Genomic DNA, 57320 nt, shown 5'->3' with positions numbered 1-57320 from the left:
TTTCGCCAAGCGCATGGCCAGCTGCGGCATGTCGGCCTACCTGTCCAAACCCGTCTACAGCCGCCAGCTGCGCGAAACCCTCGCCACCGTCTGGTACTGCTGGGAAAACGGCGAACACGATGGACTTGTGACGGTCGAAAACCTGCGCACCCGTCTCAAGGCGGAAAACCTGACGCGCTTCGAGGGCGCGAAAATCCTGGTCGCCGAGGACAATCGCATCAACCAGGGCTTTGCCACGGAAGTGCTTGAAGGCCTCGGTGTCGAGGTCAGTATCGCGCCTAATGGCGCCGAAGCGCTGAACATGATGCGGCTTCAGGATTTCGACCTCATTCTTATGGATTGCCAGATGCCGGTCATGGACGGTTTTGCGGCGGCGGAAGCCATCGCCCGCCAGGTCCGCGAAGGCAAGACGAAGGACCTGCCGGTCGTGGCCCTGACGGCCTCCGATCTCAAGGGCGATCGCGAACGCTGCCTGGCGTCGGGCATGTGCGATTACGTGACCAAGCCGATGCGCAAGGTTGATCTGGTCCACGTCCTGACCAAGTGGCTGCCGCGCCACCTGGTCCAGCAGCCCGATCTGGCCGCTTCGCAGGAAGCCTCGGCGGAGGCGGAGCGTTTCCCCAGCGCCCGTATCCTGCTGGTCGAGGACAATCGTATCAATCGCGAGTTCGCGCTCGAAATCTTTTCCAGCCTGGAATGCGATGTCCAGATTGCTGAAAACGGGCGCATAGCGGTTGAAAAGGTCCGCACGAACAGCTTCGACATGATTTTTATGGATTGCCAGATGCCGGAAATGGATGGTTACGAAGCGACGGCCATCATTCGTGAACTGATCTCCGAGGGTGCAGTCGATACCCTGCCGATTGTCGCTCTCACGGCCAATGCCATGATCGGCGATCGCGAGAAATGCCTGAGCGTCGGCATGGACGACTTCATCACGAAGCCGGTCAAGAAGTCACAGCTGGTCGAGGCGCTGAACACCTGGCTGCCGCCGCAGCGCAAGCTCTCCGCCCCGCGCCAGTCGACCCGCAGGGCGGCCACGCTGGAAGCGCATTCGCTCGATATGCTGCGCAACAGCCTGGGTGACTCTTTCGCGGCCTATGTCTGCCTGTTCTTCAAGGAATGCGACGAGCGGTTTGCCTCTATTCGCAAGGTGATGGTGGCCAAGGGGCCCGCCGCAGACATGCTGATCGATATCCAGGCCCTGCAGGCTCATGCCCCCTTCTTCGGCGCCACCGCCTTCGTCAATACGGCGCACCAGCTGATGCAGGCCGCCGCCCAGCATGCCGCCGCCGGCCGCAACTGCGAGACCCTGACCCCGCAGATCGACAGCCTGCTTACTGACTGGGATGAACTGTCCGATGCCCTCGATGCGCTGATCACGGACGAGGATCTGGATGTCCCGCAAATGAAGACCGCCGCCAGAGGACTAGGATGATGCGTATTTATATCAGAGGGGCCGCCCTGTCGGCTCTGCTCGCCCTGACGGCCTGCCAGACCGCGCCCGTCGCCTATCAGAAGCCGGCGCTCGAAGCTCCGGCCGTCTGGCATGCGGCGCCAGACGCCCCCTCGAAGGTGGCGGCGCGTTCGGACTGGTGGACGGATTGGCACGATCCGGTCGCCGATCAGCTGATGTCGGCGGCACTGGCGCAGAACCTCGACGTCAAGGTGGCCATGGCGCGGGTCGATGAGGCGCGTTCGCTCAGCAAGATCAACGATGTGCGTTACAAGCCCAGCCTGTACCTGAATGGCAGCGGCGCTGTGACGGCCGGGCAGAAGGCGATGGGCGGCCTCAATGATGGCGATGCGCGTCTCGGTGCGGGCGTCGGCGGCAATTGGGATATCGACCTCTATGGCCTGCAGAAACTCGAATCCCAGCTGGGTCAGGCCGGCCTGAATGCGGCGGATGCGCAGTATCGCGGCGCGATCAACTCTCTGCTGGGCGAGGTGGCGATTGCCTATATCGACCTGCGTGAGCAGCAGAGGATATATGCCCTGCTGCAGAAGAATATCGAGCTGCAAAGTGAAACCCTGCGCGTCGTCAAGATTCAGACCGCCGCCGGTGCCGGTGTCCAGCTCGATGTCCTGCGTGCTTCCGCCCAGGTGGAAACGACCAGATCGCAGCTGCCAAGTGTCCGCGCCGCCATCCAGATCGACTGCAACCGTATCGCGGTCCTGCTGGGGGAGGCGCCGGGTGCCCGCGATGCCCTGCTGATGCCGGACCGCGACATGCCGGTATTCGTCACCGATACCGCCCTGAAGACGCCCGCCGAGGTGATTGCCAATCGTCCGGATGTGCAGAATGCGGAATACCAGCTGGAACAGCAGGGGCTTGCCAAAAGTATCAGCACGGCCGACCTGTTCCCGAAAATCTCTCTGTCCGGCTTCTTCGGCCTGTCCTCGTCCAGCCTGTTCGGCAGTTCGGCGCCATTGAACCTGGCGGCCAATCTCAGCCGGCCCCTGCTGGATTATGACCGCATACATAATCAGATCGATGCCCAGTCGGCGCGTCAGGAGCAGGCCTTCCTCAGCTACAAGCAGACCGTGCTGCTGGCGGTCGAAGATGTCGAACGCAGCCTTGTCGTCTATGGCGAGGAGCAGCAGCGCCTGACCACGCTCGACAATACGTCGACCATCCAGGCCGAGGCCGCACGTCAGGCGCGCCTGAAATTTCAGGCGGGCTATGCCACCTTCCTCGATGTCCTGATCGCGGAACAGCAGTTGCTGGACGCGCAGCTGTCGGCCGTCCAGTCGCGCGCGCGCCTGACCTCAGCCGGGGTCAATCTCTATACCGCGCTGGGCGCCAGCGTTGCCGACATGCCGCGGACCATGGCCAGCAGCGAAAAAGCCCCCAGTGAAAAAGCCCCCAATGAAAAAGCTAAGGCCTCGCGCCTGGCCAGCCAGTAACCTTCAAAAATGAGGATCGAGTAATGAATACAGCAGAAATTCTGGACATGGCGGCCGTCAGCGAGGCACGGGCGATGTTCAAGGCCAAGTTCCCGACCATGTGCGGCTACTATCTCGAAGACGCGGAAGGGTATGTGAACGCCATCGGCAGCGCCATTGCCTCCGGCGATGTCACCGCTATCGTCTCGCCCGCACATACGCTCAAATCATCGAGCCGCCAGATGGGTGCGGCCCTGGTATCGGGCATCGCCAAGGAGATTGAGGCGGCGGCACGCGAAGCCACCAACGGTATGCCGTGGTTTTCGGAACAGCTGGCGCGCCTCGAAGAGGCGTTTTCGCAGACCCGCGTCGCTTTTCCGACGGAATAGGTGTCAGGAAAACAGTGCGGTGCCCACGCTGGATTGCCGCACGATCAGCCGGGCCGGGAAGAGGTTCGCCGGCGTGCTTTGCCCCGCCATGCGCCGGAACAGCATCTCGACCAGCAGGTTGGCAGCCACGCCGGGGTCCTGGCGGATGGTGGTCAGGGGCGGGGAGAGGGTCTGCGCCATAGGCACATCATCAAAACCGACCAGCGCCACGGCATCGGGAATGCGCAGGCGCGCCTCGGTCAGGGCCATGCGGGCCGCGTTGGCCACGATATCCGACGCACAGAACAGGGCATCGAAGGGTTCTCCGGCCTGCAGCAGGGCCCGCACCGCCTCGTAGGCCGAGACATGTGTCAACTGGCAGGTGACCGGCGCGGTATTCATCGACAGACCCGACAGGCTGATGGCCTCGACATATCCGCGATACCGGCTTTCGACTTCCGGAGTCTTGGCCGCGGGGCCGAGGAAGCGGATGGCCTTGCGCCCAATGGAAATCAGGTGCTCGGTTGCGGTCCGCCCGGCCTGCACATTGTCGATCCCGACGGTGCAATAGGCAGATTGAGTGGCGCGTTCCCCCCAGACCACCATGGGCAGGTATTTGCTGGCGGTCTCCTGCAGCGCGGCCTGCTGCCCGCCATGGCCCAGCACGAGCAGGCCATCGAAGCGGTGCGACTGGATGAGGGATTGCAACCAGCCCTTTTGCGGAGCGTTGATCTTGCGCAGCAAAAGGTCATAGCCGCGCTGGCTGATTTCTTCGGTCAGGTGACCGATCATCTGGAGCAGCAGTGGATCGGTCAGGGACTGGCTCATCTCTGCCGGCACCGGCACGACGATGCCGATGGTCTGGGTTTTCTGGAGACGCAGGTTGCGGGCGGCGTGATTGACGGCATAGCCGTGGTTCTCGGCCAGTTCCTCGATGCGTTCGCGCAGGCGCTGCGGGATCAGACTGTTGCCGGCCAGGGCGCGGGAAACGGTGGAGACGGAAACGCCGGCCAAGGCGGCGATGTCACTCATTTTCAGGCGGGGAGATGCCGCTACCTGCTTGTCGGAAAAGGTGTCGGGCATTCATACCTGAGGGTGTAAAGGGACTGCCCGGACTATATCCGAATTCCGGTTTTTCGCAAATGCGAATATCAGAAATCAATCTGCCTTTATAAGGTAAACGCCTTGTTAATTAAGGGGAAGAGTGTCAGGAGTTGTGTCTGGGGGGCTGGCCCTTCATGACGTCGCGCACGACATCGAACAGTCCCTTGCGGTTGTGAGCGGCCGATGAAGCGGTCGATGAAGCACCAGGCCCTTCCGCCGGTGCGCCCATGCGGCGGCGCGCCAGACTCGTCGCGTCATCCATGGCCGTATAGATCCACAGGCGCCCATTGCCGCCCTGGTCGTCTATCACCGGCAGGCTTTGGCGCGCGAATATGCGGCCGTCCTTGAAATGCAGCTCATCTTCTGAGGTTTCCTGCGAGGCGTACAGGCGCTCGACCTCGCTGATAAAACTATAGGGATCGATGAGCTGGCTGGTCACATAATTCAGCAGCGCGAAATCATTCCGGTAGATCTGCAGGTCGCTGGGCACCCGCCACAGCGCCACAAACGCCTTGTTGGCGTAGCCGATGCTTCTGTCGCCGCGAATGAGCAGGAGGCCGCTTGGCAGGCTGTCAAGCAAACGCTCAAGGAAACCGGCATCTTGCTCAGGGGCAATGGGAGAGGTTGGAGGTCCGGCGGCGTCGCTCACAGGGGGGATTCCAAAAAATTGATAACGACATTATTCCAATATCGGGTAAAGGAACGGATAACTTTTTTGCACCTTGAGTTGTTTTGTTGCGCGTATCGTATGAGCGCAACGCTTTGTGTTCAAAGGCGTGGGCAAAATCTTAATCCTGAACATGTAAACCTGGGGGCGATTGCAAGGCCCGACTATGACTGAAGCATTTTTCCTGACCCATGTGGTCGATAAGGCAAATCACTGCGTTTATCTCACTGTCGTGGGGCCCATGGACTCTGCGGCCTTCATCGATCGGCAGATAGAGATACTCAAATCGCTCGAGGCCCCATGGACCTATGATCGGGTTATCGATCTGCTCGATTGCGATGGCCATGTGGCCTATGAAGATATCCTGCGTCTTGGCGAGTATTGGGCGGGCCTGCGCTTCTTCATCAAGCGCGACGTGCGCGTAGCGGTAATCACCAAAAATCCGCTCATCACGGCGCGGCTGCCGCTGGCGGATCTCCTGTTTCCCAGGCACGAAATGCGCGCCTTCCCGACGATCCAGGCTGGCACCGCCTGGCTGGTCGAGCGCGTTCAGGGCTAGAGTTTCAGGGTTTTGCGCGATCACAACCGCAAGTGATCTCGGTCTCAGCGTTCAACTACAATTTCTTAATATTTTCCACCTTAAATTGTGACAAGGGCGTCAGAATGCGTCCCATGGTAATATAATGCATTTCTATGGGGCGCGCACATCTGGCCCACACCGTGTCTTCGCGCCGCCTCAGGTTTCACCCGCCGATCCGTAAAGCCGCGTCATGCTCAAGCACAAATATTTCCCGATTGCTGTCTTCGCCATGCTGATCGTGCCGATCGTGGCCGCCGTCAGTATTTTCCTGCACGAAATCCATCGCAACATGGATTTCACGCGCACGGAGCGCGAGGGGCTGGCCTATCACAACGCGCTCGTGAACGTCTTCGCGGAGCTTGAGGAATATGCCAGCGGATCGTCGGGCACCGGCCATTACTATTCGAAAACGGAGGCCGTCGACCGGGCGACCGGCGCGGCCCTGCGCGCCAGTATCGGCAAGGTCGATGCCCTGGATGCGACGGCGGGCTATCTGGGCGTCAGGTCGCAGTGGAAGAGCATCCGCGCCGATCTCCTGGCTTACAGCCAGGCGCCGGTCATGACCGCCTCCCGGCGCGACAGGAGCCTGGACGCGCTGATGGCTTTCATGCAGGACGTCGGTACCGAGGCGCATCTGATCCAGGATCCGGATAATGAAAGTTCGGCCATCGCGCGGCTGGATATTGTCGATACGGCCGACCTCATCGATCGCCTGTATGAAATTCATCGCATCATCGAGCGCCCGACCAACTCCCTGACCGATGTCCGCAGCAAGCAGGAAGCCATTCAGGATGCCTCGTCCGGCCTGCGCGCCGCCCTGGTCCATTACCAGTATCCCCTGTCGACCCTGAGCCGCCATGCTGCCTATGCACGCACTCGCAATATCGAGCACCGCTTCGGCGTGGTCGACAAGATAAACGCATTGGCCGATGAACTCGATACCATCGCGCCTCAGGACTCAAGCATCGTGGACCTTGCTAAGGCGCGCCTGCTGCTCAACGATGCCCTTAATGCCAATATCCAGAGCGCGACGCTGTTCAATGACCATCTGAGCGATACCATAGAGACGCGTTACGATGGCCTTGTGCTGGCGCGCAACGCCACCCTGGCCTTCCTCGGCATCGCCGCCCTGGCAAGCGTGCTGACCGTCTTCCTGTTTCGCCGCGCGGCGGTCCGGCGCGAGGAATTCCTCGCCGCCCTTCAGGTGCGCGATGTGCTGGATTCGACCCTGGAGGCCATCTTCACCATAGATGAAGCCGGAATCGTGCTCAGCATGAACAGCACGGCGGAGCGCCTGTTCGGCACGACTGAGGCGGAGATGCGCAATCATCCGCTCGGCCAGCTGATCGCCAGTGACCACCTTGTACAGTACCAGCACCTGCTGACCGCCTATTTCGAGGCACCCGATGGCAAGCTGGACCAGTCGATCGAGGTTAATGCCCAGCGTCATGACGGCACGCTCTTCCCGGTGGAATTCGGTTTTGGCCGCTTCGAACGCGACGGCCGCAAGCTCTATGTCGTGTCGGTGCGCGACCAGACGGAGAAGCGCGAGCTCTATGCCGACCTGACCGGCAAGATAAACGCTATCAACATCTCCCAGGCGGTGGTCGAATTCGATCTCGAAGGCCAGGTGCTGACGGCCAATAGCAACTTCCTGAACATCTTCGGTTACGACCTGTCGGAAATCCAGGGTCACCACCACCGCATGTTCGTCGATCCGAAGGACGCACAAAGCCCGGAATACCTGCTTTTCTGGAAGAACCTCGTGGCTGGCCGCTTCCAGGCCGGCGAGTTCCAGCGCTTTGACAAGAATGGCAACGAGGTGTGGATTCAGGGCGCCTATAACCCGGTCTTCGACGCGTTCGGCAAGGTTTTCAAGATCGTCAAGTTCGCCACCAATATCACCGACCGCAAGCGCGCCGAAAACCGGCTGGCCGTTTTCGCCGAAGAACTGACGCGCAACAATGTCGAGCTGGAGGCTGCCCGCTCGACCGCCGTCCATGCCAACCGCATGAAGTCCGAATTCCTCGCGACCATGAGTCACGAGATCCGCACGCCGATGAACGGCATACTGGGCATGACCGAACTGCTGCTCGATTCGCGCCTCAATCCGCGCCAGATCGAATTCGCTCAGACGGCGATGCAGTCCGCCGAAACCCTGCTGTCCATCATCAACGATATCCTGGACTTCTCCAAGATCGAGGCCGGCAAGCTGGAAATCGAGGAGATACCGTTCAATCTCAAGACGGTGGTCGAGCAGGTCTCGGCCCTGATGGCGGTCAAGGCGCGCGAAAAGGCCATAGAGCTGGTCATGCGCTATGCGCCGCAGGCCGGCGAAAGCTTCGTCGGCGATCCGGTGCGCGTGCGCCAGATTGTGACCAACCTCCTCAGCAACGCCATCAAGTTCACTGCCGCCGGTCGCGTTCTGCTCAATGTCGAGGAACTGACGATCAGCGATCCGCGCATGTCGCGTCTGTGTATTTCCGTCGAGGACACCGGCATCGGTATTCCGGCCGACGTCCAGTCGCGCCTGTTCCAGAAATTCACCCAGGCCGATTCCTCGACGACGCGCAAATACGGCGGCACCGGTCTCGGCCTCGCCATCTGCCGCGAACTGGTGGAGATGATGGGCGGGTCGATCAAGGTCGAAAGCGAGGTCGGCAAGGGTTCGGTCTTTACCTTCACCCTGACCCTGGAAAGAAGCGTCGCCGCCCTGGCCCCGGCCGGCGATATCGATCTCGATCACCTGAAGGGCGTGCGAGTGCTCGTGGTCGACGATGTCGTCGACAATCTGCGCATCATTTCCGAACAACTGGAAGTGTTGGGCATGGAGGTTGTCACCTGCGTCGATCCGCTCAAGGCCTGCGACATGCTCCAGGTCCAGAAAAATCACGGCACGCCCTGTCAGATCGCCCTGCTCGATTATGTCATGCCGGGGCTGAATGGCGAGGAACTGGCGCGGCGCATCAAGGCCCACGACTCGACGATCAAGGATATCGCCATCGTCATCATGTCATCGGCGGGCGGCCAGACCTTCGCCCAGCGCATGGCCAGCGTCGGCATATCGGCCTATCTGTCGAAGCCGGTCTACAGCCGCCAGCTGCATGAGACGGTGAACATGGTCTGGTATGCCTGGAAGAACGGCGAGCGCGACGGCCTGGTCCGGGTCGAGAATATTCGTACCCGGATCATGGACGAAACCCTGACCCGTTTCGAAGGCGCCCGCATCCTGCTGGCGGAAGACAACCGCGTCAATCAGGGCTTTGCGGTCGAGACCATCGAAGGCCTGGGAGCCAGTGTCGAGGTGGCCGTCAATGGCGCCGAGGCGGTTGAAAAAGCCATCAGCGAACAGTTCGACCTGATCCTCATGGACTGCCAGATGCCAGTCATGAACGGCTTCGAGGCCACCAAGGCGATTAATGACCATATCCGCGAAGGCACCATTGCCGAGGTGCCGGTACTGGCCCTGACAGCGAATGACGACAAGGGCGACCGCGACCTTTGCCTGGCGGCCGGCATGCGTGATTACGTCACCAAGCCGGCGCGTCGCGCCGATCTGGTCCATGCTTTGTCGAAATGGCTCCCGGCCAGCCTGGTCCAGAAACCGGCGCCGGCCGGCGGAACCGTCATCGAGGCCGAAGAACATACCTTCCCCGGCGTGCGTATCCTGCTGGTCGAGGATAACCGGGTCAACCGCGAGTTCGCGCTGGAAATCTTCAACGGCATGGGCTGCGAGGTCCAGGTGGCCGAAAACGGCCAGGTCGCCATCGAGAAGGCGAAGCGCGAAACCTTCGACATCATCTTCATGGATTGCCAGATGCCGGTGATGGATGGCTACGAGGCGACGACGATCATCCGTGAACTGATGAAAGGTGGAGAGGTGCGCCATATCCCCATCCTGGCCCTGACGGCCAACGCCATGATCGGCGACCGGGAAAAGTGCCTCGAAGCCGGCATGGATGCCTTCATCACTAAGCCGGTCAAGAGCACCGAACTGTCGGCGGCGCTCATCCGCTGGCTGCCGGCCGACCGGATCGTCCTGGCGGCGCACAGCTCCTACGAACACCGCACCGTGGTGGACGAGGCGACCCTGCAATCGTTGCGCCTCTCGCTCGGCAAGGCCTATCCCGCCTATATCCAGTTGTTCATGCAGGATGGCGATGCGCGTCTGGCGCGGCTGCGCAGCCTGATTGAATCGAATGGTCCGGCCTCGGACCTTTTGCTGGAGATTCAGGCCCTGCAGACCCAGGCGCAGCCGTTCGGCCTGATGGCCCTGGATGTGCAGGCCGTGGAACTGAAGACCGGCGCGGGTCAATATGCCGAGGTCGACCAGGGCGTGGGCACGCTTCTGCCGCAGTTGGAAAACCTGGAGGCGGCCTGGCAACGCGCCCTGCCGCACCTGAAGGCCTCCATCGAAACCGAAGACGCCTATATAAAAGCCGCCTGATAAAATCGGCGCCTGGCGGGTTCAGGCGGCTTTTTGCAGGCTCAGAACGGCCGCCATCTTTTCATGCAGGTCGGCGGCATTGAACGGCTTGGGCAGGAATTCGTCCATGCCGGCCTCCAGACAGCGGTCGCGGTCGGCGGCCAGGGAATGGGCCGTCACGCCGATGATCGGCAGATAGGGGCGGCCTTCAACGGCCTCTTCCTCGCGGATCATGCGCGTGGCCTCGATGCCGGTAATGCCGGGCATCTGGACATCCATCAGCGCCAGGGCATAGACACCGGTCCGCGCCTTCTCAACGGCGCTCAGGCCGTTCATCGCCACCTCGACGCGATAGCCCAGCCGTTCCAGGAAGGTGGTTGCCACTAGTATGTTCGGCTCATAGTCCTCGACCAGCAGGATCGGCGGGAAGCCGGACAGATCGGTTTGCGCCAGTGTCTCCGCCTCAGCCGGGACCGGGGTCGTTTCAGCCCCATCGCTTTCAGCGCTGGCCAGCGGCAACCGGACGGTAAAGCGCGAGCCTTCGCCCGGCGTGCTTTCCGCCGTGATCGTGCCACCCATGATCTCGCACAGGGTGCGGGCGATCGAAAGCCCCAGGCCGGTGCCGCCATAGCGGCGCTTCAGCCCGGTATCGGCATCGACCGAGGGGCGAAAAAGCGTGGCGATTTTTCCCGCCGGCATGCCCACCCCGGTATCACTGACTGTGAGTGTCAGCCGACGCTGGCTATCCTCCGCAGATTCGGTCGCCACGGTGAAATGCAGGCCGCCGTCCTCGGTGAACTGGATGGCATTGCTGGCCAGCTGGTTGAGGATCTGGCCGATGCGCGCGGCATCGCCCATCAGTTGTTCGTCTTCGTCGCACAGGATTTCGACGTCGAGCGACAGGCCCTTTTCACGCGCCTGCACGGCGACATTACCCGCCACCTTCGCCACAAGCTCGGCCGGTGAAAAGGCGGCGATATCCAGGTCGATGATATGAGCTTCGATCCGCGCCGTATCGACCATGTCGCTGACCTGATGGAGCACCGATTCCGCACTCAGCAGCAGGGCGTGGAGATATTCGCCCTGCTCGTAGCTCAGGGGTTGGGTAGTGGTCAGGATATTGGCGAGTCCGACCACCGCGTTCATCGGCGCGCGGATGTTGTGGCTGAGGTGCGAGAGGAAATCGGCCTTGGAAATTTCGGCGGCCTCGGCGGCATTGCGCGCCTCGATGAGCGCCTGTTCGGCCTGGGTCCGCTGCGTCACATCCACGCCCTGCGCCAGTATGCCGCTGACCTGGCCGTCATTGCCGATGATCGGCTGGTAGACGAAATCGACATAGAGCTCGGTGGTGGCGCCGTTCAGCACGCGGTCATAGCGCGCGCTGCGGGCCGTAATGGCCTCACCGCTTTTGAACACATCGTCGAGCATGCCGAGAAAGCCCTGATCCACTGCCTCTGGGATCGCCTCGGCCACGGTCAGGCCGATCAGCTTTCGTTCACCCACCAGCGCCATATAGGCGGGATTGGCCAGCTCGAAGCGGTGTTCGGGCCCTTTCAGGAAGACCATGAAGGTCGGCGATTGATCGAACAGGCGGATGACATCCTGGCTAAACTCGGAATTCAAGTCGCTGTCTCCCTGGTGCGCGGCCATCGGACCGGTTTCCCTCGCCGAAAAGAGGAGTCCGGAATCGATTCGACAACTATAGAGACCATTTTGCAAACTAGACAATGTGAAATCCAATCCTGGGTGAAGACGGCATCAGAAGATATTCCTAAGGGTATTGGCATCGAACTTGACGCGGGCAGTGATATAGGGGCCCTGCTCGGTATAGTGGCTGCCGTCCGTATCCGGATCATGGTAGCCGGCGATGTTGTAGCCGACCGAAATCCACACATCCTTTTTCGGTGAGAAGCCGATGGAAGGGCCGTAGCTCATGGCGCTGACGCCGCTGTTATGGGCCAGCTGGCGGCTGAGCGAGAAGGCGATATCGAAGCGCTTGCCAAGCGACTTGCGGATATCGGCGCCGATGGCGTCGATAAAGCCGTCATAGGCGTCGTCGGCCAGCTTGCCGCGGATCAGCTTGGCGCCGTAATAGACCGAAGCCTCGATGCCGTGGTCGGCGGTATAGTTCAGGGCGATATTGTTGATCAGGCGCGTCGTTACCTGGTTCTCGCCGGTTGAGACCGTGATGCCGAGCACGTCTGCGTCCTTCACATCGGCATCGGCGCGGTTGTGGCGCAGTTCCAGACGTTCCAGCACCGACCAGCGGCTGTCGAGCGGACGCCAGGCCAGCGAAATATCGGCCGAGGCCAATTCGGCCTTGCGGCCTTCGCTGTCCGTCAGATGGTAGATGCGCAGCGAAGACGCCACCGTCTTGCCCTCGCCCAGCGCCCGGATCAGATTGCTCGTCAGTCCGGTGCGGTTGGAGACGTCGCTGCGGCGTACCTCGGCTCGGCCGTTCCATGACCAGTTGCTCGCGCGGTAGGTGGCGCCGAGCGTGGCGGACGTGTAATCGTAATTACCGCTGTCATTCAGGGCCTGTCCGGTGGTGATCGGCTGGAAGGGATTGACCGCGTCTTCCTTGATATGGCCGGACATCGTCTGGCTGGAATCGAGCGTCGCATCCACGGTCCAGTTCTGGCCGATGGGCAAGGATTGGTTGAGACCCATCTGGCTGAAGCTGCGGGCGCCGTTCTCCCCCAGGGCCAGTTGGTTGAGCGTGGTCATCAGCTTGGCGCCATGCCACGGAGTCAGATCGAAACCGATGCGGCTGGTATGACCGTGTAGGCCCGCACCATTGGCCACTTCATGCCCGGCGATCAGTCGTACCGAGTCAGTCAGCTTGTAGGCGGCGGCGATCGACTGGCGTACCGGGTATTCACTGTTGTCATCCGCCCCGCCGAGGGCCAGCTGAACCTGGCCGCTCAGTTGCAGTTTGTCGTGCATCAGGCTCTGGGTGCCGCCGATGCCGATGATCTGGCTCGATTGCTTGGTCGAACTGACCGCCGAGGTGGCTGTATCCGTCGTCGTATCCTGGCCCATGCCCTCGTCGGAGGCCGTGGTCGCCTCGATGAACAGGGTGCCGTTCTTGTGTCGGCGTTCCAGCTTGATATCGCCGGCGATGCGGCTTGAGGTATCGACAAGCGATTGCTGGCGCCAGGCCGAAACGCTCAGTGAGTAGATATCGGTCAGGCGTATCTGGCCATCGATGCCGAGCTTGCGCGTGCCGGCCTCGGTGATGTTCTGCTGGCCGACACCGAAGCCCTCGTCCTGCTGGCGCACATAGGCTAGCATCTGGCTGCGGGTGCCGCGATGCTCGGCCTCGATCAGAAAGGCGGTATTGTCGCCGGCGTTCCTGCGTCCGCCGCCGGCCGCTTCGGCGCGCACCTCAAGGCTCTTGCCGACCTGCGCCTTCATATCCAGACCGGCGACCGTAGCCTGGCTCTGGCTGTCGTCACGCAGGACGGTGGCGCCGATTTCAAGGCGGTCCTTTATCTTCGCCGACACCCGGCCGCCGGCCACCAGGCGCTTGTCGCCCGTACCCTCGACCTCGTAATCGACAACGATATAGATCGGGTTGAAATCGGCGTCGCGGGCCAGGACCGGCTCGCGGAAGGTCAGGGTGCCGGCGTCGGGATCGATGTCGTAATCGATATGCCGGGTCAGCAGGCGGGACTCGATGATTTTCTCCGGGCGGAAGCGGTCGCGCGTCTCCAGCGTGACCTGGTCCGAATTGGAAATCAGCCCGCCAGCGGAAAGGCGGTAGGGCCCGGACAGACCATTGCCCTGGATTTCGTCGCGCGCGTAGCGCTGGTCTGACCGGGCGGCGAAACCGGTCGCTTCGATATGCTTGCCATGGTAGCCGGCCTTCAAACCATTGAGCGTGCGGCTGAAGCGCCCCAGCTGCGTGTCCTTCAGCCCGGTTTCGAAATCGCCGAGCATGACATAGGCGTCCTTGCGCTCCAGGCGCAGGTAGAGTTTACGCGAGGTGGCGGCGTCATAGGCCTGGCGTGTGCCGTCGCCATAGACCGTGTAATATTTGTCCGGATCGATGCCCGACAGCAGGCCGCTGTCCGGATCGTAGCTGTGGTCGGAATCGTAGGCCAGGGTCAGCAGCCATTTGCCCTTGACGCGCCCTTTGGCATAAAGGCTGAGCTGGCCGCTGGTGGTGATGTCGCGATCCTTGGGCAGCCAGTAGCGGTGGGTGTTCTTGGTCAGGGTGTCGAAGCCCGCCGTGCCCTGTGCGAAACCGACGACCACCCAGTCCTTCTGGTCGGCCTCCAGCCAGGCGCGGATATCGCTCTTGCGCGTGGTCTTGTCTTGCGTCAGCTCGAAGGTGATGTGTGCCTCTCCCGCCTGAGTGGTCGGCTCCAGGGCGATGAAGGCCATGCCGTTGTCGCCGGTGATGCGCACGAAGGTGTCGGCGCGGTCGAGGCCGGAGAGCTGGCGCGACTGCTCGGCCTGCGCCGCCTGGGCAGTGCTGTAGGGCTGGTCGATGTGGAAGGCGGCCATGGCGCCGTCGCGCACCGGCTTGCCGTCGCGGTCGGTCAGGCGCACGGCAATCAGCGGACGTGTGCGGCCATCGGCCACCAGGCGCGACAGCTCCGGCACATAGGTCGCCTGCAGAGGCGTATTGGCATAGTGCACGGTGCGCGTCAGGGTCTTGACCGCCGCGCCGGAGGCATCGAGCACGCGGGCTTCCAACACATTGTCGCCCTCGACCAGCGGCAGGCCGGTCCACAGACTGACGGCCACGTCATCGCTTTTGTCGGTGCTGTCGAAGGCCAGCGGATCGGTGGGCTTGCCATTGACCGTCAGGGCCACGCGCTGGCCGGGATAGTGCTTGATGGCCACGCGCAGCGCCGGGGCGCGCGGATTGTGATCGACGTCCGGAAACAGCCAGTCTATGCCCGGCGCCTGGCCGAGTAGCCATTGCGTGCGGCCGCCGGCGGCGATGTCGCTGGCCATGACCTTGATCGGCAAGGCTTCTTCTTCGGCGGCCGCCTTGCCGGTCGCCTTCAGGCGGAAATCGACGCGCTTCAGGCTGCCGCCGTCGCCCTCGACAAAGCGCGACGTCGTGCTGCCGGCCCAGCGGGTATCGTCCTGGCAGACCACCGGGGCCCAGGCTTCGGAGAGGGCGGTGGTGTCGAGGGCGACGACATGGCGTCCCTTGCGCAGGCCTTCGAAATGGTACAGGCCGTCGCGGTCGGTCATCACATAGGTGCCATCGTCCAACAGGAGACGGACATTCGCCACGCCCTTGCCACTGTCAGAACCGCCCTCGCAGCCGCCATCGGTGACGCGGCCGACAATCGTCATGGCGTCGGTGAACAGCAGGGGCTGAATACGCACATGGGCAGAGGCCACGGCGCTGGCCGGGCCGCCCGTAATCTGGATTACGGCGCTATTGACGGCATCTCCGACCGGCGCCGCGGGCATGACTTCGACGCCATAGCGCACATCGATCGTCTGATTGGTTGCAAGGGTGGCCAGGGTAAAGGTCAGGGTGCGTCCATCCGCCGAAACCTCTGGTTCATCGACCCCGCTGGTTGTGCCGCGTTTGTAACGCAGGCCGGCCGGCAGGGTATCGGTGATGACGCTTTTCCGCGTGACGCTGATCTCGGGATTGGTGATGCTCAGGTGATAGGCGATGACATCGCCCGGTGAGGCCTCGCGCAGCGAAGCGGTCTTCTGGATCAGCAGGGCGCCGTGCGGTATCGGATCGAGCGGAATATCGACCTGGAGCGGTTCGGGCGAGCTGAGCACAAACGGTTTGCCGTAGGACGCATCGCTGATCACATAGGCGCCGCTCGACCCTGTCGGCAGGTCGGCGGGCGCTACGGTGGATGGCGCGGTATAGCCGTCCGGCGCTTTGACGATCAGGTGGTAGGTGCCCGCCTCCAGCATCGGGAAGCGATAATCGCCATCGCTGTTTTTATAAACCGTGCCGCCGGCGTCGGTCACATCCTGACCGCTGGTCACCTGTGAGGGATAAACGGTGACGCCATCGTCGCCATAGACGGCGGCGAGCTGGCCGGTGGCGTCATTGACGATGGAAACGATCGCGCCATTGATGCGATCCCCCGTGACAGAATCGAACACATGGCCGTAGGGATCGATCAGAATACTGTTTTCGCTGGGCGTCGAATAGCTGTCACCCGGAAAGCTGGCGCTGAAACGCGTATTGGCCGGGAAGACAGGCAGGCAGGCCTGGGCGTGACCGGTAGGCGCCGTCGGGTACAGACCGCCAGCAAAGATGCCAGTATTCGGCCCGGTCTCGGTCAGGATGACCGTGCCGGACTGACCCGTGGAGGCGCTGCCAATAATGGTTACAGTCTCGCGTGCAGCGGGATCGCGATTTGAGTTCGGCGCCTGAAGGACCACCGCCATATCCGGATCGGTCGCATCGCTGTCCTCGGACATGGTGGCCAGGGTGGCGGCATCGACGGGGGCGGCGTGAATACCCACGGGAGGACCGGCCACGCAGGTCAGGTCGCTGTAGTCGAAATCCTTGGGCATCCGATAGAATTTGATGGCGGTCGGCCATACATCGAGATCGACATCCAGGGTGGTGGTATTTGAGATTACGCTATCGGCGGAGCCGTTATGGCTGAAGCTGAAAGTGGCGGTATTCTGGATATGCTGGGTCGCTGCCGATGCGGGGGCGCACATCGGCAGCGAGACCAGCCCGGAAAGAGCCCATAAAAGACAGAGAAGATGTCTGATCTTGACCATGTCCTTGCTCACGCCGGGGCCGCGTGGCCAGGCCTTTCCGGTAACGCTTAGTTCAGGGTGACGCGGAAGCGCGCCGTGGTGGTCACGCCGGCGGCCAGCGTCGGGATATAGGCCGTGACATTGGTGCCATCGGCTGTGCCGCCCATGGTCGCACCGCTACCGGCGGCGCCGGTGTCGTTATAATGGGTGCCGTCGGCGAGGCAGAGCGTCGACACGACCGAACCGCCGACATAGAGCGAGTTCGCCACATAGGTGGTATTGGCCGGAATGGCGTCGGTGATGGTCAGGCCCGTCGCGGCATTCAGGCCGGTATTGGAGACCCTCAGGCAGTATTCAACCGTGGCGCCGGGGATCGCCTTGGGCGTTGTCGTCAGATTGACCGGATCGCTGATGATGGTGGCCGTTTTGGCGAAGGTGACGGTGGTCGAGGCGACCGCATAGGCATCCAGCGCGCTTTGCTTGCCGTCGTACGCAGCGTCGAGCGGGCCGGCGGTGGCGTCGGCGAAGACGATATCGACGGTCGCCGGATTATCGGCGCCGACTGTGGCGACCAGATCCGAACCCAGGGTGCCGGCGGTGCCGCCGGCCGCCGATATGGCGGTCAGACCGACACCGGCCGTGCCATTGGCCGCACCGCTGGCCGGGGCGTCTGCCACGATAAAGACCGTCTTGGACGTATCCGGCGCCAGTTCGTCAATATAGGTCGCCGTATCGGTCGCGGCCTCGTAGGTGCCATTGTTGTTGGCATCGACGAACACCCGGACATTGCTCATATCCATATTGTCGGTCAGGCCCAGCAGGGTGAGCGCCAGGGACAATTGCTGCGAGGCCACCAGACGGAAATCCTGGGTGGCGTTGGTCAGGTTGGTGACCTGGAAGGTGGTCACCTGATTGGTGGAGCCATAAGAGATCGTCGTCGTGGCGCCGCCCACTTCCGTAACCGACAGATTGACCTTGCGGTCGACCACGAAGGTGGCGGTGTTGGAGGTGACCGGGGTCTGGGTCGCGCCGCCGACCGAATAGTTGACGGTGGCGGTGTTGTTGATGTTGGTGCCGGCGACCGTGCCCGCCGCCTGCGCCGTGCCGCTCAGGGCGCCACTCAGGGCGAAGGCCGCGGCAACCGCCAGCGGGAAGGCCGGAATGAGATTACGCAGATGCATGGAGGGAACTGCCTTTCAGGACTTGAACGGGGTTAGTTGAGGGTCGCCTTGAAGGACACCGAGCCACGGGCGCCCGGCATCAGGTCGCCGGCCACCTGCCAGCGCAGGGCGGTGACGGTGCCTTCCGGCGTCTGCGGGGCGAAGTGGACGCCATCGACGGAAAGCTGCGGCGCCAGTGAGCCATCAGCGGATGCGCGATAGGCGATGCCTTGCGGCAGTGGATAGTTCAGCACCAGGTCTGACACCGGCTTCGAACCCGTATTGGTGTAGGTCAGGGTGTAGACCAGGCGGTCGCCCGGCGTCACCGCGCTGACATCCACGAGGTTGATCTTCGTGGTGCCGTCGGAGGCGGCGACCCGCATTTCCTTCATGACGGTCAGGTTGAGCGTCACCGGCGCGGCGGGGGCGGCCACGGCCTTGTTCGCGACCATGATCAGCAGGGCCATCAGAACAATGGCCGACAGAATGATGACGCAGGCAAAGCCAGCCAGCCAGCGCTGGCTCGAAGCGGAGATGGGATCCTTGGAGGCGGGTGTTTTCATGTTCAGGTCTCCTTTCAATTGATCCGCACCTGAAAGCGGACGGTATGGTTTGCGGCATTATCCGGATTGGTCATTGTGGCGGGCAGGGTGACGCTGATCACCTTGCGGGCGGTGTCGAAGGCGCCGTTATCGCTGTCGGCGATATCGGTCAGAGGGCTGCCGTCGAAGGTCAGGCTGCCGCTGACATAGGTCGTGCCGGCGGGGATGGCGTCGGTGATGACGCCGTCGCTCAGGCCGGCGCGGGCGGGAATGTGGGCGGTCAGGTCATAGGTGATCAGGCTGCCGGTGTTCGGCGCGGCGGCGCCCTGCGTATCGACGGACTGTGACTTGGTCAGGGTGACGGCATCGTCGCCCTGACCGTTCTCCAGGGCGATGGCGGCTGTGGCGTGCTGATGACGGATAACGGCGGCGGGATCGTCATTGGTCGAGGTCACGGTCAGGCCCATGGTGCCGCGCGTGGCGGAGAGGACCAGCACATCGGCCGAGGCGCCCGCGGCCAGCGGCAGGGCGGCGTCGCTGATACGGGCGTCACCCTCATCGAGGCGATGATTGTGATTGCTGTCGATCCACAGGGAATCGATGGCCCCCGAACGATCGGTAAAGGCGGCCGCCAGTTCATACTGGTCGACATCGCTGCCGGTATTCGTGATGCGGAAACTGTAGCTGTAGCCGCTCGCTTCGGACGGCAGGGTGTCGGTCTGGGCGGCGAGCGCGGTATTTTCCACGTCGATCAGCGCCACCAGGCTGGTGATCACCGTATTTGAGGGAGCATCATGCGCAACACCGGCCAGCGTATAAGAAACGTGCGCCGTATTTTCCACGTACAGGACGCGTTCTGCGGCATTTGCATTGGATGCATTGAGTAAAAATGCAATAAGGAATGCAAAATTGCACACAATAATTTGCACAAATTTCAAATTATGCCTGATTTTGCAAGCAATTCTGCTCGTATACATTTCACAAGTACTTATAATGTGGCGCTACACTGACCTGTCACGCTAAAATTTAATGCTTACCAATTCCTTTCCTGGTTGATCGCCTGATGGAAGTATTCAGGATAACTTTAAATTGCGGGTTGCGGCCTGTGGTTACAGTCGCGATTACGGCAAGTAATTGTTTCGTATGGTATTTAAAATTACCTGTCGCCGGCTTCGAAAATACGGTTGCGGTCCGTATCGCGTTTGAGCGCGGCCCCGGCGGTAGCGGGCGGTTTGACTTGTGCAACCATCTGGTGCAGAGTTTGGCGATTACGTAAGCCTGCAAAGGGGCTCTGGAAAGAGTGGCGGCATTTCCGAAGCGTCTGCAGAAGATGGGTTACCGTAATCACGATGACGCTAATTGGAATGACCGCTGATGTTCGTTGGAAGAACACGGGAACTGGCCAGCCTGAACGACCTGCTCGACAAGCCTGGGCCGAGCCTGATTGTCGTCACCGGACGCCGGAAAGTGGGCAAGACGCGCCTGATTCTGCAGGTATGCAAAAACCGGACTGTGGTATTTTTGCAAGCCTCGAACGAGACCTCCCGGCTCAATTTTCAGTCCTTCAAGCGCTCGTGCCTGGCGAATCTGGGGCCGGATCCGGCCATGGAGGCACAAAACGACTGGCTGGGCCTGCTGAGCGCCGTGGCGGTGAGCGCGCAGAAGCGGCCAGGCCTTATCATTATACTCGATAACTTCAGCGTCCTGTGCGACTCCGACGAGACCCTCCCCCTGACCATCCGCACCTTCTGGCAGTCGGGCGTGGCGGCGGCCTCCGATCTCAAGCTGGTCCTGGCCGGTTCGAACGTCACCAAGATGATCGACCTGACCCGAGGCACGCCGGCGCTCGCGCAACATGCCCTGGCGGGTTGCTCGCCGGAAGTCATGGATCTCGCCCCCTTGCCCCTGCACGAAGCGGTGCAGTTTTTCCCAGATTACAGCCACGAGGCCTGCATCGCCGCCTACGCCATTTTCGGCGGGCTTCCGGCCTATCTGCGTCTGCTCGATCCCAAGGCCGGGCTAAGCAACAATATTGTCAGGCTGCTTCTGTCCTCTGACGGTCACCTGGTAGATGAGCCGACCGACCTGCTGGGGCGTGACCTGCGGGATATCAAGGTCTATGCCAGCATCCTGCGCGCCATAGCCAATGGTTACCGGGAAAGCGGCGAGATCAAGAGCTTCATCATGGGCGCCCAGACCAGCATATCGATCAGTTCCTATCTGGAAAAGCTGCGCAATATGCGCCTGATCACCGATGTGCGCGCCATGGATGCCGATCCGAAGGCGCGCTATATCCGCTTCGCCATCTCCGATCCCCTGACGCGGTTCTGGAACCTGTTCGTGCAGCCGCATCGTCTGAGCATAGATCGCGGCCATGGCGCGCGGCTGTTCGACGAGACGATCCGGCATCAGCTCAACGATTACATGATGATGGGGTTCGAGGATGTCTGCCGCGACTATGTTCGGCTGCACAGCGCGGACCTGTTCGATTCACCGGCCCAGGTGGTCGGGCAGACCTGGGGCCAGGGCTATAACATCCCCATTGCCGGGCGGCTGATGGACCGCACGCCAGTTTTCGGCGCCTGTGCCTGGAGCACGCGCGCCGTGGGCGAGGCCGGTGCCGACTATCTGATGCAGCAGGTCCGTCATACTGATCATGCGCCGGAGAACCCGAACCCGCCGGGCGGCAAGGCGCCCCTGCCCAACTATGTCATGTTTTCGCGTCTGGGCTTTACGCCGGAAGTGGTGGAACGGGCCCGTCAATCGCCGCTGCTCAAGCTGGTCACGCCGGCGGATATTCTGCGCGCCGCCTGACTTTACGCTGCCAGATTATTTAATGCTGTAAGGCACGGTCACGGTCAGGGACGAACTGGCGGCCATGCTGCCCTGAAAGCGCAGGCGGATATCGGTGACGGCCGCTTTTGACGTATCGCTGGCCGTATCCGGCACATAGGTCCAGGTCGTGCCGTTGTCGGATGAAAAGTCGACATCGTCCGTTGTGCTGGAGGGCGAAACATAGTTGAGCGTCAGGCCGGTGGCCGTGGAGCCTTGCGTTACCTGGATCACCGAGCCCAGATTGGTGCCGTCGCCGTCTGGCGCGATCATCAGGCCCGAAGGAGTCGGCAGCCGGACGACCACTGTATTCGTGTCGAGCGCGACGATATCGGGATTGGAAACGACGGCCGCCAGTCGGCGCTTGCTGCCGGGAATCGATTTTGGATTGCTGGTATTGTTGATCGGGTCCCAGGTCACGGTCGAGGTCGAGACCACGACCGGCGGATTGGGCGTGACTGTCAGGTTGATGCGGATCTGGGTGGTGACCGGTGTCGTGCTCTTGTCGACCGTGCCGATGCAGGCGCCCGCCAGGTTGATAGTGCACAGATACCAGTCCCAGGTTACGCTGATCAGGTCGGTATAGGTATTGCCGGCCACTAGGCTGGTGCTGGTGGGCTTGATGTAGAAGGGCAGGTCGGCGGAGCTGCCGCCCAGAAGGCCCAGCAGGTTGAGCACATTGTTCTGCATATAGTCGATCGTGGCACCCTGCGTGATCGGATAGGTGCCGTTGGAATCGATCGAAGCGGTGTAGCTGATGCTGTCCGTGCCCGAGGCCGGCTTCAGCAGGAAATTGTTCTGGCTGGAAAAGGTTGCGCGAATATAGTTGTTGCTCAACAGGACCAGCACAGTGGTGGGGCAGTTGATGCCGGCGAGATTGGAAATGGCCGGCACCTTGCCCGCCTTGACGGCGGCGGGCGAATAAGGCCCCACCGTATTGGTGCGGGAGGCCGTGGTCGTGCAGGCAAGGGCGGGCATGGCGCTCAAACCCGCAAGCATAACAGACAGGCAGATAAGACGGGTACGAATGCGGGGCACTATATGGGTCTCGGTCCGGAAAGCGGTCTTGCAATTCTAGGTCGCATATCCTGCCGAAGTGTAAATTTTTCAGGTTCCCGCAAACCGGCGTTCGTAATTATCCGCGGCCGGACCGTTACATTCGTGACGGCTTATTCGGTTGACCTGCCTTATCCCCATTCTGTAGATGGGGCATGGCTGAACGTATCTATCTTTATGACTCCACGCTGCGCGACGGTGCGCAGGCGCAAGGCATTGATTTTTCTGTCGCGGACAAGCAGGCGATTGCGGCGGCGCTCGACGCGTTCGGCATTGACTATATCGAAGGCGGCTGGCCCGGCGCCAACCCGACGGACGATGCCTTTTTCGGCGCCCTGCCAAAGACGAAGACGGCCAAGGTTTCCGCTTTCGGCATGACCCGCCGCGCCGGCCGCTCGGCGTCCAACGATCCCGGTTTGCAGGACCTGCTGGCGGTCAATACGCCCACCGTCTGCCTGGTCGGCAAGACCTGGGACTGGCAGGTCGAAACCGCGCTCAAGGTTTCCACGTCTGAGAACCTGCGCATGATCAGCGACAGCCTGGCCCATATCCGCGCCAATGGCCGCGAAGCCGTGTTCGACGCCGAGCATTTCTTCGATGGCTACAAGGCCAATCCGGCCTATGCCATCGAAGCGCTGAAGGCCGCCTTTGATGCCGGCGCCAACTGGCTGGTGCTGTGCGATACCAATGGCGGCTCCATGCCCTCCGAAGTCTATCGCATCGTCAGTGCCGTCAAAGCCGCCTTGCCGGACGCCAATCTCGGCATCCACTGCCATAACGACACCGAACAGGCCGTGGCCAATTCGCTGGCCGCCGTCGAGGCCGGGGTGCGCCAGGTGCAGGGCTGCATCAACGGCATCGGTGAGCGCTGCGGCAATGCCAACCTGATCGCCATCATCCCCACCCTGATGCTCAAGATGGGCTTTGACACCGGCCTTTCGGCGGAGCAGCTGACCCATATCGGCGAACTGTCGCGCCTGGTCGATGACCGGCTGAACCGCGCTCCAAATCGCCATGCCGCCTATGTTGGCGCGTCCGCCTTCGCTCACAAGGGCGGACTGCACGTCAGTGCCATGAACAAGGACAGCCGCTCCTACGAGCATATCGATCCGGCCCTGGTTGGCAATTCGCGCCTGATCCTGGTGTCGGACAAGGCCGGCCGCGCCAATATCGTCAACCGCCTGCACCAGATGGGGATCGAAGTCTCCGACGATGACGACCACATCGGCGCGCTGGTCACGGCCGTAAAGGAACGTGAAGCGCTGGGCTATGCCTATGAGGACGCCAGCGCCAGCTTCGAGCTGATGGCGCGCGAACGCCTGGGCCAGCTGCCGCACTATTACGAACTGCAAAGCTATCGCGCGCTCAACGAATACCGGCAGGACGCAAAAGGCCGGGCTTTTGATGTTGCTGAAGCCACTGTGAAGCTGGTGGTCAAGGGCGAGCAGGTGATGAGCGTGGCCGAGGGCAATGGGCCGGTCAATGCGCTCGATGCCGCCCTGCGCAAGGCCCTGACGCCGCACTATCCGCAACTGAACGCCATGCACCTGAACGATTACAAGGTGCGTATCCTGACCCCATCCGACGCCACAGCGGCGCTGACCCGCGTCATGATCGAAAGCCGTGACGATCAGGGCCGCACCTGGAATACGCTGGGCGTCAGCCACAACGTGATCGACGCATCCTACAATGCGCTGTACGACGCCATCACCTATCACCTGCTGAAGGCGGGCGTTTAGGCTCGCTTCTGATTCAATCGGGCGGCGATATGCCGACGCTTGAGAAGAAAGGCCATGTTGGCCAGTTCCTTGACGGCCTTTTCCGTGACCTTGAACAGGAAGCGCTCCACGGCCTTGGTTTCCCGGTCGGCCATGCGCTGTATGCGGTCGTTGAAGATATTTGACGGCGCCGATTTTTCCACGACGGGAAACGGATAGACGGCATAGATTTCAAGACCGTTCGCCCAGAAGCGGCTCATTTCGTCGTCGATCGGCAAGGTAATGGCCTTCAGCGACTGCAGGAACCGCCGCGCGCCCGTTTTATTGATCAGATAGGCCTGGGTGCCGTAGGGATCCGACGTATAGCGAATAAGCTGCCGCTCGCCCCAGGCATGAACCACGCGCGCTTTTTTGAGCCGTTTGGCATAGAGCCGGATATAGTTGAGGTTCGCCTTTTCCGCGAGCGCAATCGTGTCCTGATAATCGAACAGCGTATCGACCCAGACATCGTCCTCCAGAACCAGAAGCCAGTCGCTTTCGGCGTTGGAAACAAACTCCTGAATGACCGCGACATGGCTTTTGAAGCAACCTATTTCGCCCGGACCAAGTTTGCGGCCGTAGTGGATAAGTTGTTTGGACGGTTCAGACGGATATTCGAAGGGCGCATCGCTTTTCAGCGCCTTGAAAAAGCCCCAGTTGCCATCGTTAAAATCTTTAAGATTGTCCTCTACAGCCTTCCGGCGAGTAGTATCACTTTCCAGATTGATGACTCTGACCGTTAGATTGCTACGGGTTTTCACTAAACTCTCACTAAGGGGTATGCAAAAACGACTTACCGGGCGGAATCACTATCATCCTTCGTATAATCATACATTAAAAACTTCCGAAACCTTATAAAAATATGATTTCAGCTCGGTAAAACACTATTCAGGCGTAATAATGCGCTTTGCCTGTTCCAGATGCAGACGCTCGACCATCTCGCCATTCACCGATACCACACCCGCCGCGCTGTCCTCGAAAGCAGCGATTACGGCCGTGGCCCAGGCGATCTCGGCCACCGAGGGTGAAAAGGCCGCTTCGCACGCCGCGATTTGGGCCGGATGGATCAGGGTCTTGCCGTCGAAGCCCAGATCGCGGCCCTGTTTGCATTCAGCTGCAAACCCGGACTCGTCCCTGAAGGCGTTATAGACGCCATCCAGCACGATCAGGTCGTTGGCGCGGGCATGAAGCACGATCTGCGACAGGGCGAACAGGATATCGGCGCGGTCCGCTATCGGCCGGGTGCGCAGATCCTTGCGCAGGTCGTTCGGTCCGGCGATCAGGCCCTTTACGCCGGCCGTCGCGATTTCGCCCAGATTGACCACGCCCTGTGCCGTCTCGATCATCGCCCACAGCGGCATATTCGGCCAGACATGCGCCACGCCGCTGATATCGGCGACACCGTTCACCTTGGGAATGACCAGCCCGTCTATGGCTGCGCCCGCCAGCGCTTTGTGAATAGCATTGAGATACTGCGGATGAATACGCACCAGCACCGCCTTCGCTGTAAACCGGCCAGCCAGTGTCTCCGCCAGCCGCACCAGGGCCTCATCACGCTCGGTCTCGCCCACGGCATCTTCCAGATCGAAGATCAGCGCATCGCAGGCGAGTGTCGCCGCCTTGGCCATGGCTTTCGGATTGGCGCAGGGAATGAAAAGAGCAGAGCGCATCATATCAGGACCTCACGGACAGGGATTGGGATGGCTGAGGTGCAGTTTGAGCACGGCCTTGTCGATCTCCGGTGTCCATTCGGTATCGAAGGCGTCGATATCGCTGATCAGCTGCGGCATCGTACTGGCCCCGATGATGGTCGAGGTGACGAACGGCCGCTGATCGACGAATTTGAGCGCCAGTTGCTCAGGCGTCAGGCCCAGATCGGCGGCCAGATCGACATATTTATCGATCATTTCGATCCCGCCGGGGCCTTCATAGCGCCACAGGCGCTGATAGAGGGTCTTGCGTGCGCCTTCGGGCAGGGCGCCATTGCGATACTTGCCGGTCAGATAGCCCTGCGCCAGCGACGAATAGGCCAGCAGGCCAACCTCTTCGCGCAAACTCACTTCGGCCAGCCCGTAATCGAAGGCGCGCGACACCAGCGAATAGGCGTTCTGGATCGAGGCGATACGCGGCAGGCCATGCTTTTCGGATTCGGCGAGGAACTTCATTACGCCATAGGGACTCTCGTTCGACACGCCGATATGGCGGATACGGCCGGCCTTTACGTGGCGGTCAAGCGTTTCCAGTATGGCATGGAAGCTCTCGTAATCGCCATCGTAATCGGCATAGTGATGGAAACCGAAGGCGACATAGCGGCGATCGGGCCAATGGAGCTGGTAGAGGTCGATATAGTCGGTCTGCAGGCGCTCAAGCGAGGCTTCAATGGCGGCATCGAGATGTTCGCGGGTATGGCGCGGGCCATTGCGGATCCAGGTCATCTGGTCGTTGCGGCCGGCGGCCTTGGTGGCCAGGATAATATCCTGCCGGTTGCCGCGCGCCTGGAGCCATTCGCCGATGATCCGCTCGGTGGCGCCTTGCGTTTCCGGCTGCGGCGGGATGGCATAGGCTTCGGCGGTATCGAAGAAATTGATGCCGCGGGTCAGGGCATAGTCCATCTGCGCCCAGGCATCGGCCTGCGATACCTGGCTACCATACATCATGGTGCCGAGGCAAACACGGGAGACATCAAGACCCGTGCGTCCGAGGGGAGAATATTTCATGCTGGTTTGGCCTGAATTTGCTTAGAAAATCAAAGTCCCGACAGGGAATAGAAAGCCCCTTGTCAGGAAAGCGCCACAGTCCCATATTATCACAAGAATGCCTTGGCAAGACTTGGCCAGCGGCATCAGACATTTAACAGGGGTTTCAAACCTATGAACGACATGGACACACGCTATATTGCCATGCCCACCGCAGAAGAACAGGCCAAGGATATGGGCCTGCGCAACTTCCTGCTTGGTATTTATCAGAAAATGGCGCTGGGGCTCGTAGTCACCGGCGGCATGGCGTGGGCCGTCGCCAATTCGCCCTTCCTGATCCGGCTTTTGTATAACTTCACCGCTGACGGCCGCGTCACCGGCTATACCCTGCTGGGCTGGGTCTTCGCCTTCGCGCCGCTGGCCCTGAGCTTTATCTCCGGCCGCTTCATGAATGGCCTCAATGCCGCGGTCTCGGGCGCCTTCTACTGGGTGTTCGTCGCGATCATGGGCGTGTCGCTGTCGTCGATCTTCCTGCTCTATACCGGCATCTCGATCGCCACCATCTTCTTCGTCACGGCCGCCACCTTTGGCGTGGTCAGCCTGATCGGCTATACCACCAAGGTCAATATGTCCGGCTGGGGCGGCTTCTTCTCGGCCTCGGTCCTGGGCCTGATCATCGCTGGTGTCGTCAATGCCTTTATCCTGAAGAGCAGCATCATGATGATGGCCATGTCGGGTATTGGCGTCGTCCTGTTCTCGGCCTTGATCGCCTACCAGACCCAGTCACTGAAGTCGCTGTATTATGCGGCGGGCCAGGCCTCGGCCAATCACCGCGCCGCCCTCACCTATATCGGCGCCATCGGCCTGTATGTCAGCTTCATCAACCTGTTCCTCAGCCTGCTGAACCTGTTCGGCGGCCGTCGCTAAGGCCTGATACATCTGAACTGAAAAGCCCTCCGGAAGCGATTCCGGAGGGCTTTTTCATATCTGGACAGTCAGCTATTCTGACACCATGATACCGCCAGCATTTGCAACATCCGGGGGATATGATGAAGGTAGCAACGATACTTACGGCCGGGCTGGCCATGGCGACCCTGCTGGCCGGCGGAATGGCGCGGGCCGAAGCGCCAGCTGTTATTCCGCTGTCACCCTATCTCGGCGTCATCTGGTCCTTCCAGGCCGAGGTCAAGGGCAAGCCGGAGACCTTTCTGCTCGATACCGCCGGCGGCATTACGGTGATCACCCCGGCCACAGCAACGGAGATGGGTTGCGAACCCTGGGGGCAGATGACCGGCTTCCGTATGCGTGGTGACCGCATGGACCTGAAACGTTGTGACGACCTGACCTTTGGTGCAGCTGGCGAAACATTGAAAACACCGACCGCCGGCGTGTGGGATTTCGCCAATGTCCTGCCCAAGGACGCGCCGCCGCTGGCCGGCTCGATCGCGCTCGACAGCTTTGCCGGAAAGGTCGTGACACTGGATCTGGGGCACAGCCAGCTGGTGATCGAAACGCCGGAAAGCCTGAAGGCACGTATCGCGGGTGCCCGTGAGGTGACGGTCCGTCTCAACCGCGAAATGGCCGGCCTGTCCCTGACGCCTTTTGTCGCCGTGAAAACCACGAAGGGCAATGTCTGGTTGGAACTGGATTCCGGCAGCGATGCGCCGGTCGTGGTCGGCAGCCATAACGCCGAACTGCTGGGCCTCAGCGCGGACAGCCCGCAGCCGCAGAGCCTGCAAGCGGACATCGACGGCGGCGTGCCGCTGAAGACGGAGGCCGCACGCACCATGCCCCTGATCATTGACGGCAATATCGGCGCACCGGTTCTGGCGCAGTGGGTCGTGACGCTCGATCTGGCGAATGCACGGGCCTGGATCGTCCCGGCGAAGCCGTAATGGCCTACAAAACGTCGAACTTGCGCTTGTCGAGTACAGCCAGCACCGGTCCCAGTTCGCGGCCGCGCTTGAGGATCATGCCCGCCTGGTTGAAGACTGCAAAGGCGCCCTGCTTGCGGGCCAGGGAGGGGCGCTTTTCGATGCGATAGAGCGGCGCCTCATTGGAGCGGCGAAAAATATTGAAGGCCACGGCATCGGTGAGTTGATCAATGGCATAGTCCCGCCATTCGCCGGAAGCCACATGCTGCCCGTAAAGCCGCAGGATCAGTTCCAGTTCCCGCCGCTCGAAAAAGATCGGGCCCTTAAGGGGTTGCGAAGCGCCAAAAGCGCTGCTGGCGTCCTGAATACTCATAAGCCCAAGAATCCGCAGAAAAGTCTGGAGTAAAATCCAACCCGATTACGCCTGATGCGCCTGAATCGCGCAAGTAAATTTATCGTCCGAAGGGGGCATCGTCTTTATGGTCTGGTTATGAAATGGTCGCGATATGACCTTATTTTGGCCCTTCCATAGCCCGGTTCGGCCGCGATTATGTATTTGTCAGCCAAGGCGATCTGCTCGGGTTCCCCCCTGAACAGCCCCCCCAGCCCCCGGAACTCAAGTGGTCCCTTGGTTGACAGACATTTCTTCTTCCCCGAGATCAATCTGCGCCGTTGCGATCCTCCTTCGCGGCGGCGTTTTTTTTGCTTTATACCGCTCAAACGCCGCGAGACTCCTCGCACACGCTCGGGCGGGCGCTTGCCCTTGCCAAATGCCGCTGGAATTTGGAGACCTGTTAGCGGGGTATTATTCCGCCCAAAGACCGACCTTGGCCTTGGGCATGGCGGAAAAGAAAGGCAGGGCCTCCACCTGGGCCAGCCAGCCGCTGACATTGCCGAACGCTTTCAGATCCACCCCGCCTTCGGGCGCATGGGCGACATAGGCATAGCAGGCCAGATCCGCGAGGGTGACGGTTTCGCCCACCAGCCAGGCGCGGCCTTCCAGATGTTCATTCATCACATGCAGGAAGTCATGGGCGATGGCATGGGCGGAATCGATATCGGCCGGTGCATTAAAAAGATTGATGCGCCGGGCGGCGGCGATGCCATAGGCGATCGGTCCGGAGGTCTTGCCCAGCCAGGCCATGATCTGTCCGAACTGCGCCGGATCGCGCGGCAGCAGTTTTCCGTCATCGTAGCGCAGGGCGAGATAGGTCATGATGCCGATGGAATCCCAGATGACCGTGCCGTTATCGTCGATCACCGGCACCTGGCCGAAGGGGTTCATCTGCAGGAAGGCCTCGGACTTCTGCTCCTTCTCGCGCAAATTGACCTCGATCAGTTCAAACGGCAGGTCGAGCGCACGTAAAATCAGCAGTACGCGGTGGGCGTTGCCGGAGAGGTGCATGGAGTAGAATTTGATCGGCTGGGACATGGCATGCACCTCTTGTGAATGCCGCGGATTATACACCCTGATGCAGAGAAAGCGCGAGGCGCATCCCGCCATCGGCGATAACAAATACGGCAGGGCCGATCATGGCAATGGCCAGGAAGCGCCAGCCGCCACCTCTGCGCAGCGTATAGATGCCGCAGACGATGGCGATGACCGCAAAGATCAGGCTCTGCACCACGAAGGATTGCGCTGCCGCCGGCACGGCCGTGACCAGGTTCAGGATCACGGCATAGATCGCAGCCGCCAGTCCGGCGAGGGCGATGAGGAGGGGAAGGCGGTTTTGCATAGTCAAGTTTTAGGGGCGGGAAGGGAAGAAAGCAAGAAACCCCACCACCGCATCTAGCCGCTTCGCGGCGTCGTGCGGTCCCATGGCTTGCGAAAGCTATACTTTCGCTTGCGCCAAACCCCAAACAAGTTGGGGAGGTACAAGGGGCCGCCTGCACTGTCGAGTTATGGGTGCAGGGTCCGTGAGCCTGCAAAGAAAAAGCCCTCCGACCTGATGGCCGGAGGGCTTTTTCTTTTTAACGGATACCGAACCTACTCAGCCGCGACGCCGCGGGCCAGGTTACGCAGGACGTACGGCATGACGCCGCCGTTCTTGTAGTATTCCAGCTCGGTCGGCGTATCGATGCGGCAGCGGACCGGGAAGCGGGCCACCTTGCCGTCCGAAGCGCGGAACAGTTCGACGATCAGTTCCTGACGCGGCTGAACGCTTTCCAGGCCGCGGATGGTGACGATTTCCTCGCCGGTCAGACCGAGCTTGGCCCAGCCGTCAACCTTGAACTGGAGCGGCAGGACGCCCATGCCGACCAGGTTCGAGCGGTGGATACGCTCGAAGCTTTCGGCGATGACGGCGCGGACGCCGAGCAGCTTGGTGCCCTTGGCGGCCCAGTCACGCGACGAGCCGGTGCCGTATTCCTTGCCGGCGAAGACGACCAGGTTGCGGCCTTCTGACTGGTAACGCATGGCGGCGTCGTAGATCGGCATGACATCGCCCGACGGGAAGTGCTTGGTCACGCCGCCTTCGATTTCCGGGGTCATCTTGTTACGGATGCGGATGTTGGCGAAGGTGCCGCGCATCATGACTTCGTGGTTGCCGCGGCGGGCGCCGTAACCGTTGAATTCCGAGACGGGCACGCCACGGTCGATCAGGTACTTGCCGGCGGGAGACGCGGCCTTGAAGGAACCGGCGGGCGAGATGTGGTCGGTGGTGATCGAGTCACCGAAGACGCCGAGCACGCGGGCTTCCACGATGTCGGTCACCTTGTCCGGCGTCATGGTCATGCCGTCGAAGTAAGGCGGGTTGGCGACGTAGGTCGAGGCCTCGTCCCAGCCATAGGTCTGGCCGCCGGCGACCGGGATGGCCTGCCAGTGCTTGTCGCCCTTGAAGACGTCGGAATAGCGGCTGGCGAACATGGCGTTGGTGACGTGCTTGCGCTGCATGTCGGTGACTTCCTGCGTCGTCGGCCAGATGTCCTTCAGGTAGACGTCCTGACCGTCCGAACCGGTGCCGATCACGTCCTTGGTCAGGTCGATGTTCAGTGAGCCGGCGATGGCATAGGCCACGACCAGCGGCGGCGAGGCCAGATAGTTGGCGCGGACGTCGGGGTTGACGCGGCCTTCGAAGTTACGGTTGCCGGAGAGCACCGAGGCGGCGACCAGATCGCCGGCATTGACGGCGGCCGAGATGGCTTCCGGCAGCGGGCCCGAGTTGCCGATACAGGTAGTGCAGCCGTAACCGACGAGGTTGAAGCCCATGGCGTCGAGATCTTCGGTCAGGCCGGCCGAGTTCAGGTAGTCGGTGACGACCTGCGAACCGGGGGCGAGCGAGGTCTTGACCCACGGCTTGACCTTCAGGCCCAGGGCGCGCGCCTTGCGGGCCACGAGGCCGGCGGCGATCAGGACCGAGGGGTTCGAAGTATTGGTGCAGGAGGTGATGGCGGCGATCACCACGTCGCCATGGCCGACGGTGAAGTCGGAGCCTTCGACCGGCACGCGCTTGGCTTCGTCGCCGGCCTTGCCGAATTCGCCCTGCAGGGCCGAGGTGAAGGCGGTGGCGGCGTCGGAGAGCAGAACGCGGTCCTGCGGGCGCTTCGGACCGGCCAGCGAGGGCAGGACCGAGTCAAGGGCCAGTTCCAGGGTGTCGGTGAAGACAGGCTCAACCGACGGATCGAGCCACAGGCCCTGCGCCTTGGCATAGGCTTCGACGAGAGCGACGCGCTCAGGCGTGCGGCCGGTTTCGGCCAGGTAGTTGATGGTCGGTTGCGAGACCGGGAAGAAGCCGCAGGTGGCGCCGTATTCCGGGGCCATGTTGGCGATGGTCGCCTGATCTTCCAGGGTCAGGTTGACGAGGCCGTCGCCGTAATATTCGACGAACTTGCCGACGACGCCCTTCTTGCGCAGCATCTGCGTGACGGTCAGCACCAGGTCGGTGGCGGTGGCGCCTTCGGGCAGCTTGCCGGTCAGCTTGAAGCCGATGACTTCCGGGATCAGCATGGGGATCGGCTGGCCGAGCATGGCGGCTTCGGCCTCGATGCCGCCGACGCCCCAGCCGAGGACCGACAGGCCGTTGATCATGGTGGTGTGCGAGTCGGTGCCGACCACGGTATCCGGATAAGCCACTTCGCCGCCATCGGCGACATTGGTCCAGACGGTCTGGGCCAGGTATTCCAGGTTGACCTGGTGGCAGATGCCGGTGCCGGGAGGCACGACGCGGAAGTTGTTGAAGGCCGAGGAGCCCCAGCGCAGGAAGTTGTAGCGCTCGATATTGCGCTCATATTCGCGGTCGACGTTCTGCGTGAAGGAGGTGGCTTGCCCGAAATAATCGACCATGACCGAGTGGTCGATCACGAGGTCAACCGGGTTCAGCGGATTAATCTTCGCCGGATCGGCGCCGAGCTTGACCATGGCGTCGCGCATGGCGGCGAGGTCGACAACGGCCGGAACGCCGGTGAAGTCCTGCATCAGCACGCGGGCCGGACGGAAGGAGATTTCGTGTTCGACAGCGCCCTTGTTCTTGACCCAGGCGGCCATGGCGCGGATGTCGTCAGCCTTGACGGTGTCGCCGTCTTCGTTGCGGAGGAGATTTTCCAGCAGGACCTTCAGCGAGGCCGGGAGGAGGGAGGCGCCTTCGAGGCCGTTGGCTTCGGCGGCTTTCAGATCGTAGTAGGTGTAGGTTTTGTCGCCGACCTTGAGTTCGGCTTTTGACTTGAACGAGTCAACAGAAGACATTTACGCAGTGTCCTTTTCAGGTTAGCCCGCCCAGTCGCCACGATGGCAGCTGTGAATTCAAGAACGCGCGTTGGATGAGGGACGCACAGGGTCCGGACATTGCGCTGCAATACCTTGAAGGCGGAGCATCTGCCTTCTAAACTTTCTATTTGTTTTCGTCTATGCCAGAACCAAGTAAGCCTTGGTGCGAAAAGGGTTATTTTTATGGGGTTGAATCTGAAGGTCGAAGGTCTGACCCTGAAGAAGGGATACAACCTTTTGATTCACAACCTGAATTTTGAAATAAAACCCGGCGAGGCGATTAGCCTGACGGGCGAAAATGGTGTCGGAAAAACGACTCTTTTGCGCACCCTCGCGGGCTTTTTTATGCCCCATGCGGGCACGATTTCTGCGCATGAGAATGATGTGCAGTTTGAGCCGGAAATCTGGCATGGCAGCATGATCCATTTCCTCGGCCACCAGGACGCTTTGAGCCCGTCGCGGACGGTGGCGCAGGAGCTGAAATTCCAGGCGAATTTTCTGGGGGGAGATGTTGCCGGGATTGAACAACTGAACCTTTCGCCGCTGCTTGATCTGGAAACGCGCTACCTCTCGGCGGGGCAAAAGCGCCGGCTGTCGTTCGCGCGTCTGCTGATGGTGAAACGGCCGCTGTGGCTGCTCGATGAACCGATGGCGCCGCTGGATGTGGGTCACCGCGCCCTGCTGGCGGGGATCATTCAAAAGCATCTGTCCGAAGGCGGAATGATCATCGCGGCGGTGCATGATCCGCTGCCGTTCGAAACGCGCAGCCTGAAGCTCGAACGCCCGACAGCGAAAGAACGTGAGGCGGCGAGTGTTTGAGGTGGCCGTAGATATGATCTTCGCCCCCTCCGTCACGCCGCTAAAGCGCCGTGCCACCTTCCCCGTAAACAGGGGGGGCGGAAATTGAGGATGATCCGCGCGTCCATCGCCCTTATCCGCCGCGACCTCGGCCTGTCGCTGACCCGCGGCGGCGGGCCGCTGCTGGCCGTCGGCTTCTACCTGACTCTGATGGCGATGATCCCCTTAAGTCTCGGACCCGATCAGGCCGTTCTGTCCCGCATCGCCGCCGGCCTGACCTGGCTGTGCCTGGCGCTCTCCAGCCTGCTGTCTCTGGAACGCCTGTTCGAGCGCGATTACGAGGACGCGGTGTTCGATACCCTGCGTCTTGGACCCCTGCCGCTCGAACTGATTGCCCTGCTGAAATGTCTGGCGCAATGGCTCGGCACCGGCGTGATCCTGTCGCTGATGACCCCCATCGTGATGATCATACTGGGCGCGCCGGTATCGCTGGCCCTGATGGGACTGCTCTCGGCCCTGCTTGGCTCCTTAAGCTTCGCTCTGATCGGCGGGATTGGCGCCTCTCTGGCCTTGGGGTCGCGGAAGGGCGGGGTACTGATGGCGCTGCTGGTCCTGCCGTTCTATGTGCCGCCGGTGATCTTCGGCGCCGGCCTGATGCAGGCCGTGCAGACCGGCGCATCGCCTGCTCAGGCCCTGGCATTCCTGGCGGCCTATGCGCTGTTTGCTTTGGCTCTGGGGCCGATTGCCATGGGGGCGGCGCTAAGAAGCGCCCTGAACTAGAAAAGCGCTAATCACCAAGGCAGGTAGCGCGTGGCCTTGATATGGTGTTCGCGATAGACGATGCGGCGGGCATTGGCGTGGCCGAACCAGTAACGCGCGGGGATGCTCAGGCCCAGCATCAGCAGGATCGACAGCTGGATGATCAGGTGGGCATAGATGGCATTTTCCACCATGCGGTCGATGGCGATGCAGAAGCCGGTCATGACAATGGCGGCCACCCAGGAAAGCCAGCGGCAATCCCTGCGCACATCGAAATAATACACGGCGAAGGTCAGGCCGAAGATCATGGCCAGCAGAAAATACCCGAACAACATGCACGCGCTCCCAGCGTTTCATGACAGTTTAGCAAACAACTCCAAGCAGAAGGTTAACGCGCGACATCGTGTCAGTCGGCCACTCTTGCCGAAAATCGCCAAACCCCTTATGTCCAATCTATGATCAATTTCCTCGCCAATCCGGAGCGGTTCACGCGCGTCACCCGGCCCCTGCGGCCATGGCTGGCTGGCCTGTCGGCGCTGCTGTTCGCGTGGGGACTTTATCTCTGCTTCGCCTCCCCGGAGGACTACCAGCAGGGCGATACGGTGCGGATCATGTATATCCATGTGCCGGCGGCCTGGATGGGCCTGCTCATCTATGCCGCCATGGGGATCGCCAGCTTCTTCGGCCTGATTTTTCGTCATGCGCTGGCCGATGCCGCGGCCAAGGCCCTGGCGCCGATCGGGGCGGTCTTCACTGCCCTGGCCCTGATTACCGGTTCGCTGTGGGGCAAGCCGATGTGGGGCACATGGTGGCAGTGGGATGGCCGCATGACCTCGGTGCTGGTGCTGTTCCTGTTCTATATCGGCTATATCGCGCTCCATGCCTCGATCGAGGACGAGATGCGCGCGGCGAAATCGACCGCCATCCTGGCTCTGGTCGGCCTGGTCAACCTGCCGATCATCAAGTTTTCGGTCGAATGGTGGAACAGCCTGCACCAGGGCGAGAGCATATTCGTCAAGGGCGGGCCGACTATCGCCGCTTCCATGCTGTGGCCGCTGTTCGTCATGGTGGCGGCCTATCATGTACTGGCGATCTGGCTGTTCCTGGTGCGGCTGGATAGCGAGATACTGGCCCGCAAATACCGCGCCTTGCGCGCCCGCCTCAGTTTCAACTAGGAGCCCGCATGGACGTCGATATGGGGAAATACGGTCTCTACGTCTGGGGCGCCTATGGCGCCACGGTGGTAGCCCTGATCGGTTTGATCGTGATGTCCCTGCGGGCGCAGGCCAAACGCCGCAAGGTGCTGGAGGCCCTGCAGGCAGCCGTTGACGGCAAATGAAGCGCCCAAAATGAAAAGATTAGTCTATTTTGCGCCGTTGGTGCTGTTCCTGGGCCTGCTGGCGGTGCTGGGCTATTATAACTTCCACAAGAAGGAACGGCTGGAGCCGCGCGAAATGGTCGGCAAGGCCGTGCCCGAAGTGGTGATCAACGACCTGCAGGACGGCACGCCCGCCTCACTGAAGGCCCTGGTGGCGGGCTCGGGCAAGCCAGTGCTGGTGAATGTCTTTGCTTCGTGGTGCACACCGTGCGTCGCCGAAAATCCGCAACTGATGGCGCTGAAGGCCAAGGGGGTGACGATCATCGGTATCGCCTGGAAGGACGCGCCGCAGAACACGCTGAATTTCCTGGCGCAGCACGATAATCCGTATGCGAAGACCCTGACCGATCCGGAGGGCAAGATGGCGCTGGCGCTCGGCATTACCGGCGTACCGGAAACCTTTATCGTCAGCCCGGACGGCACCATTACCGACAAGATCGGCGGCCCCATCGTGCCGGATACCTTTGATGCGGTCTATGCCGAGGTCAGCGGCAAGAAATAAAGGCCGCCTTTGAAGGTGTCTGTAAAATATCCGGTAACTCTGTTCTTTTATTCTGTGCGCCAGGCTGACACTGTCCGTCAGCGGGAGTGAGGCGTAAATGGCAAGCCTGGAGCGTGTCAGATTTCTGGTCGTTGAGGACAACGGCCATATGATGAACATCGTGAAAACCATCCTGCGTGGTTTTGGCGCGGTGCATGTTTTCGAGGCGCGCGATGCCACGGAAGCCTTTCACAGTCTGAAGCACGATTCCATCGATATCATCATTGCCGACCTCCAGATGGAGGTGCTGAACGGCATCGAGTTCGTCAATCTGGTTCGCAAATCATCCGATAGCAACAACCGCTTCGTGCCGGTCATCATGCTGACGGCGCATTCCGAGCGGTCGCACGTCACCTCGGCCCGTGACGCGGGCGTGACCGAATTCTGCTGCAAGCCGGTCACGGCCAATGAGCTTTACCGCAAGGTCGTGTCCATCGTCGATCGTCCGCGCCCGTTCGTCAAGGTAAGCACTTTTTTCGGACCCGAACGCCGGCGCCGGGCCGATTCCAGATATGACGGGCCTGAGCGCCGCAGCGGCCGGGGCGAACCCCCGCCTCAGTAAGCGTTCAGTAATGCGGCGGCCGGGTTAGCGGCATCTCGCTGGGCGCATCTTGTCGGATAGGTTCGATCAGGTTTACAAGAGGGTCAGCCATCAGAGCACAGGGGGATGAGATGAAGCTTTTGTTCGGAACAATATGTAGTTTTGCGGCACTTCTGTCGCTCACTTCAAATGCACAGGCGCAGAGCTGGGGGCTCACGCCGGCAACGGACGTTCATGGCCTTCAGCTCATTTACGGTTCGGATAACCGCCCGGTCTATGAGTTTGAATGTGGGACTGCGGATATCAGTGTCACGAATTTTGGCGTGACCGGGTTGCTGGACTTGCAAACGGGCCAGAAAATAGAAGACGCTCCGGGCGCAGTCATCACCCCGGGAGCGTCGCTTATGGCGCTTTTCACCGGCAAGGGACAACCTGACTTTCTCCCGGCAGAAGCAAAACCCAACACCGAGAAAGGTTGGGACCTGACGATCCGGTTCGCCAAGACCGATAAGCGGATCAGGATTCTGGGAAAAAGCGACGTGATCTCTTTGTTCACGACAGGCTACACGGCGGCTGTATCGATGAGTGCCGGTGATCAGGCCCTGGCGCGTGATTTTCTGGGGCAGTGCCAGAAGGGTCAGTAATGCGGCGGCCGGGTCACCGGCACCTCACCGGTGCCGGATTCCATGGTTTCCAGCCGCTCGCCCATCTGTTCCAGCACGCGCTTCAGCCGGTCGATGACCTTCCACTGCTCGGTCACCTGTTCAGACAGTTCGTCGATGGTTTTCGACTGGTGTGCCGTCAGTTCCTCCAGCGCGGTCAAACGGTCATCCGACATCAGCGCTGGCCTTCGGAATTACGGAACGGATCGAGCGGATAGGTGCCGAGAATCTCGACATCGACGGCGAAGAAGTTCAGTTCCTCCAGCGCCTGTTTCAGACCGCCTTCGCTCGGGCGCCCCTCGACATCGCAGTAGAAGACGGTTGAGGCGAAGACGCCGTTTTCGATATAGCTCTCCAGCTTGGTCATGTTGACGCCATTGGTGGCGAAACCACCGAGCGCTTTGTAGAGCGAGGCCGGAATATTCTTCACGCGGAAGATAAAGCTGGTCATGCACGCAACGCCCGGTGCGGGCTCGGCCACGCGGTCTTCGGTGGTCAGGATCAGGAAGCGCGTCGTATTGTTGCGCGCGTCTTCCATATGGCGGCGCAGGATCTTCAGGCCGTAAAGCTCGGCGGCCGGTTCCGGCGCGATGACGCCGCGGTCCAGCTCGCGCGTTTCGGAAAGGGCGCGTGCGGCGCCCGCCGTGTCATGGAAGACCTCGGCGGTGATGTTCAGTTCCTTCAGCGCCTTGCGGCATTGCAGCAGCGCCATGGTGTGCGAGGCGGCGACCTTGATGTTTTCCAGCTTTGTTTCCGGCACCCCCATCAGGATCATCTCGATCGGCAGGAAGCGTTCGCCGATGATCTTCAGGCCGGAATTGGGCAGCAGGTGGTGAACGTCGGTGACGCGGCCGGCCACGGAGTTTTCGACCGGAATCATGCCCAGCTCGCACTCGCCATCGCGCACGGCGGCGAAGGCGGCTTCGAAGGTCGGGTAGGGTGTGGGTGTAAACTCGCCAAACCACCGCTTTATGGCCTGATGGCTGAAAGCCCCCGGCTCGCCCTGATAGGCGATTCTGCGAATGGTCGACGCGTTCATTTTGGTCTCTCTCTCAGTTAAATTCCAAAACCGGTTTCGGTTTTGGCAAGCGCGACTGCGCGCCCGAGCCGTTGCGAGGAGCCTCGCGGCGACTGAGCGCGTAAAGTGCGACGAAATGCCACGCAAGACCCGGTTTTGCCCATGGTGTGGTAAAACGCGGCTTGCGTCTTTCGCGGTAGCGTGTCAGACAACCAAACGCAAGTAGATCAATAAGCCTTGCTTTCGCCACATATTGACAGATGTCAGCCGTGGCCTAAGCTTTCGAGCACTAATGAATCAACAGGGTACTGGGCGACATGAGTGGCGACCTGCAGGTAAACAAAATATTCGGTGCGGTTCTGGCGACCGGCCTGGTGATCATGGGCGTCAAGCTGGGCGCCGAAGCCATCTATCATCGCGAAGCGCCTGAAAAGGCCGGCTATGCCATCGAAGTCGCCGATACCGGCGGTGAAGGCGGCGCGGCCGCGGCCGTCGATACCCCGCCCGACTGGGGCACCGTTATCCCGACCGCCGATATCGCCGCCGGGGAAAAGACCTTCCAGACCAAGTGCACCTCCTGCCACAACAATGCCAATGGCGGTCCGAACGCCATCGGTCCGAACCTGTGGGGTGTGGTTGGTCGTCCGGTGGCCTCGCATCCGGGCATGGACTATTCCGACGCCATGAAGGCGCATGCCAAGGAAGTGCCGAACTGGACCTGGGACGCGATCTATACCTTCCTCGGCGCGCCGGGCAAGGTGGTCAAGGGCACCAAGATGACCTTCGTCGGCGTCAAGAAGCCGGAAGACCGCATCAACCTGATCGCCTATCTGCACAGCCAGGGCTCGACCGGTTATGCCGTGCCCGCGCCCAATCCGGCGGCTGCCGCCGGTGCCGCCCCGGCCTCTGGTGCCGCGCCTGCGGCGGGCGCTTCGGCCTCTGCCGCGCCAGCCGCCTCCGCAGCGGCCAGCTCAGCCGCTTCGAAATAGCCCTCATTCAGCGCAAACAAAAACCCCGCCGGAGCGATCCGGCGGGGTTTTTGTTTTAGCTTCGTGAATTACAGCCTTCTGAAGGCCAGCGGCTTGCCGGAGCCGCAGCCATGGATGCGGCTGACTGCCTCGGCCAGGGGCTCGATGGCCACCTTCATATGATGGGCATTGGCGTGGATGATGTTGACGTCATCGATCATGATGGCGACATGGCCCTTCCAGAAGACGAGATCGCCGCGCACCAGGCCCTTGAGGGTGGCGCCGATGTCCAGGGGCAGGCCCAGCTTCATCTGCATGTCGGAATCGCGCGGGCAGCCATAGCCTGAGGCATAGAGCGCCTGTTGCAGCAGGCCGGAGCAATCCAGACCCAGGCTTTCGCGACCACCCCACTGATAAGGCGCATTGATATAGCTCTCGGCCACGCTGACGAAATCCTCGGCAAAGGATTCAAAGGTCGACAAGTGATTGGTGAAGACCCAGCCCATGTCATTGATATAGGCAAAGCCGTTTTCATAACGCGTCACCGACACCAGCGCATTGTGGCTGAGCGCGGTCAGGGTCGAAGATTTCAGGTTTGGACCGGCGAACACATAGGTGCGCAGAGTCGAGACATAGTGCGTCGGCAGGTACCAGTCGCGCTTGAAGGCCGCTACCGGCACATAGCCGACATAGCCGTCGCGCAGGGCCTGGCCCCAGAAATAGTCATGCTTGCGCTCGATGACCTTGAAACGCTCGCCCATCAGCAGCTGATCCCACTGTTCCGCGCCGTGTTCCGGCTGCGACAGGATCGGCGCCGAGGCGTCGTAACAGGAGAGTACCTCGCCGGCGACATAGGATTTGGCGCGGATCAGGCCTTCATGCGCCTGATCGGTCACGCCATCCTTGAAGGGCGTGGTGCGCTTGTCGAAAGGATCATCACTCATCTGCGTCATAAAGCCGTCTTACCTTCTACAGGTCACATCACCTTGACGCATGTTCTGCGTCTTATGTGGGTACTCTACGACACGGATGCAAAGATCGCCTTAACGGCCAAGGTCAACAGGAGATTTATGACTCCTGAAGGAGGTCTTAACGCCTTGATGGCGCAATGGATTTCAGTAAGATTTCAGTAACTGATAAACCGCCCGGAGCGCCTGCGCCTCGGCCCCCACCGGCGAACCGGCCTTGCCGCGTGGATTCCAGGCATAGATGTCGAAATGCACCCAGGCGCCGGATTTCGGCGCGAACCGCTGCAGGAAAAGCGCCGCCGTCACCGAGCCGCCTTGTGCCCAGCCCGCGGGATCGTTGCGGATATCGGCGATGTCGGACTCGAGCGCGTCAGTATAGCCTTTCCACAGCGGCATTCGCCACAGCGGGTCGCTCTGCGCGATCGAGGCCACTTCCAGCTGGCGGGCCACGTCCTCGTCATCCGTATAGAAGGGAATGACCTCCGGCCCCAGGGCGACGCGCGCCGCTCCGGTGAGCGTGGCGAAATCGACCGTCAGGGCCGGTTCCAGTTCGCCCGCCCGCGCCAGGGCATCGGCCAGGATCAGCCGGCCTTCCGCGTCGGTATTGCCGATCTCGATGGAAAGTCCGGCGCGCGAGGCCAGGATATCGCCCGGCCGGAAGGCATCGCCGGAAATCGAATTTTCGACGGCCGGGATCAGCACATGCAGGGCCACCGGCAATTGGCTGGCCATCACCCACTCGGCCAGGGCCAGGGCGTGGGCCGAGCCGCCCATGTCTTTCTTCATCAGCCCCATGCCGGCGCCGCCCTTGATATTGAGCCCGCCGGTATCGAAGGCCACGCCTTTGCCAACCAGGGCAATGACCGGCAGCGGACCGGGCATGCCTTTCGGCGACCAGCTGATCTCGATAAAGCACGGCTGGTTATGCGGTCCGGCGGCGCGGCCGACCGCATGGACGGCCGGATAGTTTTCGGTCAGCAGGTCATCGCCGACAATCACCGTGATCTCCGCGCCATGGGCTTCGGCCACTTTTCGCGCCTCGGCTTCGATCTCGGCGGGCCCCATATCGTTGGTTGGCGTATTGACGAGATCACGCACCAGATTGTGGGCCCTGACCTCGCGGGCCACAGCTGCCTTTACAGTCTCATCAAGCGCGCTGTCATCGAGCCGCACCTCACTCGCCGCGCTATTCGATTTATAGCGCGTGAAGCTGTAGGCGCCGAGCCCCCAGGCCACATGGATGGCGTGGGCATCGAGCCCCGCATCGTATTCCGGGCGCCACAGGCCCTTCGGCAATTGCGCCGGCAGGGCGCGGAAGGTCATCGGCGTATAGGCCTTGCGCGGACCGAGCCCGAACCAGGCGCGGCAGCCGCCTTCCTCCGGCAGCACGATCAGGCTGCCCGCCTTGCCACTGAACCCCTTCAGCGTCAGGAACTGCGCCTGCGCCGGTTTCAGCGCGGCGATCGCGGCTTCGGCCTCCTCCTCGAACAGGGCGATGAGGGTGTTTTCAGCGGTATTTTTCGGGGTTTTGATCGGCTTGGGCATGGGCAGTTCTGCGTTAACCATTGTTAAGAGCTTTAACTATATCTTCACAGCGGTCACCGAAAGCTTAATTCCGTCTCCGATCAGGGGTCTTCCATGCGTCATCTTCTCGCCTCCGCCGCCCTTGTGGCGCTTGTGATCGCCAGCCCCGCCTCGGCCGGCCTGCTCGGCAAGGACAAGACGAAAAACAGCACACCGGCGCCGGCCACGGCCGCTACCTCGAAAGCCGAGGTTTTCAAGCCGGCCACCAGGGCGGAGATCGACGCCATGCTGCGCGCCAGTCCGCTACAGCAGGCCGCCTTCTTCGGCACTCAGTTCGAGCATAGCCCGACCGACCAGAAGATCGGCCTCTATCTCTCCAATGCCCTGCGTGCCCTGGGCCGCAATGCCGAAGCCGCCGATACCGCCCATAAGGTCTTGCTGTTCGCGCCCGATAATACCGATGTCCTGCTGGCCGCCGCCCGCGCCCATATCGCCGACAACAACGCTTTTTATGCCATCGATCCGCTGCAGCATGTCATCGAGCTGAAGCCGAAGGACTGGCAGGCTTATTCGCTGCTCGGCGTCGCCTATGACCAGACCAAGCGCCCGGACGAGGCCCAAAGCACCTGGGCGAAGGCGCTGGACCTTTCGCCCAATAATCCCGCCGTCCTGACCAATATGGCCATGTCGAAAGTGACGCGTGGCGATATCGCCGGCGCCGAGCCCCTGCTGCGCACCGCGGTGGCGCAGCCCGGCGTGACCGTGCAGATCCGCCAGAACCTCGCCCTGGTGCTCGGTCTCGAAGGCAAGATGCCGGAAGCCGAAAGCCTGCTGCGTCTGGACCTGCCGCCGCAACAGGCCGATGCGGCGCTGGCCTGGCTGCAACAGGCGGTCGTGGCCAGGGCCGCCCCGGCTTCGACCACCGCCCCGACCCACTCATGGGATTCGGTCAAGGCGAGCGGTAGCTGATCTAAGCGCCCTGCGCATCACCACTTGTGAATCGTTAACTTTTGCCGCTGCGGACGCCCCGTCCCTGTGCTACCCTGACGGCGGGATATCGCAACCTGCGACTTCGTGTCGCGATTGAAAAAATTATCCCCAAAAACCACATACAAGATGTAGATGTTAATCTGGCTTTAACCACGAAATGTGGTGATATGGCGGTGTCATCTGGGTTTTTAGTATCGATTCGGGATTTCTTATGAGCAGTTCACTTCTTCTGGCTAATTCGTCCGCTGGTCTGTTAACGCCGAGCCATTCCTACAAGCCGTTTCGCTACCCGTGGGCCTTCGAATTCTGGCGCAAGCAGCAGCAGGTCCACTGGATTCCGGAAGAAGTGCCGCTGGGCGAGGACTGCAAGGACTGGGCTTCCAAGCTCAATGATTCCGAGCGCAACCTGCTGACCCAGATCTTCCGCTTCTTCACCCAGTCGGATATCGAGGTCCAGGATAACTATCTGGAACGCTACTCGCGCGTCTTCAAGCCGACCGAGATCAAGATGATGATGTCGGCCTTCGCCAATATGGAAACCGTCCATATCGCCGCCTACGCCCTGCTGCTGGAAACCATCGGCATGCCCGAAAGCGAGTTTGGCGCCTTCATGGAATACGAGGCCATGAAGAACAAGCACGACTATATGGGCACGTTCGGCGTCGATACCGAGGCCGATGTCTGCCGCACGCTCGCCATGTTCGGCGGCTTCACCGAAGGCCTGCAGCTGTTCGCCTCCTTCGCCATGCTGATGAACTTCCCGCGCTTCAACAAGATGAAGGGCATGGGCCAGATCGTTTCGTGGTCGGTGCGCGATGAATCCCTGCACTGCGAAGGCATCATCAAGCTCTATCATACCTTCAACCGCGAAACGAAGGCCGTCACCAAGTCCGTGGCCGATGACATCATCGATTGCTGCAAGACCGTGGTGACCATGGAAGACAAGTTCATCGACCTGGCCTTCGAAATGGGCCCGGTCCAGGGCATGACCCCGGACGATATCAAGGCCTATATCCGCTATATCGCCGACTGGCGCCTGCGCCAGCTCGAACTGCCGGAAGTCTATGGGGGCGCGAAGGAAAACCCGCTGCCCTGGCTGCAGGTCCTGCTGTCGGGCGTCGAGCACGCCAACTTCTTCGAGGCCCGCGCCACGGAATATTCCAAGGCCGCCACCAAGGGCCAGTGGACCGGCGACGAAGGCGTCTGGGGCGCGTTTGACACGCTCCTCAAGAAGCGATCGGAAGCGACCAAGAACGGTGTCAATGTCTAAAGAAAGGCCCCCGGAAACGGGGGCTTTTTTTAACATCTCCTCCCCTGCAAAGCGGGGGAGGAGAAATAATCCCCGCCTCTCATCCCCGTTCCATGCTTGTCCCCATGGAACAGACAAACACCCCTATCGCCACGCCTGAACAAAGACAGGCGCTTCGTCGCAACCAGCAGCAGCGTCTGCGCGATCAGGCCGAGGCGCTGTTGCGCGCCGTCGAAGCGCTGGAACCGCCAGTCACTTACAAGGAAGCCGAGCAGGCTGCCAAAACCCTGCTGGCGATGGGCAAGGTGCTCGATGCCGTCAATACCGAGACCCGCGACGATCTGCCGACCAAGCCGGCCTGGGTGATCACCGCCGAACCCGCCGCCGAGCGCGAAGCCCTGATCAGTTGGCAGGCCGTGCTTGATCACAGTCTGGAAACCCTGGCCGCCGCCCGCCGGTTAAACCGCGAAACCGGCTTGTCCTAAAGCCCTGATCTGATGAGATCAGATCGGCGCTTTAGTTTTGTTTCAACGCACTTTTTAATCCGAAAAGTGCGTCACACTTTTCGGAAAGTGCTCGATCGGCGGATTGTGGATATCTTTGCGTGTGTTTATCGTCTCTTTATAGCTTAGAGTTGTGCCATAAACAGCATCCTTATTCGCCAGCCCATAAGCTCAATCCAGCCACCGAAGACTCCATTATTGGGACACCCGGCGGGTTCAAGGCTCAGGCGCGATGGGCGGCGGGTTTTGCCCCCTGAAATCAAGCCGGCACCGCGTCTGAGCCCTAAAACAAGTCATTTCCGGATTGCCCGATGGCAACCCCATGGACCAGAGGCAGGTCAGACGGCGTCGTGATGCACCACCATCCCATGCCCGGCCGGTCTCTGGTTCATCATTTCGCGGCCTCGGCGCGCAGATAGCTGACAAAGGCCGGATCGCCGCCGATGCGTTCCAGCACCGCCAGCACCGCCTTGGCGCCATTGTCGCTGTTGGTGAAGATAAGGGTGGCGTTTTTCGTATCCGGATTATAGGCAGCGAAAGTGAAAACGCCGGGGTCCTTGCCGGTGTGCATCATATAGGTCTGCGCCGTCTTGCCCTCGCCGAACTGGAAGACCTGCCAGCCGAGGCCCATGCCGGATCTGGTCGGGCAGAGCGCGGCATCAATGCCGGCACAATCGGCCGCCGTGGTATTGACCTGGATGCGGTCGCGATCGAAACCGGCCACACCCTTGACATCGCTTTTGTTGACGATTGCCAGCACCATCTTGGCGTAGTCGGCGGGCGTGGTGTAGAGCAGGTCGGCGGCATTGGCTTCAGTGGCGAAATCGGGCGCCAGCGCCTTACCGGAAGCGTCGGTCGGCAGGGCGATGCGGGCCAGGGCGTCCGGGCTCTGGGTATAGTCGGTATCGGTCATGCCGAACCGCGACAGCACATATTTATTGGCCAGGGTCTCGAATGGCGTCTTCCACTTTTTGGCGGCAAATCGGGCGACATACTGATAGCCCTCGCCGGAATAGGCAAATCCGCTCTGCGGGTTCCGGACGAAGGTGAGCTTGTCATCGCGCCAGTTGGGCAGTCCGGTCTGGTGGCTGAGCGCCAGGCGCGGCGTCAGCAAGGGCGTGCGCGGATCGGCGGCGATGTCCGGATCGGTATAGTAGCGCGACATCGATTCATCGAGTTGCAGCGTGCCTTCGGAAACCATGCGCAGGATGACCTCGGCGGTGATCGGCTTGGTCAGCGAGGCGACATTGTAAAGCGTGCCGGTGGTGGCGGGCACTCCGGCGCTCTGTTCGCCATAGGCGGCGGTGAAGGCCAGTTTGCCATTTTCGATGCGGGCGATGGAAACCGAGGGCACACCGGCGTCTTTCAGGACCTGCGGCATGTCGCGGTCCAGCGCGGTTCTGGCATCGCTGGCCGATACGGCGGGCGTCTGGGCCAGGGCGGCGCCAGTGAGAGAAGCGGTGCTGAGGGCGGTGGCGAGGAGGAGGGTTTTGATCGTCAGGCGCATGGTTCCGGGCTCCGAAAGGTAAGGGGTGCCCACGCATCGCGCCATTGCGGCTTCAGATCAAATTAACTCGGAGTCATGACGTATATTTAATAAAATCAGTGTGTTGATTAAGTTTTTGTAATCTTGGCAACACATAATAAAAGAGCGGGAAAGCGCATCTGAGGAAACGCCTTCCCGCCCATATCGTCGCAACCATCCGGCGGGAAAGAAGCGACAATTTCAAATCGGTGCCAATGGGAACTCGGATTTCCAAATCGAAGGTTTGGTAAGCGCAAATCCGCGCCCGAGCCTTTGCGAGGCACTTCGCGGCATCAGTGCCGCATATTCCATTCGTCGATCTGCTTCTGGGCCTCGTCCTGGGCGATGCCGTAGCGTTCCTGAATCTTGCCGGCCAGAAGCTTGCGGTCGCCTTCGATCACATCGAGATCGTCATTGGTCAGCTTGCCCCACATCTTCTGGACATTGCCCTTGACCTGTTCCCAGCTGCCCTGAATGCGGTCGCTGTTCATGATAACCTCCTGAAATTCAATGAGTTACATAATTCGATTCACTATAGTCGGCGCGCACCTAAATTTTCGCCGCTTTAGGGGCGCTGCAACATAAGAAAGGCATAAGGCCGCCTTCCAGGCTTGCTGTTTGTTTTCATAAATGTATGATGACCGACAAATAATATGGGAGGTTATCATGGCCAAACTGACGCGACGCGGTGTCATGATGCTGGCGGGCACCTTGTCTGTCGTCGGCGTAGCGAAAGCCCAGAACGGGCGTCCGGCGACGGATACAGAGCGCTGGGGGCTGTATGAAATTGCGCTGGATGGACCGGCGCAGGGCAATCCGTTTGTCGATGTGTCCCTGTCGGCGGTGTTCAGCCATGACGGCCAAACCGTCCATGTACCGGGTTTTTATGATGGTGACGGCGTCTACCGCCTCCGCTTCAGCCCGGAAAGCGAAGGCGTCTGGCAATGGCGCACGATGAGTAATGCCGAGGCCCTGACCGGCCATGAGGGCGTCTTTACCGCCAGACCGGCCACCGGCCGTAACCATGGGCCGGTGCGCGTCACTGCGGATGGCTACCATTTCGCCTATGCCGATGGCACGCCCTTTCGCCAGATCGGCACTACGGCCTATGCCTGGGCGCAGCAATCGGACGACCAGTGCGACCGGACGCTGGCGACGCTCAAGGCCACGCCGTTTAACAAGATCCGCATGTGCCTCTATGCCAATGTCAAGGCGGAGCCGATAGAGCCCTTTGCCTATAGCGGCGCGGACCCGAAGGATTGGGATCCGGCGCGCTTCAATCCGATGTTCTTCCGCCGCTTTGAGGCACGTGTGGCGCAGCTTCAGGCCCTGGGTATCGAGGCCGATATCATCCTGCATCACCCTTACGACAAGACGCATGGCTATGCCGAAATGGCCCGCGCCGACGATGAACGTTACCTGCGCTATATGATCGCCCGGCTGGGCGCCTACAGAAATGTCTGGTGGTCGATGGCCAATGAGTTCGATCTGGTGAAGGCGAAAAGCTCGGCGGACTGGGATCATCTCGGCCAGTTCGTCGCCGACACCGATCCGCATCAGCGTCTGCGCTCGATCCATAACTGCAAGGCCTTCTTCGATAATCGCCGACCCTGGGTAACGCATTCGAGCATCCAGAACGGCATGTCGGTCAAGGACGATACGCGCGCCGAAATCTATCGCAGCGTCTGGGAAAAGCCGGTGGTGTTCGATGAGGTCTGCTACGAAGGCCGGATCGACCTGCGCTGGGGCAATCTGACAGCCGAGGAACTGGTGTCGCGCTTCTGGCATGGCCTGATCGCCGGCACCTATGTCGGCCACGGCGAAGTGCTGACCGGGGAGAATCTGAGCGCGGATGGTGGCTGGACCGGCGTCGGCGGGCACCTGCGCGGAGACAGTGCGCCGCGTCTGGCCTTCCTGAAAACGGTGATGGAGGCCGGGCCGAAACCGGGCATCGATCCGATAGACAAGTGGTGGGATCGCCATATCGGCGGCCAGGCCGGTCAGTATTACCTGCACTATTTCGGTGACGAGGCGCCGTCAGAGTGGTCGCTTGACCTGCCGAAGCCGGGATTGGCTGGTGGGGAACAATTTCGTGCCGATCTGATCGACACCTGGAACATGACGGTAACGCCGGTCCCGGGTGTTTTCACGATGCAGAAAAAGGATGGCTACGATTTCCACGATCCGGCCCGCCCGACGATCACCTTACCGGGCAAACCGTGGCTGGCGGTGCGTATCCAGCGAGTCTAGAAAAGCGCGTTCGGCAATTTTTGCGGCGTGCAGAAGCCTTTTTCGCCCAGATGCGCATCCTTGCGGATACGCTTGTTGTCGATCTCCTCGGCATAAAAGGCGCCATTGGAGCGGTCGAGCGTGATGCGCAGAGCTGAGCCGCGTCTCGTCACGCGATTGACCAGATAATAGGCCGCGCCGGTCACATTGGCCGGGCACAGGGTATCGAGACAGATCGACTCGCGGATCAGCGAGCTGTGGCCCGGATCGACGAACAGGAACTTGAAGTCGGCGTTTTCATCGGGAAAGACCGGCGAAGGGAACAGGTCGATATAGAAGACGCCCTGCGAGATGAAGCGCTTGCCTTCCGTCACCTGGGTTTCGCACTTCAGGCTGATCTGATCGATAACAGGGGCAGCCGGGGCGACCTTGGCAGGCTGAGCCTGGGCCACCGGCGGAGCAGGGGGCGGATCGGCGATCGGCTGCATGGTGATTGGTGCCGGCGCGATGGCGACCGGCGGCGGCAGGGGCGTGGGCGCTGTGACGCCCGGTGTCAGGGCCTTGCTCATATCCGGGCTGAGGTTGCCGGAGGAATAGGCGCTATAGGGCACGGGCGCGGCCGGCGTGGTGACGACCGGCGCCGGTTTGGCGGCGGGCTTCTTCTTGCGCTTGACGACCGGTTTCGGCTTGGGGGCGTCGGTTTCATCTTCCGCGGCGGGCGAGCCCTCGGCATGAACGGGTGCGGCGGCCAGGCTGGATATGGCCAGGCCGCAGACCAGGGCCAGGGTGCAGAAGGCAGAAGCGGCTCTCATTCGTCCTCGTCGAAGCGATTGCTGACCAGTTCGGCCAAGGCGGCCACGGCCTCATCGGCCTGCTTGCCTTCGGCCTCGATGCCGATGGTAGTGCCCTTGCCGGCGCCGAGCATCAGCAGGCCCATGATCGATTGGGCATCGACGCGGGTTTCGTCCTTGATGACATAGATCTGGGCGTCAAACGCGGCGGCCAGCTTGACGAACTTGGCAGAGGCCCGCGCGTGCAGGCCCTTCATATTGCAGATTTCAACCTCTGTACGCACGCCGGGTTCTGTCTCGCTCACTCAAGTCTCCCTTGGACAAGGGCTTTTTCGCGCGTGAGAATGCGGGCGTTCGGCAGTTTAGTCCAGAGGGAAAAGGTGGGCAGTTATCGCCGGGCCGCCCTCAGGCAGCGATACGGGGCCGGCATCCGCTAGCGGGGCAAGCAAAAATGTTCCAGTGATAACGTCAGTTATCGCCGGAAAGCACGTAGGAAGCGACGGTGACGTACTTGCGGCCGGCCTCCTGGGCATGGCCAACGCAGGCGCCGAGGTCTTCGTTCTTGCGCAAGCTTGCCAGCTTGATCAGCATGGGCAGGTTGAGCCCGGCAATGACCTCGGCCTTGGTCTGTTCCATGACCGAGATGGCAAGGTTTGAGGGCGTGCCGCCGAACATGTCGGTCAGCAGGATGACGCCGTCACCGGAATCGTTTGCAAAGGTGGCGTCGAGAATGTCTTTGCGGCGCTGGGCCACATCGTCATCCGGACCGATACAGATGGCCGCTACCTGGCTTTGCGGCCCGACCACATGCTCCATTGCCGATACGAACTCGTCAGCCAGCTTGCCGTGAGTAACGATGACCAGTCCGATCATTAAGGCACTATCCTTACGCTTCAGGGTACTCCGCGCGGGTCATGCGGCCGGCATGCGGGGTAGCCCTTGATACTAATCCCGATTTCATCGCACTGCAAAACGAGATTTGAATGCCCCTGGCAAATTTCGCGCCGCAATCGGCCGGGTGTGCCAAATATGCCAGAGGTGACATTTACAGGGTATGAATGACTTTGAAAGCTTACGCATAAGTAAGTATTTTTAAGCGACTTTCAAGCGGGTCAGGAGTTTGCTGACACTGGAGGCCTCACGCGGGTTCAGCCGGATGGTCGGTACAGCCTGTCCCAGAATGGGCGTTATCTCGTTTTCCGGCAGGCGCTCGATGGGATCGGACTGTGCCAAAACCGCCAGGTGGATGCGAGTCAGGCGGCGGGTATCGATATCGAGAATGCCGAGGCCCCGCACCTCCATGCGGCCTTCTATGGTTTCGGGCGCGGCGGCATAGATCTGTCCGCCGGAGGTCCAAAGGACGCTGTAATCATCGCTGACGAGGGCGCAGCCGCCACGGCTGGCGGATTCGAGCAGGCGCAGGGCCAGGTCACTCTTGCCGCTGCCGGAAGGGCCCATAATCAGCACACCGCGCCATTCAGCCCCGACCAGCAGGCTCAAGGAGGTGGCATGGATGATCATCTTGCTCATGCCGGTATTTAGGCACGGATGGTAAGCTGTGAAAACTGTTTCTCGCGACAGAGGTAAGGTTTCGGATGGCCCAGGGCAGGCCGTCTGTCATCCTGCGGCGCCGGCCTTTGTCAGCCGCAATTCGCGCTGATGGCTGTATGTGCCGATGGCCAGAAAGAGCAAAAGACCATATCCGCCCCAGAATTCGACGAGGGTAAGATAGGCCACGTAATTGAATTTCGGCGCCAGCAGAGGCACAAAATGCGATGCGACCGCGTTCAGTTGACAGGCAGCGATCAGGATCGTCCATATCTTGCGTGACCACAGCGCCAAAAAAACGAAACCGACCAGGAGCGCGCTGTCTACAGCGACGATGCCCCATTCTATCCCGTTGAATTTTCGCCCCTGAACCAGGGTGGTCGCCAGCCAGGCCACCAGAAACATAACGGCCCCGGTCCTTTCGGCGGGGCCGCCACGCACCAGGGCATACACGGAGACAAGGATACCGAGTATCAATGCCGTATAGGCCCAGGTGTAATACATAAATGCCTTGTCCTTATGCCGCCCGTAGCGGCTGAATCAGTACGGTATCGTCGGATTTCGGCGGTTTCGCGCCTGTGCCGCCCGCCGCCATGGCGCCGCAGCCGAGTTGAGTCTTTACTTCATCGAGGGCGCTGTGGGTACGCACAATCGCGCCGCGGGCATTGGTCAGGGCCAGGAAAGTGGCGGCGGCCTCCTCGAAAGCCTCCTGGCCGATCATGACCGAAATCTCATTGCTGCTGCTCATCTGGCTCAGGCTGCTGATAAGGGCGGCCGTATCGCACATCGCGGCCTTGATCGAGCGTTCGGCGGTGAAGAGTTGCTCGGCGCCGTGGCGCACCATGTCTTGTCTTTTCACGTTTTGCTTCTTTCCCCGGCTAGCTTTTCCAGCCGGCATAGATTGTGAGTTTGTGAACGGCTTCGACCATTCCCAGAAGCGTACCGGCAAACATGCCGGCGACCAGTACCAACAGGACTGCGGCAATGACGACCAGGCCCAGGACCTGGATCGCCGGGAGGGTTTTCAGCCTTCGCCTGAACTCGCCCCATCGTCCGTCAGCCAGGCGCCCACGGCGACCATGTTGAAGACCGCTTTCGCCGGGCCGTGTGTCCGGTTCATCGTCTTCAAGGTCTCGATCGCGTCCTGTATATGCTGGACCTTGTCGGGCGAGGCCAGCATTTGCCAGGCCAACTCCAGATGCCTGAAGTTGATCGTCATGATGTCGTCGTGTGGGGGATGCGGTAGGAAGGGCTTGTTCATGAGCCCAGTCTGGCGCATCGATGTGCGGACCGGCTATTGGCGACGATGCCCATTGGTCATTTTTGCCAATGGTCTGACCGGCTTCATGGGCCAGCAAAATGCGCACCGCTTCGCGACTGGTCGCGGCCCCCAGGCGCTGGCGTGCGCTTTCCGTATGGGCGCGCACGGTGCGTTCGGTGATATTCAGCGTTCGGGCGATTTCCTTGGCGGCGAAGTGTTTCGCTGTCAGGCGCAGAACTTCTTTTTGTCGTTCTGATAATGACTCAATGCCCTGCAATAGGGTTGGCATGAATCGAATCTCCCCGGAATGTGCGTCACCATAATAAGGTTAACGCAGGTATCCGGATAGAGCATAGGTGATAATTATGTTGAGGGGTGAGTGGCCTGAAAGCGGACTCAGGGGCTTTCCGCTCTAGTGAGCGTTCGGCAGGCGGATCGAGAAGCGGGCGCCGACAACCTGGCCGGTCTCATCCTGGCGGTTTTCCGCCCAGACCTTGCCGTTGTGCGCCTCGATAATCTGGCGCGAGATCGACAGGCCGAGGCCGGAATTCTTGCCGAAGCTCGTGCCCTTGGGCCGCGAGGTATAGAAGCGCTGGAAGATGGTCTCCAGATTGTCTTCGGGTATGCCGGGGCCGTCATCCTCGAAGACGATGCTGATCGGCCGGGCCGGGTCGCTGCCATTATGCGCCAGGGTGACGCGCACCTCGCCGCCTTCCGGAGAGAAGGAGCGGGCATTGTCAATCAGGTTGCGGAAGACCTGGCCGAGGGGGCCTTCGCGGCCATTGACGCGAGAGGCGGCCGGGGTGAGGGTGCGTGTGAAGCGGACCGACACCTGGCCGGCGATATGGCTCTGCTGGTAAAGAGAGACGATATCGTCCAGCAGGGTGCCGACCTCGACCGTTTTGGGCGTCTCGCGTGACAGTTCGGCATCGAGACGCGAGGCGTTGGAAATGTCGGTGATCAGGCGGTCGGCGCGGCGGACATCCTGGTTGATCACGGCCAGCAGCTTTTCCTTGGCCTCGTCGTTCTTGACCAGGGGCAAGGTTTCCAGCGCTGAGCGGATGGAGGTCAGCGGGTTCTTGATCTCGTGGGAGACATCGGCGGCGAAGCGGTCGATTTCCTCCATGCGCCGCCACAGGGTGTCGGTCATCGATTCCAGCGAACGCGCCAGGGTGCCGATTTCGTCACGGCGCGATTCCAGATCGGGGAGGGAGATGGCGCGGGTGCGCGCCAGGCGGACATTGTCGGCCGCCGCCGACAGACGATGGATCGGCCGGCTGACCAGCCAGTTCAGCAGCAGGGACGACAGCATGGTGACGCCGAAGGCGACGAGAATGAAGGGCAGCATCGACCAGCGCTGCGCCGCCACGATCTTGTCGACATCGCCGCGCTCGATGGTCAGCACGCCCAGCACTTCCTTGACGTGGCGCAGAGGCACGGAGACCGACACCACCTTGATGCCGCGCTCATTGCGGCGAACCACGGCGGTGGGCGGCGCGCCGGAAAGCGCCATCATCACTTCGCCGTGCAACTGCTGTTCGGCCACCGCCCGGCGCGCCTCGCGCTTGGCGGACTTATCTTTTGGCGGCGCGGCTTTTGGATCGCGTGCCGGCGGTAGTTGCGACACATCGATCATATCCGATACCGCATAGGAATCGGAAAGCAGCTTGCCCTTGTCATCGAACAGGCGGGCCCGCTGGCCGGTGGGAATGAAGCGGCCCATGACGAAGGCGGCGTTATCCGCCTCCAGATGCGGCTCGGGCACGCCTTCGGTGGCGGCTTCGGCGATGACCTCGCCCATGAGCTGGGCCTGCGACAGCAGGGAATCGCTCTGGGCGTTGATCAGGCCGCCACGGAAATCGCTCAGCGCCAGGGAACCGAAGACGATGATCAGCAGTCCCAGCAGGTTCAGTCCGAAGATCAGCCGTCCCAGTCGGGACTGACCGAAGGGGAGCCGTTTTAGCCAGGACTTTGACACCAAAGCGCTTTCCGAAAAGGGGGAGATGAAAAATCAAAGCGCCGATCTGACGCAAGCCAGACCGGAACTGCTTCAGATTTCCCGATAACGATAGCCGACGCCGTAGAGGGTCTCGATCGAATCGAAGGTCTGATCGACCTGGCGGAACTTCTTGCGCATGCGCTTGACGTGGCTGTCGATGGTGCGGTCGTCGACATATACCTGGTCGTCATAGGCGGCATCCATCAGGTTGTCGCGGCTTTTGACGAAGCCGGGGCGCTGGGCCAGGGCGTGCAGCAGCAGGAACTCGGTGACCGTCAGGCGCACCGGCTTGCCGTCCCAGGTGCATTCGTGGCGGGCGGCGTCCATGACCAGCTTGCCGCGCTTCAGCGACTTGGCATTGAGCGCTTCGGTGACTTCCGGGGCCTCGCCCTGCTCGACAATGCCGGCGCGGCGCAGGACCGCCTTGACGCGTTCGAGCAGCAGGCGCTGCGAGAACGGCTTGTGCATGTAGTCGTCGGCGCCGAGGTTGAAGCCGAGCACCTCGTCGATCTCGTCGTCCTTCGAGGTCAGGATGATGACCGGCAGGTTGGACGTGGCGCGCAGGCGGCGCAGGACTTCCATGCCGTCCATGCGCGGCATCTTGACGTCGAGGATGGCGAGGTCGGGCGGGTCCTTTTCCAGCGCGGCCAGACCGGCGGCGCCGTCATAATAGGCCTGGACGGTGTGGCCGCCGCTTTCCAAAGCCAGCGAGACGCTGGTGACAATGTTTTCGTCGTCGTCCACCAAAGTAATCTTGGCCATGTGATCTCCGAAATTGAAAAACTATTCTCTTAAATAAACCGATATGCGCAAAGTTCAATTGAACTTTGCCCGTTGGGCCACGCAGGCGTAGCCCTGTTATCCTGCACTAAAAGCACCGCTGCGGTCTTTTCAGGGCGTCAAGACGGCGTTTTTTGGCCATAGAGAGCGCAATTGGGGCCTAAATCATAATTTAACGTCATGGGTGTAATATTCCCATGCGTATCAAACACTAAGCCTTAAACCAAACGCATTCTTCCGGGGCCACCATGAGTCACCATCCGGTGCACTACGAACTCTTCACGCGTCGCACGCCGCAGTCCTCATGGGTGCTGGAGATGGCATCGGAGACGCGCGATCAGGTGATTCAAACCGCGGACGACATGCTGAAGGAGGGCCGCGCCGCCGTGCGCGTCACCAAGGAAGTGCTCGATCCGGAGACCGGCGAATACAGCAGCGTCACCGTGTTGGAAAAGGGCACATCCGCCCCACAGAAGAAGGTGAAGCTGGCGCCGGCCACCGATTCGATCTGTTCCAGCCCGCAGGATCTTTACCACGCGCACGCCCGCGAAAAGGTGGCGCGCCTGCTGGAGGACTGGCTGAGACTTCAATCGGTGACCGCCTTCGAACTGCTGCATCGTCCCGATCTGGCGGAAAAGCTGGAAGCCTCCGGCAGCGAACTGCTGCACGTGACCCAGAAGCTTTCAGTGCCAGAAAGCCATGAAACCGGCCAGGACCTGCACGAGCTGATGCGGCGTTGGTCGGGCCTGTTCGATCGCGCCTGTACGCGCCTGATCCAGGATGGCCGCAAGAACCTGTTTCCCGAAATGACGCCGGAAAATGCCCTCGACCTGATCGACCGGCTGCATGACAATCCTGACCGCGCCTATATCTTTGGCGGTGCGGTGGCGGCCGTGCTCAAGCCGCATCGCCGACCCTTGGCCAAGCTGGAAACCCTGCTGATCTATGCCAGCCTGATCCATGCCTGGCTGGAAGCCCATGCGACGCGCGAATGGGCGCTGCGCATCATCGAAATGCCGGTGATGGAGCTGTTCGCCTCGCGCGCCAGCCTGAACGACCTGATGGGCGAGGAGACCGACCTCGGCAGCGCCATGATCCTGATGACGCGCCTGGCCGCTGGCCGCGAAGTCGCACTCATCGGCCGTGCCGATGCCCGCGTGGCGCGTTTGATGCCGCCGCTGACCGGCGTGCTGGGGGGCTATAACGACTTGATCCAGGCCGGCTGCATGCCGAACCTGAGCTACCAGATTTCCAAGCGCCTGATGCAGGAGCTGAAGAACCCGCGTCGCCTGAAGCCGAACGACGCCATGGCGGAGATCGAAACCCTGCGCGTGCTGGCCCTGTGCCTGACGGCGGCGGGGCGGGACGAAAGTCAGCGTGACGACATCACGGAGGCCTTTGCCGAACGCTCGAAAAAGCTGGTCTCCGCCGATTTCGTCACCAGCCTGCTGGCGGATGCCGAAACGCCCGCCGAGGAAGCCGACCGCCTGATCTGGCTGTGCGAGAACATGGTGGGCGCCGCCAACAAGCGTCAGGCCGCGCGCTGGCTGACCCAGATCGTCAGCGGCGACAAGTTCGAACGCCACATGCGTGAAAGCAGTCAATCCATTGCCCAGCGCCTGCTGGCTCTGGCGCAGATGCAGGGGCGGGTTACGGCCGCGGCGCTGATCGATCAGGATGGCCAGGCGATCAGCGAACGGCTGGGCGCGATCGGCAGCCAGATCGCGACGGATGTCAAGCTGCTGGCCCATATCCTGCGCGGAAGCGCGTCGCCGGTGCAGAAGTTCTCCATGCTGCTGAGCTTCGCCTCAGGACAATCCGCGCCGCTTGGAGCCTTGAGCGAGCAGGCGAAGACCGAGGTGATGAAGATGATGCGCGACCCGGCCATGCGCTCCGGCCTCTCCGCGCAACCGCAGATCCTTGC

Annotated in this window: 53 protein-coding genes and 1 pseudogene (2 of these 54 running past the window's edge); 22 read left to right on the top strand and 32 right to left on the bottom strand. The window is 61.2% G+C overall.

The window, feature by feature from the left end; all coding sequences use genetic code 11:
* The 3 genes in view from QM647_RS14230 to QM647_RS14220 are tightly spaced (at most 23 nt apart) and all read left to right on the top strand, a layout consistent with a single transcriptional unit that may run on beyond the window.
* Positions 1-1438 carry the 3' end of a response regulator gene (locus QM647_RS14230; RefSeq protein ID WP_414996196.1) on the top strand. It extends 2828 nt beyond the left edge of the window, so 1438 of the gene's 4266 nt are visible here — the last part of the coding sequence; its start codon lies off the left edge, out of view; the stop codon is at positions 1436-1438.
* On the top strand, positions 1435-2907 hold the full coding sequence (locus tag QM647_RS14225; protein ID WP_414996195.1) for an efflux transporter outer membrane subunit: 1473 nt from the start codon (positions 1435-1437) through the stop codon (positions 2905-2907). The genes QM647_RS14230 and QM647_RS14225 overlap by 4 nt, the downstream gene beginning before the upstream one ends.
* A 23-nt stretch (positions 2908-2930) precedes the next feature.
* Complete coding sequence (locus QM647_RS14220) at positions 2931-3275, top strand: Hpt domain-containing protein (RefSeq protein WP_414996194.1); 345 nt, start codon at positions 2931-2933, stop codon at positions 3273-3275.
* Between the two features lie 3 nt (positions 3276-3278).
* Here the strand turns inward: QM647_RS14220 and QM647_RS14215 are convergent, their stop codons facing one another.
* Both QM647_RS14215 and QM647_RS14210 read right to left on the bottom strand, forming a co-directional pair.
* On the bottom strand, positions 3279-4337 hold the full coding sequence (locus QM647_RS14215) for a LacI family DNA-binding transcriptional regulator (protein WP_414996193.1): 1059 nt from the start codon (positions 4335-4337) through the stop codon (positions 3279-3281).
* Between the two features lie 124 nt (positions 4338-4461).
* Complete coding sequence (locus QM647_RS14210; protein WP_414996192.1) at positions 4462-5007, bottom strand: PAS domain-containing protein; 546 nt, start codon at positions 5005-5007, stop codon at positions 4462-4464.
* Between the two features lie 184 nt (positions 5008-5191).
* On the opposite strand from QM647_RS14210, the gene QM647_RS14205 reads away from it, so the two are divergent.
* Complete coding sequence (locus QM647_RS14205) at positions 5192-5584, top strand: hypothetical protein (protein ID WP_414996191.1); 393 nt, start codon at positions 5192-5194, stop codon at positions 5582-5584.
* 211 nt (positions 5585-5795) lie between these two features.
* Positions 5796-10052, top strand: a complete 4257-nt coding sequence (locus QM647_RS14200; protein WP_414996190.1) for a response regulator — start codon at positions 5796-5798, stop codon at positions 10050-10052.
* 21 nt (positions 10053-10073) lie between these two features.
* Here QM647_RS14200 and QM647_RS14195 read toward each other — a convergent pair whose 3' ends face one another.
* The 5 genes from QM647_RS14195 to QM647_RS14175 form a co-directional block, all read right to left on the bottom strand.
* Entirely contained in the window at positions 10074-11654 is a 1581-nt protein-coding gene (locus QM647_RS14195) for an ATP-binding protein (protein ID WP_414996189.1), read from the bottom strand.
* A 135-nt stretch (positions 11655-11789) separates the two neighbouring features.
* Complete coding sequence (locus QM647_RS14190) at positions 11790-16766, bottom strand: hypothetical protein (RefSeq protein ID WP_414996188.1); 4977 nt, start codon at positions 16764-16766, stop codon at positions 11790-11792.
* Between the two features lie 47 nt (positions 16767-16813).
* Positions 16814-17926, bottom strand: a complete 1113-nt coding sequence (locus QM647_RS14185; RefSeq protein ID WP_414996187.1) for a hypothetical protein — start codon at positions 17924-17926, stop codon at positions 16814-16816.
* A 32-nt stretch (positions 17927-17958) separates the two neighbouring features.
* Positions 17959-18468: a hypothetical protein gene (locus QM647_RS14180; RefSeq protein ID WP_414996186.1), complete on the bottom strand. Its 510-nt coding sequence runs from the start codon at positions 18466-18468 to the stop codon at positions 17959-17961.
* 14 nt (positions 18469-18482) lie between these two features.
* Complete coding sequence (locus QM647_RS14175; protein ID WP_414996185.1) at positions 18483-19289, bottom strand: hypothetical protein; 807 nt, start codon at positions 19287-19289, stop codon at positions 18483-18485.
* 532 nt (positions 19290-19821) lie between these two features.
* Between QM647_RS14175 and QM647_RS14170 the strand changes: the two genes are divergently transcribed.
* Positions 19822-21261 (top strand): ATP-binding protein, encoded by a 1440-nt coding sequence (locus tag QM647_RS14170; RefSeq protein WP_414996184.1) that lies wholly within the window; start codon positions 19822-19824, stop codon positions 21259-21261.
* 15 nt (positions 21262-21276) lie between these two features.
* Here the strand turns inward: QM647_RS14170 and QM647_RS14165 are convergent, their stop codons facing one another.
* Positions 21277-22257, bottom strand: coding sequence for a hypothetical protein (locus QM647_RS14165; RefSeq protein ID WP_414996183.1), 981 nt, complete (start codon positions 22255-22257; stop codon positions 21277-21279).
* Positions 22258-22490: 233 nt separating this feature from the next.
* Between QM647_RS14165 and cimA the strand changes: the two genes are divergently transcribed.
* Positions 22491-24074: a citramalate synthase gene (gene cimA, locus QM647_RS14160; protein WP_414996182.1), complete on the top strand. Its 1584-nt coding sequence runs from the start codon at positions 22491-22493 to the stop codon at positions 24072-24074.
* Here cimA and QM647_RS14155 read toward each other — a convergent pair.
* The 3 genes from QM647_RS14155 to QM647_RS14145 form a co-directional block, all read right to left on the bottom strand.
* A complete protein-coding gene (locus tag QM647_RS14155; RefSeq protein WP_414996181.1) occupies positions 24071-24853 on the bottom strand; it encodes a glycosyltransferase family 25 protein in 783 nt (260 codons plus the stop codon). The two genes, cimA and QM647_RS14155, sit on opposite strands and share 4 nt — an antisense overlap.
* A gap of 123 nt (positions 24854-24976) precedes the next feature.
* Positions 24977-25765 (bottom strand): HpcH/HpaI aldolase/citrate lyase family protein, encoded by a 789-nt coding sequence (locus QM647_RS14150; RefSeq protein WP_414996180.1) that lies wholly within the window; start codon positions 25763-25765, stop codon positions 24977-24979.
* Between the two features lie 9 nt (positions 25766-25774).
* Positions 25775-26809: an aldo/keto reductase gene (locus tag QM647_RS14145; protein WP_414996179.1), complete on the bottom strand. Its 1035-nt coding sequence runs from the start codon at positions 26807-26809 to the stop codon at positions 25775-25777.
* Positions 26810-26962: 153 nt separating this feature from the next.
* Here QM647_RS14145 and QM647_RS14140 point away from each other — a divergent pair, with 153 nt between their 5' ends.
* Entirely contained in the window at positions 26963-27715 is a 753-nt protein-coding gene (locus QM647_RS14140) for a Bax inhibitor-1/YccA family protein (RefSeq protein WP_414996178.1), read from the top strand.
* A 122-nt stretch (positions 27716-27837) separates the two neighbouring features.
* Complete coding sequence (locus QM647_RS14135) at positions 27838-28683, top strand: hypothetical protein (protein WP_414996177.1); 846 nt, start codon at positions 27838-27840, stop codon at positions 28681-28683.
* Between the two features lie 4 nt (positions 28684-28687).
* On the opposite strand, the gene QM647_RS14130 is transcribed toward QM647_RS14135, so the two are convergent.
* From QM647_RS14130 to acnA, 4 genes are all read right to left on the bottom strand, one after another.
* Positions 28688-29035 (bottom strand): DUF2794 domain-containing protein, encoded by a 348-nt coding sequence (locus QM647_RS14130; RefSeq protein WP_414996176.1) that lies wholly within the window; start codon positions 29033-29035, stop codon positions 28688-28690.
* A gap of 432 nt (positions 29036-29467) precedes the next feature.
* On the bottom strand, positions 29468-30094 hold the full coding sequence (locus QM647_RS14125; RefSeq protein WP_414996175.1) for a glutathione S-transferase family protein: 627 nt from the start codon (positions 30092-30094) through the stop codon (positions 29468-29470).
* A gap of 28 nt (positions 30095-30122) precedes the next feature.
* Entirely contained in the window at positions 30123-30398 is a 276-nt protein-coding gene (locus tag QM647_RS14120) for a hypothetical protein (protein WP_414996174.1), read from the bottom strand.
* Positions 30399-30649: 251 nt separating this feature from the next.
* On the bottom strand, positions 30650-33343 hold the full coding sequence (acnA, locus tag QM647_RS14115; RefSeq protein ID WP_414996173.1) for an aconitate hydratase AcnA: 2694 nt from the start codon (positions 33341-33343) through the stop codon (positions 30650-30652).
* A gap of 204 nt (positions 33344-33547) precedes the next feature.
* Here acnA and ccmA point away from each other — a divergent pair, with 204 nt between their 5' ends.
* On the top strand, positions 33548-34183 hold the full coding sequence (gene ccmA, locus QM647_RS14110; protein WP_414996172.1) for a heme ABC exporter ATP-binding protein CcmA: 636 nt from the start codon (positions 33548-33550) through the stop codon (positions 34181-34183).
* A 90-nt stretch (positions 34184-34273) separates the two neighbouring features.
* Positions 34274-34942, top strand: coding sequence for a heme exporter protein CcmB (gene ccmB, locus QM647_RS14105; protein WP_414996171.1), 669 nt, complete (start codon positions 34274-34276; stop codon positions 34940-34942).
* Positions 34943-34953: 11 nt separating this feature from the next.
* On the opposite strand, the gene QM647_RS14100 is transcribed toward ccmB, so the two are convergent.
* Positions 34954-35256 (bottom strand): hypothetical protein, encoded by a 303-nt coding sequence (locus tag QM647_RS14100; RefSeq protein ID WP_414996170.1) that lies wholly within the window; start codon positions 35254-35256, stop codon positions 34954-34956.
* Positions 35257-35376: 120 nt separating this feature from the next.
* On the opposite strand from QM647_RS14100, the gene QM647_RS14095 reads away from it, so the two are divergent.
* The 5 genes from QM647_RS14095 (at position 35377) to QM647_RS14075 (ending at position 38025) form a co-directional block, all read left to right on the top strand.
* Entirely contained in the window at positions 35377-36096 is a 720-nt protein-coding gene (locus tag QM647_RS14095; protein ID WP_414996169.1) for a heme ABC transporter permease, read from the top strand.
* An 8-nt stretch (positions 36097-36104) separates the two neighbouring features.
* On the top strand, positions 36105-36260 hold the full coding sequence (gene ccmD / locus QM647_RS14090; protein WP_414996168.1) for a heme exporter protein CcmD: 156 nt from the start codon (positions 36105-36107) through the stop codon (positions 36258-36260).
* Between the two features lie 10 nt (positions 36261-36270).
* A complete protein-coding gene (locus QM647_RS14085) occupies positions 36271-36801 on the top strand; it encodes a DsbE family thiol:disulfide interchange protein (RefSeq protein WP_414996167.1) in 531 nt (176 codons plus the stop codon).
* A gap of 97 nt (positions 36802-36898) precedes the next feature.
* Positions 36899-37402 carry a response regulator gene (locus tag QM647_RS14080; protein ID WP_414996166.1) on the top strand — a complete coding sequence of 168 codons (504 nt, stop codon included), beginning with the start codon at positions 36899-36901 and terminating at the stop codon, positions 37400-37402.
* A 110-nt stretch (positions 37403-37512) separates the two neighbouring features.
* Entirely contained in the window at positions 37513-38025 is a 513-nt protein-coding gene (locus tag QM647_RS14075) for a hypothetical protein (protein WP_414996165.1), read from the top strand.
* Here the strand turns inward: QM647_RS14075 and QM647_RS14070 are convergent.
* Complete coding sequence (locus QM647_RS14070) at positions 38019-38219, bottom strand: SlyX family protein (RefSeq protein ID WP_414996164.1); 201 nt, start codon at positions 38217-38219, stop codon at positions 38019-38021. The genes QM647_RS14075 and QM647_RS14070 overlap by 7 nt on opposite strands.
* On the bottom strand, positions 38219-39082 hold the full coding sequence (locus QM647_RS14065; protein ID WP_414996163.1) for a prephenate dehydratase: 864 nt from the start codon (positions 39080-39082) through the stop codon (positions 38219-38221). Before QM647_RS14065 ends, QM647_RS14070 begins: the two co-directional genes overlap by 1 nt.
* Positions 39083-39378: 296 nt before the next feature.
* Here QM647_RS14065 and QM647_RS14060 point away from each other — a divergent pair, with 296 nt between their 5' ends.
* Entirely contained in the window at positions 39379-40050 is a 672-nt protein-coding gene (locus QM647_RS14060; protein ID WP_414996162.1) for a c-type cytochrome, read from the top strand.
* Between the two features lie 68 nt (positions 40051-40118).
* Here the strand turns inward: QM647_RS14060 and QM647_RS14055 are convergent, their stop codons facing one another.
* Together QM647_RS14055 and QM647_RS14050 are read right to left on the bottom strand one after the other, a co-directional pair.
* A complete protein-coding gene (locus QM647_RS14055; protein WP_414996161.1) occupies positions 40119-40982 on the bottom strand; it encodes an NlpC/P60 family protein in 864 nt (287 codons plus the stop codon).
* Positions 40983-41144: 162 nt separating this feature from the next.
* On the bottom strand, positions 41145-42542 hold the full coding sequence (locus tag QM647_RS14050) for a leucyl aminopeptidase family protein (RefSeq protein WP_414996160.1): 1398 nt from the start codon (positions 42540-42542) through the stop codon (positions 41145-41147).
* A 93-nt stretch (positions 42543-42635) separates the two neighbouring features.
* Between QM647_RS14050 and QM647_RS14045 the strand changes: the two genes are divergently transcribed.
* The 3 genes from QM647_RS14045 (at position 42636) to QM647_RS14035 (ending at position 45245) form a co-directional block, all read left to right on the top strand.
* Positions 42636-43490, top strand: a complete 855-nt coding sequence (locus QM647_RS14045) for a tetratricopeptide repeat protein (protein ID WP_414996159.1) — start codon at positions 42636-42638, stop codon at positions 43488-43490.
* Positions 43491-43722: 232 nt separating this feature from the next.
* The gene (locus tag QM647_RS14040) at positions 43723-44781 is read left to right on the top strand and encodes a ribonucleotide-diphosphate reductase subunit beta (RefSeq protein ID WP_414996158.1); all 1059 of its coding nucleotides are present in this window, start codon (positions 43723-43725) and stop codon (positions 44779-44781) included.
* Between the two features lie 104 nt (positions 44782-44885).
* A complete protein-coding gene (locus QM647_RS14035; protein ID WP_414996157.1) occupies positions 44886-45245 on the top strand; it encodes a hypothetical protein in 360 nt (119 codons plus the stop codon).
* 409 nt (positions 45246-45654) lie between these two features.
* On the opposite strand, the gene QM647_RS14030 is transcribed toward QM647_RS14035, so the two are convergent.
* Both QM647_RS14030 and QM647_RS14025 read right to left on the bottom strand, forming a co-directional pair.
* On the bottom strand, positions 45655-46770 hold the full coding sequence (locus QM647_RS14030; RefSeq protein WP_414996156.1) for a serine hydrolase domain-containing protein: 1116 nt from the start codon (positions 46768-46770) through the stop codon (positions 45655-45657).
* 311 nt (positions 46771-47081) lie between these two features.
* Positions 47082-47279 carry a CsbD family protein gene (locus QM647_RS14025; protein ID WP_414996155.1) on the bottom strand — a complete coding sequence of 66 codons (198 nt, stop codon included), beginning with the start codon at positions 47277-47279 and terminating at the stop codon, positions 47082-47084.
* Positions 47280-47454: 175 nt separating this feature from the next.
* On the opposite strand from QM647_RS14025, the gene QM647_RS14020 reads away from it, so the two are divergent.
* Complete coding sequence (locus QM647_RS14020) at positions 47455-49038, top strand: DUF5060 domain-containing protein (protein WP_414996154.1); 1584 nt, start codon at positions 47455-47457, stop codon at positions 49036-49038.
* On the opposite strand, the gene QM647_RS14015 is transcribed toward QM647_RS14020, so the two are convergent.
* The 10 genes and pseudogenes from QM647_RS14015 to QM647_RS13970 form a co-directional block, all read right to left on the bottom strand.
* On the bottom strand, positions 49035-49829 hold the full coding sequence (locus QM647_RS14015; RefSeq protein WP_414996153.1) for a hypothetical protein: 795 nt from the start codon (positions 49827-49829) through the stop codon (positions 49035-49037). The genes QM647_RS14020 and QM647_RS14015 overlap by 4 nt on opposite strands.
* Positions 49826-50113: an HPr family phosphocarrier protein gene (locus QM647_RS14010; protein WP_414996152.1), complete on the bottom strand. Its 288-nt coding sequence runs from the start codon at positions 50111-50113 to the stop codon at positions 49826-49828. The genes QM647_RS14015 and QM647_RS14010 overlap by 4 nt, the downstream gene beginning before the upstream one ends.
* Positions 50114-50276: 163 nt before the next feature.
* Complete coding sequence (locus tag QM647_RS14005; RefSeq protein WP_414996151.1) at positions 50277-50681, bottom strand: PTS sugar transporter subunit IIA; 405 nt, start codon at positions 50679-50681, stop codon at positions 50277-50279.
* 219 nt (positions 50682-50900) lie between these two features.
* Entirely contained in the window at positions 50901-51338 is a 438-nt protein-coding gene (locus tag QM647_RS14000) for an HPr kinase/phosphorylase (RefSeq protein WP_414996150.1), read from the bottom strand.
* 87 nt (positions 51339-51425) lie between these two features.
* Positions 51426-51860, bottom strand: a complete 435-nt coding sequence (locus QM647_RS13995; protein WP_414996149.1) for a hypothetical protein — start codon at positions 51858-51860, stop codon at positions 51426-51428.
* A gap of 13 nt (positions 51861-51873) precedes the next feature.
* On the bottom strand, positions 51874-52215 hold the full coding sequence (locus tag QM647_RS13990; protein WP_414996148.1) for a hypothetical protein: 342 nt from the start codon (positions 52213-52215) through the stop codon (positions 51874-51876).
* Between the two features lie 165 nt (positions 52216-52380).
* The gene (locus tag QM647_RS13985) at positions 52381-52617 is read right to left on the bottom strand and encodes a hypothetical protein (protein WP_414996202.1); all 237 of its coding nucleotides are present in this window, start codon (positions 52615-52617) and stop codon (positions 52381-52383) included.
* 157 nt (positions 52618-52774) lie between these two features.
* Positions 52775-52906, bottom strand: a pseudogene (locus QM647_RS13980) (LuxR C-terminal-related transcriptional regulator); the annotation flags it as partial.
* A gap of 123 nt (positions 52907-53029) precedes the next feature.
* The gene (locus tag QM647_RS13975; RefSeq protein WP_414996147.1) at positions 53030-54595 is read right to left on the bottom strand and encodes a stimulus-sensing domain-containing protein; all 1566 of its coding nucleotides are present in this window, start codon (positions 54593-54595) and stop codon (positions 53030-53032) included.
* Between the two features lie 72 nt (positions 54596-54667).
* The gene (locus QM647_RS13970; protein ID WP_414996146.1) at positions 54668-55378 is read right to left on the bottom strand and encodes a response regulator transcription factor; all 711 of its coding nucleotides are present in this window, start codon (positions 55376-55378) and stop codon (positions 54668-54670) included.
* A 266-nt stretch (positions 55379-55644) separates the two neighbouring features.
* Between QM647_RS13970 and QM647_RS13965 the strand changes: the two genes are divergently transcribed.
* Positions 55645-57320, top strand: partial view of a hypothetical protein gene (locus QM647_RS13965; protein WP_414996145.1) — the 5' portion only. 46 nt of this gene lie beyond the right edge of the window; only the first 1676 of its 1722 coding nucleotides appear in the window; the start codon lies at positions 55645-55647; the stop codon falls past the right edge of the window.

Origin of the sequence: Asticcacaulis sp., from assembly GCF_047605585.1 — a bacterium.
Taxonomy (GTDB): domain Bacteria; phylum Pseudomonadota; class Alphaproteobacteria; order Caulobacterales; family Caulobacteraceae; genus Asticcacaulis.
Note: the sequence above shows the minus strand (reverse complement) of the source record. Positions and strands in the feature narration are given on the sequence as shown.

Excerpts from the sequence above, each read along its gene's own strand:
- QM647_RS14225 (WP_414996195.1), top strand. The coding sequence starts at position 1,435 with ATGATGCGTATTTATATCAGAGGGGCCGCCCTGTCGGCTCTGCTCGCC.
- QM647_RS14220 (WP_414996194.1), top strand. The coding sequence starts at position 2,931 with ATGAATACAGCAGAAATTCTGGACATGGCGGCCGTCAGCGAGGCACGG.
- QM647_RS14215 (WP_414996193.1), bottom strand. The coding sequence starts at position 4,337 with ATGCCCGACACCTTTTCCGACAAGCAGGTAGCGGCATCTCCCCGCCTG.
- QM647_RS14205 (WP_414996191.1), top strand. The coding sequence starts at position 5,192 with ATGACTGAAGCATTTTTCCTGACCCATGTGGTCGATAAGGCAAATCAC.
- QM647_RS14200 (WP_414996190.1), top strand. The coding sequence starts at position 5,796 with ATGCTCAAGCACAAATATTTCCCGATTGCTGTCTTCGCCATGCTGATC.
- QM647_RS14190 (WP_414996188.1), bottom strand. The coding sequence starts at position 16,766 with ATGGTCAAGATCAGACATCTTCTCTGTCTTTTATGGGCTCTTTCCGGG.
- QM647_RS14185 (WP_414996187.1), bottom strand. The coding sequence starts at position 17,926 with ATGCATCTGCGTAATCTCATTCCGGCCTTCCCGCTGGCGGTTGCCGCG.
- QM647_RS14180 (WP_414996186.1), bottom strand. The coding sequence starts at position 18,468 with ATGAAAACACCCGCCTCCAAGGATCCCATCTCCGCTTCGAGCCAGCGC.
- QM647_RS14170 (WP_414996184.1), top strand. The coding sequence starts at position 19,822 with ATGTTCGTTGGAAGAACACGGGAACTGGCCAGCCTGAACGACCTGCTC.
- QM647_RS14165 (WP_414996183.1), bottom strand. The coding sequence starts at position 22,257 with ATGCCCGCCCTTGCCTGCACGACCACGGCCTCCCGCACCAATACGGTG.
- cimA (WP_414996182.1), top strand. The coding sequence starts at position 22,491 with ATGGCTGAACGTATCTATCTTTATGACTCCACGCTGCGCGACGGTGCG.
- QM647_RS14150 (WP_414996180.1), bottom strand. The coding sequence starts at position 25,765 with ATGATGCGCTCTGCTCTTTTCATTCCCTGCGCCAATCCGAAAGCCATG.
- QM647_RS14145 (WP_414996179.1), bottom strand. The coding sequence starts at position 26,809 with ATGAAATATTCTCCCCTCGGACGCACGGGTCTTGATGTCTCCCGTGTT.
- QM647_RS14140 (WP_414996178.1), top strand. The coding sequence starts at position 26,963 with ATGAACGACATGGACACACGCTATATTGCCATGCCCACCGCAGAAGAA.
- QM647_RS14135 (WP_414996177.1), top strand. The coding sequence starts at position 27,838 with ATGAAGGTAGCAACGATACTTACGGCCGGGCTGGCCATGGCGACCCTG.
- QM647_RS14130 (WP_414996176.1), bottom strand. The coding sequence starts at position 29,035 with ATGAGTATTCAGGACGCCAGCAGCGCTTTTGGCGCTTCGCAACCCCTT.
- QM647_RS14125 (WP_414996175.1), bottom strand. The coding sequence starts at position 30,094 with ATGTCCCAGCCGATCAAATTCTACTCCATGCACCTCTCCGGCAACGCC.
- QM647_RS14120 (WP_414996174.1), bottom strand. The coding sequence starts at position 30,398 with ATGCAAAACCGCCTTCCCCTCCTCATCGCCCTCGCCGGACTGGCGGCT.
- acnA (WP_414996173.1), bottom strand. The coding sequence starts at position 33,343 with ATGTCTTCTGTTGACTCGTTCAAGTCAAAAGCCGAACTCAAGGTCGGC.
- ccmA (WP_414996172.1), top strand. The coding sequence starts at position 33,548 with ATGGGGTTGAATCTGAAGGTCGAAGGTCTGACCCTGAAGAAGGGATAC.
- ccmB (WP_414996171.1), top strand. The coding sequence starts at position 34,274 with ATGATCCGCGCGTCCATCGCCCTTATCCGCCGCGACCTCGGCCTGTCG.
- QM647_RS14100 (WP_414996170.1), bottom strand. The coding sequence starts at position 35,256 with ATGTTGTTCGGGTATTTTCTGCTGGCCATGATCTTCGGCCTGACCTTC.
- QM647_RS14095 (WP_414996169.1), top strand. The coding sequence starts at position 35,377 with ATGATCAATTTCCTCGCCAATCCGGAGCGGTTCACGCGCGTCACCCGG.
- ccmD (WP_414996168.1), top strand. The coding sequence starts at position 36,105 with ATGGACGTCGATATGGGGAAATACGGTCTCTACGTCTGGGGCGCCTAT.
- QM647_RS14085 (WP_414996167.1), top strand. The coding sequence starts at position 36,271 with ATGAAAAGATTAGTCTATTTTGCGCCGTTGGTGCTGTTCCTGGGCCTG.
- QM647_RS14080 (WP_414996166.1), top strand. The coding sequence starts at position 36,899 with ATGGCAAGCCTGGAGCGTGTCAGATTTCTGGTCGTTGAGGACAACGGC.
- QM647_RS14075 (WP_414996165.1), top strand. The coding sequence starts at position 37,513 with ATGAAGCTTTTGTTCGGAACAATATGTAGTTTTGCGGCACTTCTGTCG.
- QM647_RS14070 (WP_414996164.1), bottom strand. The coding sequence starts at position 38,219 with ATGTCGGATGACCGTTTGACCGCGCTGGAGGAACTGACGGCACACCAG.
- QM647_RS14065 (WP_414996163.1), bottom strand. The coding sequence starts at position 39,082 with ATGAACGCGTCGACCATTCGCAGAATCGCCTATCAGGGCGAGCCGGGG.
- QM647_RS14060 (WP_414996162.1), top strand. The coding sequence starts at position 39,379 with ATGAGTGGCGACCTGCAGGTAAACAAAATATTCGGTGCGGTTCTGGCG.
- QM647_RS14055 (WP_414996161.1), bottom strand. The coding sequence starts at position 40,982 with ATGACGCAGATGAGTGATGATCCTTTCGACAAGCGCACCACGCCCTTC.
- QM647_RS14050 (WP_414996160.1), bottom strand. The coding sequence starts at position 42,542 with ATGCCCAAGCCGATCAAAACCCCGAAAAATACCGCTGAAAACACCCTC.
- QM647_RS14045 (WP_414996159.1), top strand. The coding sequence starts at position 42,636 with ATGCGTCATCTTCTCGCCTCCGCCGCCCTTGTGGCGCTTGTGATCGCC.
- QM647_RS14040 (WP_414996158.1), top strand. The coding sequence starts at position 43,723 with ATGAGCAGTTCACTTCTTCTGGCTAATTCGTCCGCTGGTCTGTTAACG.
- QM647_RS14035 (WP_414996157.1), top strand. The coding sequence starts at position 44,886 with ATGGAACAGACAAACACCCCTATCGCCACGCCTGAACAAAGACAGGCG.
- QM647_RS14030 (WP_414996156.1), bottom strand. The coding sequence starts at position 46,770 with ATGCGCCTGACGATCAAAACCCTCCTCCTCGCCACCGCCCTCAGCACC.
- QM647_RS14025 (WP_414996155.1), bottom strand. The coding sequence starts at position 47,279 with ATGAACAGCGACCGCATTCAGGGCAGCTGGGAACAGGTCAAGGGCAAT.
- QM647_RS14020 (WP_414996154.1), top strand. The coding sequence starts at position 47,455 with ATGGCCAAACTGACGCGACGCGGTGTCATGATGCTGGCGGGCACCTTG.
- QM647_RS14015 (WP_414996153.1), bottom strand. The coding sequence starts at position 49,829 with ATGAGAGCCGCTTCTGCCTTCTGCACCCTGGCCCTGGTCTGCGGCCTG.
- QM647_RS14005 (WP_414996151.1), bottom strand. The coding sequence starts at position 50,681 with ATGATCGGACTGGTCATCGTTACTCACGGCAAGCTGGCTGACGAGTTC.
- QM647_RS14000 (WP_414996150.1), bottom strand. The coding sequence starts at position 51,338 with ATGAGCAAGATGATCATCCATGCCACCTCCTTGAGCCTGCTGGTCGGG.
- QM647_RS13995 (WP_414996149.1), bottom strand. The coding sequence starts at position 51,860 with ATGTATTACACCTGGGCCTATACGGCATTGATACTCGGTATCCTTGTC.
- QM647_RS13985 (WP_414996202.1), bottom strand. The coding sequence starts at position 52,617 with ATGAACAAGCCCTTCCTACCGCATCCCCCACACGACGACATCATGACG.
- QM647_RS13970 (WP_414996146.1), bottom strand. The coding sequence starts at position 55,378 with ATGGCCAAGATTACTTTGGTGGACGACGACGAAAACATTGTCACCAGC.